This window comes from Bacillus sp. 22-7 (genome assembly GCF_010628845.1).
Lineage (GTDB): Bacteria > Bacillota > Bacilli > Bacillales > Cytobacillaceae > Cytobacillus > Cytobacillus firmus_B.
The window spans coordinates 1-49,392 of sequence record NZ_NJQY01000019.1; the positions used below are offsets into that span (position 1 = coordinate 1).

49 protein-coding genes, 4 pseudogenes and 1 riboswitch are annotated in these 49,392 nt (G+C 40.8%); of the genes and pseudogenes, 14 read left to right on the forward strand and 39 right to left on the reverse strand.

The window, feature by feature from the left end; genetic code table 11:
* Window positions 1–173: 173 nt before the first annotated feature.
* Window positions 174–644, forward strand: coding sequence for a DinB family protein (locus tag CE058_RS15480; RefSeq protein ID WP_163143815.1), 471 nt, complete (start codon window positions 174–176; stop codon window positions 642–644).
* Window positions 645–999: 355 nt separating this feature from the next.
* Here the strand turns inward: CE058_RS15480 and CE058_RS15485 are convergent, their stop codons facing one another.
* The gene (locus tag CE058_RS15485; protein ID WP_163143817.1) at window positions 1,000–1,722 is read right to left on the reverse strand and encodes an alpha/beta fold hydrolase; all 723 of its coding nucleotides are present in this window, start codon (window positions 1,720–1,722) and stop codon (window positions 1,000–1,002) included.
* A gap of 265 nt (window positions 1,723–1,987) precedes the next feature.
* On the opposite strand from CE058_RS15485, the gene CE058_RS15490 reads away from it, so the two are divergent.
* The gene (locus tag CE058_RS15490) at window positions 1,988–2,881 is read left to right on the forward strand and encodes a GNAT family N-acetyltransferase (RefSeq protein ID WP_163143819.1); all 894 of its coding nucleotides are present in this window, start codon (window positions 1,988–1,990) and stop codon (window positions 2,879–2,881) included.
* Window positions 2,882–3,045: 164 nt separating this feature from the next.
* On the opposite strand, the gene CE058_RS15495 is transcribed toward CE058_RS15490, so the two are convergent.
* From CE058_RS15495 to CE058_RS15505, 3 genes are all read right to left on the reverse strand, one after another.
* Window positions 3,046–3,336, reverse strand: a complete 291-nt coding sequence (locus tag CE058_RS15495; protein ID WP_163143821.1) for an RNA polymerase alpha subunit C-terminal domain-containing protein — start codon at window positions 3,334–3,336, stop codon at window positions 3,046–3,048.
* Between the two features lie 174 nt (window positions 3,337–3,510).
* On the reverse strand, window positions 3,511–4,467 hold the full coding sequence (locus CE058_RS15500; RefSeq protein ID WP_163143823.1) for an ATP-grasp domain-containing protein: 957 nt from the start codon (window positions 4,465–4,467) through the stop codon (window positions 3,511–3,513).
* A 15-nt stretch (window positions 4,468–4,482) separates the two neighbouring features.
* On the reverse strand, window positions 4,483–5,532 hold the full coding sequence (locus tag CE058_RS15505) for an LLM class flavin-dependent oxidoreductase (RefSeq protein WP_163143825.1): 1,050 nt from the start codon (window positions 5,530–5,532) through the stop codon (window positions 4,483–4,485).
* A gap of 108 nt (window positions 5,533–5,640) precedes the next feature.
* A riboswitch (SAM riboswitch) is annotated at window positions 5,641–5,744 on the reverse strand.
* A 375-nt stretch (window positions 5,745–6,119) separates the two neighbouring features.
* Between CE058_RS15505 and CE058_RS15510 the strand changes: the two genes are divergently transcribed.
* Entirely contained in the window at window positions 6,120–6,692 is a 573-nt protein-coding gene (locus CE058_RS15510) for a hypothetical protein (RefSeq protein ID WP_163143827.1), read from the forward strand.
* A gap of 553 nt (window positions 6,693–7,245) precedes the next feature.
* On the opposite strand, the gene CE058_RS15515 is transcribed toward CE058_RS15510, so the two are convergent.
* A complete protein-coding gene (locus CE058_RS15515; protein ID WP_163143829.1) occupies window positions 7,246–7,617 on the reverse strand; it encodes an NUDIX hydrolase in 372 nt (123 codons plus the stop codon).
* A 449-nt stretch (window positions 7,618–8,066) separates the two neighbouring features.
* Between CE058_RS15515 and CE058_RS15520 the strand changes: the two genes are divergently transcribed.
* Window positions 8,067–8,516, forward strand: a complete 450-nt coding sequence (locus CE058_RS15520) for a DUF305 domain-containing protein (RefSeq protein ID WP_204260541.1) — start codon at window positions 8,067–8,069, stop codon at window positions 8,514–8,516.
* Between the two features lie 60 nt (window positions 8,517–8,576).
* On the opposite strand, the gene CE058_RS15525 is transcribed toward CE058_RS15520, so the two are convergent.
* The 8 genes from CE058_RS15525 to CE058_RS15565 all read right to left on the reverse strand — a co-directional run bounded on the left by CE058_RS15525 (window position 8,577) and on the right by CE058_RS15565 (window position 16,223).
* Window positions 8,577–9,641, reverse strand: a complete 1,065-nt coding sequence (locus tag CE058_RS15525; RefSeq protein ID WP_163143831.1) for a flavin-containing monooxygenase — start codon at window positions 9,639–9,641, stop codon at window positions 8,577–8,579.
* Between the two features lie 140 nt (window positions 9,642–9,781).
* The gene (locus CE058_RS24800) at window positions 9,782–10,309 is read right to left on the reverse strand and encodes a CueP family metal-binding protein (protein WP_204260543.1); all 528 of its coding nucleotides are present in this window, start codon (window positions 10,307–10,309) and stop codon (window positions 9,782–9,784) included.
* Between the two features lie 143 nt (window positions 10,310–10,452).
* Complete coding sequence (locus CE058_RS15540; protein ID WP_163143835.1) at window positions 10,453–11,151, reverse strand: ABC transporter ATP-binding protein; 699 nt, start codon at window positions 11,149–11,151, stop codon at window positions 10,453–10,455.
* Window positions 11,148–12,794, reverse strand: coding sequence for an ABC transporter permease (locus tag CE058_RS15545; protein ID WP_163143837.1), 1,647 nt, complete (start codon window positions 12,792–12,794; stop codon window positions 11,148–11,150). The genes CE058_RS15540 and CE058_RS15545 overlap by 4 nt, the downstream gene beginning before the upstream one ends.
* Window positions 12,795–12,796: 2 nt before the next feature.
* A complete protein-coding gene (locus CE058_RS15550; RefSeq protein ID WP_163143839.1) occupies window positions 12,797–13,876 on the reverse strand; it encodes a Fe(3+) ABC transporter substrate-binding protein in 1,080 nt (359 codons plus the stop codon).
* A 222-nt stretch (window positions 13,877–14,098) separates the two neighbouring features.
* Window positions 14,099–15,232: an MBL fold metallo-hydrolase gene (locus CE058_RS15555; RefSeq protein ID WP_163143841.1), complete on the reverse strand. Its 1,134-nt coding sequence runs from the start codon at window positions 15,230–15,232 to the stop codon at window positions 14,099–14,101.
* Window positions 15,233–15,253: 21 nt separating this feature from the next.
* Window positions 15,254–15,643 (reverse strand): DsrE/DsrF/DrsH-like family protein, encoded by a 390-nt coding sequence (locus tag CE058_RS15560; RefSeq protein WP_163143843.1) that lies wholly within the window; start codon window positions 15,641–15,643, stop codon window positions 15,254–15,256.
* A 13-nt stretch (window positions 15,644–15,656) separates the two neighbouring features.
* Window positions 15,657–16,223, reverse strand: a complete 567-nt coding sequence (locus CE058_RS15565; protein WP_163143845.1) for a sulfurtransferase TusA family protein — start codon at window positions 16,221–16,223, stop codon at window positions 15,657–15,659.
* 213 nt (window positions 16,224–16,436) lie between these two features.
* Here CE058_RS15565 and CE058_RS15570 point away from each other — a divergent pair, with 213 nt between their 5' ends.
* The 6 genes from CE058_RS15570 to CE058_RS15595 all read left to right on the forward strand — a co-directional run bounded on the left by CE058_RS15570 (window position 16,437) and on the right by CE058_RS15595 (window position 20,627).
* Window positions 16,437–17,150, forward strand: coding sequence for a cytochrome c biogenesis CcdA family protein (locus tag CE058_RS15570; RefSeq protein WP_163143847.1), 714 nt, complete (start codon window positions 16,437–16,439; stop codon window positions 17,148–17,150).
* A gap of 30 nt (window positions 17,151–17,180) precedes the next feature.
* Window positions 17,181–17,879, forward strand: a complete 699-nt coding sequence (locus tag CE058_RS15575) for a response regulator transcription factor (RefSeq protein WP_163143849.1) — start codon at window positions 17,181–17,183, stop codon at window positions 17,877–17,879.
* Window positions 17,872–18,939: a HAMP domain-containing sensor histidine kinase gene (locus CE058_RS15580; protein WP_286168021.1), complete on the forward strand. Its 1,068-nt coding sequence runs from the start codon at window positions 17,872–17,874 to the stop codon at window positions 18,937–18,939. Before CE058_RS15575 ends, CE058_RS15580 begins: the two co-directional genes overlap by 8 nt.
* Window positions 18,940–19,003: 64 nt before the next feature.
* Window positions 19,004–19,399: an OsmC family protein gene (locus tag CE058_RS15585; RefSeq protein ID WP_163143854.1), complete on the forward strand. Its 396-nt coding sequence runs from the start codon at window positions 19,004–19,006 to the stop codon at window positions 19,397–19,399.
* The gene (locus CE058_RS15590; RefSeq protein ID WP_163143856.1) at window positions 19,396–20,019 is read left to right on the forward strand and encodes a hypothetical protein; all 624 of its coding nucleotides are present in this window, start codon (window positions 19,396–19,398) and stop codon (window positions 20,017–20,019) included. Before CE058_RS15585 ends, CE058_RS15590 begins: the two co-directional genes overlap by 4 nt.
* A 14-nt stretch (window positions 20,020–20,033) precedes the next feature.
* The gene (locus tag CE058_RS15595; RefSeq protein ID WP_163143858.1) at window positions 20,034–20,627 is read left to right on the forward strand and encodes a peroxiredoxin family protein; all 594 of its coding nucleotides are present in this window, start codon (window positions 20,034–20,036) and stop codon (window positions 20,625–20,627) included.
* Between the two features lie 241 nt (window positions 20,628–20,868).
* Here the strand turns inward: CE058_RS15595 and CE058_RS15600 are convergent, their stop codons facing one another.
* The 5 genes from CE058_RS15600 to CE058_RS15620 all read right to left on the reverse strand — a co-directional run bounded on the left by CE058_RS15600 (window position 20,869) and on the right by CE058_RS15620 (window position 24,533).
* Window positions 20,869–21,963: a YncE family protein gene (locus tag CE058_RS15600; protein WP_204260542.1), complete on the reverse strand. Its 1,095-nt coding sequence runs from the start codon at window positions 21,961–21,963 to the stop codon at window positions 20,869–20,871.
* A gap of 228 nt (window positions 21,964–22,191) precedes the next feature.
* Window positions 22,192–22,992, reverse strand: a complete 801-nt coding sequence (locus CE058_RS15605; RefSeq protein WP_163143860.1) for a peptidoglycan-binding protein — start codon at window positions 22,990–22,992, stop codon at window positions 22,192–22,194.
* Between the two features lie 196 nt (window positions 22,993–23,188).
* A complete protein-coding gene (locus CE058_RS15610; RefSeq protein WP_163143862.1) occupies window positions 23,189–23,734 on the reverse strand; it encodes a hypothetical protein in 546 nt (181 codons plus the stop codon).
* Between the two features lie 47 nt (window positions 23,735–23,781).
* Window positions 23,782–24,165, reverse strand: coding sequence for a VOC family protein (locus tag CE058_RS15615; RefSeq protein WP_048009761.1), 384 nt, complete (start codon window positions 24,163–24,165; stop codon window positions 23,782–23,784).
* Window positions 24,166–24,254: 89 nt separating this feature from the next.
* Window positions 24,255–24,533, reverse strand: a complete 279-nt coding sequence (locus tag CE058_RS15620; protein ID WP_048009762.1) for an ArsR/SmtB family transcription factor — start codon at window positions 24,531–24,533, stop codon at window positions 24,255–24,257.
* Between the two features lie 176 nt (window positions 24,534–24,709).
* On the opposite strand from CE058_RS15620, the gene CE058_RS15625 reads away from it, so the two are divergent.
* A complete protein-coding gene (locus tag CE058_RS15625; protein ID WP_163143864.1) occupies window positions 24,710–25,714 on the forward strand; it encodes a DUF3231 family protein in 1,005 nt (334 codons plus the stop codon).
* A gap of 55 nt (window positions 25,715–25,769) precedes the next feature.
* On the opposite strand, the gene CE058_RS15630 is transcribed toward CE058_RS15625, so the two are convergent.
* From CE058_RS15630 to CE058_RS15695, 14 genes and pseudogenes are all read right to left on the reverse strand, one after another.
* A protein-coding gene (locus tag CE058_RS15630; protein ID WP_286168017.1) for an IS3 family transposase occupies window positions 25,770–27,043 on the reverse strand; the annotation gives its coding sequence in 2 pieces (ribosomal slippage) (window positions 25,770–26,731 and window positions 26,731–27,043; 1,275 coding nt in all).
* A 190-nt stretch (window positions 27,044–27,233) separates the two neighbouring features.
* A complete protein-coding gene (locus tag CE058_RS15635) occupies window positions 27,234–27,527 on the reverse strand; it encodes an antibiotic biosynthesis monooxygenase family protein (protein WP_163143866.1) in 294 nt (97 codons plus the stop codon).
* 44 nt (window positions 27,528–27,571) lie between these two features.
* Complete coding sequence (locus CE058_RS15640; protein WP_163143868.1) at window positions 27,572–28,669, reverse strand: flavin monoamine oxidase family protein; 1,098 nt, start codon at window positions 28,667–28,669, stop codon at window positions 27,572–27,574.
* 237 nt (window positions 28,670–28,906) lie between these two features.
* Window positions 28,907–30,112, reverse strand: coding sequence for an aminotransferase-like domain-containing protein (locus CE058_RS15645; RefSeq protein WP_163143870.1), 1,206 nt, complete (start codon window positions 30,110–30,112; stop codon window positions 28,907–28,909).
* Between the two features lie 48 nt (window positions 30,113–30,160).
* Window positions 30,161–31,459 (reverse strand): MFS transporter, encoded by a 1,299-nt coding sequence (locus CE058_RS15650; protein ID WP_163143872.1) that lies wholly within the window; start codon window positions 31,457–31,459, stop codon window positions 30,161–30,163.
* Between the two features lie 103 nt (window positions 31,460–31,562).
* Complete coding sequence (locus CE058_RS15655) at window positions 31,563–32,951, reverse strand: aminotransferase-like domain-containing protein (protein ID WP_163143874.1); 1,389 nt, start codon at window positions 32,949–32,951, stop codon at window positions 31,563–31,565.
* Window positions 32,952–33,049: 98 nt separating this feature from the next.
* Window positions 33,050–33,505 carry a VOC family protein gene (locus CE058_RS15660; RefSeq protein WP_163143876.1) on the reverse strand — a complete coding sequence of 152 codons (456 nt, stop codon included), beginning with the start codon at window positions 33,503–33,505 and terminating at the stop codon, window positions 33,050–33,052.
* Between the two features lie 173 nt (window positions 33,506–33,678).
* Window positions 33,679–34,566, reverse strand: a complete 888-nt coding sequence (locus CE058_RS15665; RefSeq protein WP_163143878.1) for a glycine-rich domain-containing protein — start codon at window positions 34,564–34,566, stop codon at window positions 33,679–33,681.
* Between the two features lie 128 nt (window positions 34,567–34,694).
* Complete coding sequence (locus CE058_RS15670; RefSeq protein WP_163143880.1) at window positions 34,695–35,075, reverse strand: hotdog family protein; 381 nt, start codon at window positions 35,073–35,075, stop codon at window positions 34,695–34,697.
* Window positions 35,076–35,179: 104 nt separating this feature from the next.
* A pseudogene (locus CE058_RS15675) lies at window positions 35,180–36,145 on the reverse strand (MBL fold metallo-hydrolase).
* 23 nt (window positions 36,146–36,168) lie between these two features.
* Entirely contained in the window at window positions 36,169–36,945 is a 777-nt protein-coding gene (locus CE058_RS15680) for a helix-turn-helix domain-containing protein (protein ID WP_163143882.1), read from the reverse strand.
* Between the two features lie 24 nt (window positions 36,946–36,969).
* Window positions 36,970–37,545 carry a LysE family translocator gene (locus CE058_RS15685; RefSeq protein ID WP_163143884.1) on the reverse strand — a complete coding sequence of 192 codons (576 nt, stop codon included), beginning with the start codon at window positions 37,543–37,545 and terminating at the stop codon, window positions 36,970–36,972.
* Window positions 37,546–37,674: 129 nt separating this feature from the next.
* Window positions 37,675–38,256, reverse strand: coding sequence for a sugar O-acetyltransferase (locus tag CE058_RS15690; RefSeq protein ID WP_163143886.1), 582 nt, complete (start codon window positions 38,254–38,256; stop codon window positions 37,675–37,677).
* A 92-nt stretch (window positions 38,257–38,348) separates the two neighbouring features.
* On the reverse strand, window positions 38,349–39,389 hold the full coding sequence (locus tag CE058_RS15695; protein WP_163143888.1) for an NAD(P)-dependent alcohol dehydrogenase: 1,041 nt from the start codon (window positions 39,387–39,389) through the stop codon (window positions 38,349–38,351).
* A gap of 242 nt (window positions 39,390–39,631) precedes the next feature.
* On the opposite strand from CE058_RS15695, the pseudogene CE058_RS15700 reads away from it, so the two are divergent.
* Window positions 39,632–40,041, forward strand: a pseudogene (locus CE058_RS15700) (MerR family transcriptional regulator).
* A gap of 259 nt (window positions 40,042–40,300) precedes the next feature.
* On the opposite strand, the pseudogene CE058_RS25340 reads toward CE058_RS15700, so the two are convergent.
* The 3 genes and pseudogenes from CE058_RS25340 to CE058_RS15710 form a co-directional block, all read right to left on the reverse strand.
* Window positions 40,301–40,879, reverse strand: a pseudogene (locus CE058_RS25340) (ZinT family metal-binding protein); the annotation flags it as partial.
* Between the two features lie 60 nt (window positions 40,880–40,939).
* Window positions 40,940–41,920: pseudogene (locus CE058_RS25345) on the reverse strand (metal ABC transporter solute-binding protein, Zn/Mn family); the annotation flags it as partial.
* A 153-nt stretch (window positions 41,921–42,073) separates the two neighbouring features.
* Window positions 42,074–42,553, reverse strand: coding sequence for a GNAT family N-acetyltransferase (locus tag CE058_RS15710; protein WP_163143892.1), 480 nt, complete (start codon window positions 42,551–42,553; stop codon window positions 42,074–42,076).
* 185 nt (window positions 42,554–42,738) lie between these two features.
* Here CE058_RS15710 and CE058_RS15715 point away from each other — a divergent pair, with 185 nt between their 5' ends.
* On the forward strand, window positions 42,739–43,518 hold the full coding sequence (locus CE058_RS15715; RefSeq protein ID WP_163143894.1) for an ABC transporter ATP-binding protein: 780 nt from the start codon (window positions 42,739–42,741) through the stop codon (window positions 43,516–43,518).
* A gap of 2 nt (window positions 43,519–43,520) precedes the next feature.
* A complete protein-coding gene (locus CE058_RS15720) occupies window positions 43,521–45,167 on the forward strand; it encodes a hypothetical protein (RefSeq protein ID WP_163143896.1) in 1,647 nt (548 codons plus the stop codon).
* A gap of 131 nt (window positions 45,168–45,298) precedes the next feature.
* On the opposite strand, the gene modB is transcribed toward CE058_RS15720, so the two are convergent.
* From modB to CE058_RS15740, 4 genes are all read right to left on the reverse strand, one after another.
* The gene (gene modB / locus CE058_RS15725; protein ID WP_163143898.1) at window positions 45,299–45,955 is read right to left on the reverse strand and encodes a molybdate ABC transporter permease subunit; all 657 of its coding nucleotides are present in this window, start codon (window positions 45,953–45,955) and stop codon (window positions 45,299–45,301) included.
* A 4-nt stretch (window positions 45,956–45,959) separates the two neighbouring features.
* Complete coding sequence (modA, locus tag CE058_RS15730) at window positions 45,960–46,751, reverse strand: molybdate ABC transporter substrate-binding protein (RefSeq protein WP_163143900.1); 792 nt, start codon at window positions 46,749–46,751, stop codon at window positions 45,960–45,962.
* Window positions 46,752–47,195: 444 nt separating this feature from the next.
* A complete protein-coding gene (locus CE058_RS15735; RefSeq protein ID WP_163143902.1) occupies window positions 47,196–48,200 on the reverse strand; it encodes a DUF3231 family protein in 1,005 nt (334 codons plus the stop codon).
* Between the two features lie 273 nt (window positions 48,201–48,473).
* On the reverse strand, window positions 48,474–49,040 hold the full coding sequence (locus tag CE058_RS15740) for a DUF4256 domain-containing protein (RefSeq protein WP_163143904.1): 567 nt from the start codon (window positions 49,038–49,040) through the stop codon (window positions 48,474–48,476).
* Window positions 49,041–49,392: the final 352 nt, after the last annotated feature.

Consider the following 49,392-nt stretch of genomic DNA (forward strand, 5'->3'; position numbering starts at 1 on the left):
TTACAGGAATGCTGCCCCTTTTGTTTAATAAGAACATTAACATTCTCGATTACCACCGGGCACAAATACATTGTATAATTTGTTAAAATAGTTTCTAATAAATCTCAACAAAAATTCTATCAGAACATATATTCGTGTATAATTCCTTTATGACTACTAAGGGAGGGGTTCTTTTGAATTCAATTGACCTAATTATTTTAAACTTTAATGAAGTTCGAAGAAGAAGCGTTAATGTCTGGACATCAATTCCTGAAGAAAAATTAAAATGGAAGCCTGATGATGAAGCCATGAATTGCACAGAAATGATCAGGCATGTTCTGGAAAGCGAACATTATTATCACCTAGCACTTATAAATAGAGGAAGTCTTTCAGAGTTTATTTCACCTTTTGAAAATAGGCCTTTCACTACTGTAAACGCGGAATTGGAGTTTGCAAAACCATATCGCAATAAGTTCATTGATACAATCAAGTCATTTTCTGATGAAGATTTAACAAACATAAAGATAGACCGCTCTGATTCAGGATATATAAGAGACTTGGGGGATATGCTCCTCCGTATTGCCTACCACGAATCAATTCACACTGGTCAGCTTTTGGATTATTTAAGAACTGCAGGGGTACCACGGGTTCGAATCTGGGATTAAAATTATAGTAAAGGTGCTTTCACTGTAGGGAAGTACCTTTTTATTTTGTATTAATTCTTGAAAGACTACAAAGTGAGATAGCATTCAAGGGCTCTTCTTCCGCAAAACTGCCCCGTTAGTAAAAATGCGTCTCTACTTACTGTAGAAAAGCCTCCAAATATTGTTAGTTTCTTATTAACCGTTATACAGAATTAAAATCTGAAAGTTTCATTTTTGATAAAAAATACAACCATCTATTTGAACTCCAATTTGTTTCTAATTTTATTACTAAAACACTTTTAATTTACTTTTATCAACAATCTCCCTCGATTGTTTAAATAGAAAAAAAGCTGCCTGATTAGCAGCTTACCTAGAACTACTTCTCAATTAACTTTTTTATCGCGCAGACCACCAATTCCGGTTCGTCATTTTGTATATAGTGGGCACTGTTTTCAGCAATGACCAATTCTCCATCTGAGGATATTTTAAGAATCTCTCTCTGCATTTCATTCCATAACTTTTGGGATTCCATGGAATAATGCGCTTTCTTACCCGCTGAAAGAACAATTAATGGTACATTTAACTTTTGTCTAGTGTCTTTTAACTGCTTTAAACTTTCCATAAATTCATCATAATTTCCTTCGTAAACGAATTGATTGTTATATGCTTGCTGAAAATCTTGTGGCATAGCAGGGAGAAATCGCTCTCTGTAATCTTCGGGAGTAGAGTCAATCAAGACTAGTCCACACACTTCATTTGGATATTCTGCAGCAAACATCCGCATATTAACTCCACCAAATGAATGACCTGCTAATATGTAGGGAGGCTTAATCTTGGCTTCATTAAGCAGTTCCTTTAATTCCTTTACCATTTCACGGCTTGTTCTGGGATTAGAGCTTGATTCACTTTTTCCAAGTCCAGCTCTATCATAAATTAGTATACTAGAAAGCATTGAAATCTCCCTTAATACTGAATTCCAGGCCTTAGAGTAGTCTCCATATCCAGCATCCATGATAACTGTTGGTTTTCCGTTATTTTCTCCCACTAATCTAGCGTATAGTTTACATTTACTTATAGGTATAAACATTTCCTTGTCCATCGGTTCATTCCTCTCATTTTGCCAACTAACGTTAGTTGAAATTTAACAATATTGAAACTATTATTCAACGATCCTCCCCGTTAGTAACCTATCAAAATGTCACCTGGCTTAGCAGCTTAACATTTAATGAATGATGTCTGGTCCCCCACCGACTTTAAAGCTTAAGGCACTTATTTTAAGTAAAGTCTACTTTTTGTGCTGCTGTATACCTCTTCATTTTCTTTCGTTCATGTGTATTATTTTATTTAAGGGGAGGTATATGTAAATGAAAATTGAGCGCTTATCAAATGGAAGAGTAGAAGATTTTTTAAATTACTGCAGGCTTCATAAAGGAGCAGTTGATTCTTCCTTTTTATATGAGGATGATTTAAAACAATTTCAGAATACTGAAGAGAACCCAGCCTATTTAGCAATTGATGAAAACGGGAAAGTAAAAGCAGCCGCTTCCTTGATTATGGATGAATATGCGAAACGCGGGCGGAAATCAAGATTCCGCATTTTCCACTCTGAGATTGAAGATATTGATGTTTATAAAGGCTTAATGGACCAATTGTTGAAGTATAAAGAAGGCTACGATAAATATTTTATATTTATACCACTTGATAATAAGAAGCTGCAAAGTAATCTATCACAATTACAATTTTCAGCAGAACGGTATTCGTTTATCCTTTTACGAGATCATTCACCGGTTGCGTCAGTAAATCTTCCGGAAAACTATAAAATCAAAAATTATGAATCAGGGAAGGACGAAGAAATCTGGTGTATGGTCCGAAACACTGGTTTTGCTAAGCTTAAAGGGAGCGAAACACCAATGAGCCCGGACCAAGTAAAGAAAATGATGGCTTCTGATGACTATCTTGATGGCGGGGCCATGATACTCTACCATTATGAAAGGCCGGTTGGAGTGGTGAAATGTTCCGACGATGAATATAATGATATTCAGACAATGAATATCGGGTCTTTAGCCTTGATTCCAGAGTACCAAGGTAAAGGATTAGGAAGAATGCTTCTGCGGAAAGCTCTGCAGTTTGGATTAGACCAGTCATACAAACAAATATATTTATCTGTAAACGGAGAAAACGAGCAAGCAAAATCATTGTATTTGCAAGAAGGATTTAAAGAAGCAGAAGGCTTTGTGTGTTACTCTTGCCATTTTTAAATACTTAAACAAAAATATGGCAGTCTGGAATTTCAACAAGAGGTTCCGGCTGTCATATTTTTTCCGCCCTTAATGTTGCAGCCTACTATTCAATTCACTCCATAACTTCTGGGTTCCATAGAATAATGAGCTTTCGTACCCGCTGAAAAATAAGAGCCTGCGATTTATTTTTTAAATGATAACCCTTCTTCTTCTAAGGAGGTTCTCATAATAGGCAGGGAAGCTGGTCCAATACCATGAAGTTTTAATATTTCTTTTTCTGTGTAATTTGATAGTTTTTCCAAAGTGTCTATTCCTTCGAATACCAATGCATTCCTTGCAGGAGCACTGAGTTTTGAAAGGAAGCCGCTTTTGGGTTTATTCTCTTTATCACAGGCAGGGCAGCTTTTACACTCACTAGTTTTGTAAAATTTATGTCCCTTTTCACAAATCCTTAAACTTTTACCTGCTGCCAAGATAATTCCTCCAATCCTAGTTTAATCCTGTATTATCTATTATGAATCGTATATTCATTTTATAAACTATTCGTATTTACCGCCACCCTATTCATGACTTCCCTTTTCATTTAAGCTTCCCGACTGGTTAAAAAGGGATCGGCTGTAATGAACAGCCGATCTTTGAAATTCAATTTATACAGATGCTGCTGCAGCGTATTTTTCTTCTAGTGTCTTCTTTAGGAAGGCAGCTAATTCGAGCATGCCATACTTACCGGCTTTCGCTTCCGCATCCGAATTATAGTTTGTGTTTGTATTAATATCATACGTAAAAATGTCACCTTCAGCATTTCTGATAAATTCGATTCTAGCGACTTGAATATCATTCCTGGCCAGAACCTCTTTATATTTTTCCAAAGTTTCGTCCTCAAAATCATCAATGACCTGGAACTTAGGCTTCTCTTCAACCTCTTCTCCTACCGGGCAGAATAAGTCGCCAATCTGGCAGGCATCAGCCGGACAAAGTTCAAATCCATCGGAAGTATCAACCCTGACAGCATAAACAAATCTGCCCCCAACAAATTCGCAGCGCGTTATATAGCTTTCAGGTGATTGAATATATTCCTGAATAAGAGTAATGCCATCTACCGGTTCTTCGAAGGAAGGACCTTCCACATAAGATTTTAAAGCTTCAATACTATGGAATAATTGAACACCCAGACCTTTGCCGGCACGATTATGCTTTGTGATAAACGGCTGTCCGGCAAAAGCTTCGGCTGCCTTTAGGATATTTTGTTTTCCAACCGCTGCAATTGTTTTTGGAGTCCTCACACCAGATTTATTTAACTCCAAGTATTGTAAAACCTTACTTACTTCCAGCTTTAAAGCGTTCGTTCCATTAATCACCGTACGGTCATGTGCTTCAAGCCAGGCCAATACTTGTCCGGAAAATTCAGCCGCAAAACGGTGATCACGTGTATGAGAAGAAGCACTCATACGGCTATAGAAAATACCTTCCGGGGGTTCTGCCGATAAATCCAGCGTTCCTTCGTCTAAATGCCATTCTTCATAAGGAACACCCAGTTCCTCCAATCTTTTTGTCAAATGAACTGTCCACTCACTATTTTCATGTATAACGTATACCTTGCTCATTATTCAGGCCCCTTTCTAGCTCTTTATTAAACTGCGTTTTTGTTCCACTAATGGCATAACCGTCTTTGCGAAGCGTTCCATTTCCTCCAGCTGAGGTGAAAATTGCAGCAACAGCAGGTCCAGCCCAGCTTCTTCATATTGCAGGATCCGATCAGCAATTTGCTCTGGTGTTCCTACTAGATTTGGACGCAGACCTCTATTGGAAACAGAGTAATCCTGCAGCTGAATCTGCTGCTCCAGATGTGACTTTGTCGTGAAGTCCTTAAAGCCGGCATAACCATTGGAATCCTTTACAGTCGTGATTTTTTCAAGCTCAGCGAGAGCCTCTTCTTCTGTCTCACGGCAAATAACATACGCTGCCATTCCGAATGAGCTTAATGGCACATTCCCCGTTTGTTCACGCCGCGCCTTCATATCGGCTATTTTTGTCTCAATCTCTTCAACCGTTCCGCCGTGCATAACATAAGCATCACATTTTTCGGCAATGGTCTGCTTGCCTTTTTCACTTTCACCGCCTGCATACAGAATCGGATTAGGCCGTTGAACAGGTTTAGGAGCAAGCTTTGTGTCGTGTAAGTCGTAAAATCGGCCAGCATAATTGAAGGTTTCTTCTGTCCATAGTCCTTTTAGTACATCAATGAACTCCTCTGTACGGGCGTAACGCTCATCATGTTCTGTAAAAATACCGCCATACTGGCGCGCTTCTTCGGCCCACCAGGCAGAAACAACGTTAAGAGTAAAACGGCCATTGCTAATTTGATCAATATTCGCTGCCATTTTTGCTGCTACTGCCGGATTATGAAAACCGGGACGGATCGCGGTCATAATTTCAATTTTTTCTGTCACTGCGGCAAGCGCGGCAGCCGTTGACCAGGCTTCAAGAGAATCATGGTCCGGTCCTTTAATATCATTTAAGTATAATTCCGCGATTAACGTAGTCGAGTATCCCCATTTTTCTGCCGACTGAATGACGTTTTTAGCATACTCAAAGGTTGGCGGCATACTTTCATCTTCGACATTCCGCAGCCATCCTCCAAAAATCGGCAGCCAGAAACCATATTTCATTTTTCTTCTCTCCCTATCTTTTGAATATCTACTATTCTTATCATTTAAGTAGGATTTACAAACAACTAAAAAACTCTCCTCCAAAGAAGAGAGTTTTTTTATACTCTCTTCTCATCTTTCAAGCGATGCGCTTGCTGGAATTGGCACAGTATTCATCAGAACCTGCTGCCGAGGTTTCAAAGGGCCAGTCCCTCCACCTCTCTGGATAAGAAGAAAAAACTATTCAGCTTTTTAATTACTTAAAGTGATAATAATTTAAATAGATCAAATTGTCAATTAAATTATTTCTATGCTCTAAATATTTTTAATACGATTTATTTTTCCACAATACCTGCTGCAAAGCTTTTAAAGTAAAGCACCCTTTACTTTAAGTGTATTTCAATCTTGTACTTTTCGTTGGGACATTGATTTTTTAGTTCCGAAATAAACTTTGGTGAAATTTTTATAGCTCCGAAAACTGTTGTTTTATTAAAAATATAAAAAACCTTATATATCCAAGAGTCTTATGATTAGACATTGTTGTGAATATTTCCCTATTTCAGGGCTAAAATACCCTTAAATATTCTTTTATAAGGGTGACTCGGTAAATGCCGGATAAGCGAATTGAGCAATTTGATCATATAGTGAGAATGGGGAAAAAGGGACAAGAGGCTTTAAATAAGTATTGGTTAGATTTTGAGCTTTATACTTCATTTGAATACTGGTTAATGGCAGCACTTCTTATAGGTCCTCTTATCTACCTATTTTTTAAAATTGATAAAAATAAAATTTTTTTCTTTGGTTTCTATGGTTACAGTATTCATGTAATATTCGGATATATCGATTTGTTCTCAAAAAATTTAGGATATCTAAATTATCCTTTCCCAGTGATCCCAATGCTGCCAGGGTTAACCCTTGATTCGAGTTTCGTTCCTGTTACCTTTATGCTTGTTTACCAATGGACGATAAACCGGGAAAAGAATTACTATCTGTATATGATCATTACATCTGCGGTTATGGCATTTATCTTTAAGCCGGTTCTGGTCGGAATAGGACTCATGAGGCTTTATGGAAACACAAATTATATTTATCTATTTGCTGGTTATTTAATTGTCATTACGCTAGCTAAATTTATCATGAGTGTGTTTTTATGGACAGAGGCTAAATACAAAAAAGGATAAATGGATTTACCAACCTGACCTTTGATTTTAAAAAAAGGATCCGCCTGGCTGGCAGCTAAACCATACCACGCTCCCTCTGCAGAAATGCGGCTGCCCATTTCCAGCCATTGAAAAATACCCTACAAGCACGACTAGTAAGAACATCAAATTATGCTCTCTATTTTATTGTCTGCCTGAAAGGGGTAATGCCGCCCATTCTTAAGACTCGGCTATTTTCATTCGAAGGATTCATTATTGGAGGTCGTTCATTCAGATTCATGCGGAACTCAATCCAAGGATTGAATTTGAGGGATCCGACCGGCAGACCGATTGTCAGCTGAACCTTTATGATAGCTTTCCTATTTAGGACTGATACAATAGCTGATCTTTGGTAACTTTGTACATGCCATTAGCCAACGTGCACCGTTTCGCATAATAAAAAAGCTGCCTGGTTAAGCAGCTGTTCCTGAGTTTGTGAATCTTTATATTAATAACTGCCAGACTGAACGCTGCAGCTGTATTTTTCATTAGAGTCAAATTTACCTTACTTTTTATTAACTGGATTTACATCTTTCTAATGTTTCATAATTTCCAGCAATTTTATAATTAACTCTAAGGTTCTTAATTCCTCGATACTCTTCCAGTCAATGTCATAAATTAATTGATCAGGATCCTGAATGGCTGCTTTTCCTCCAATAATCTCCACTTCAAAATATCTTACTTCCCCGCTGCAACTCACTTTATTGAAAATAGGCTGTATCACTCTTACCTCAAACCCCGTTTCTTCCCTTACCTCCCTGATACAGCATTCCTCAAACGTTTCTCCTTCTTCCAAACCGCCGGAAGGAACAGACCAGCGTTTTGGTTCGTCTGCTGTCCCCTGCAATACCATTAGAACCTTATCCCCTCTAATGCAAACTCCCGCCGAGCCAAGCCACTTTTGCATTTACAACACCCTCTTAATTCATACTTTGCATAAAACATTAAATATCTTTGGAAGCTTATCCTTTTTTCAACGACCGCCCCTTATATTAAATAAGAATAAAGAAGGGAAACCACATGCTTATGATTCCGGCACCTTTCCAACTATCAATTAAACTTCGTTTTGCTCAACTAATGACATAACCTTCTAAAAAACACTCAGAAGTGTTTTCCTAATTTCCATTCAGCCTCGAACATTCCGGATTCCCTGATTTCCCCTGCAGAAAACTATATGTGCAATTTCTGTGCAGTTTATATTATTTTAGATGTGGTAGAACATAATGAATACGCCATTTTAGGGGGATGCCATACGCGTTCTTCTCTGACCTTGTACAATGGCTTGATCCTGATTAAGCACCTGCTTAAGTTAAAATCGCACATCTTATAAATTCTAGCCAAGAGGGGGGAAATAGAGTGAAAGCTTATGTGAAATTTGCAGGAATGGTAATAGTCTCTACGATTGTCATGTTTATTTTTAAATATTTCAGCACATATAAATTGGATCATGTCTTTTTCAGTGAAACGAGGGCTTATATGGCTCTGTTGATGGGGGCCACGATGGCTATCATTATGCTGGCATTTATGCGCAATATGTTAAAAAATCGCAAATTGAATGCAGGAATTGCCGCCGGAAGCCTTTTCGTTTTCATCGCATCCTTATTTTTATTGCGAAGCCAGACCACAGTAGATGATGCAGACTATATGGAAGCGATGATTCCTCACCACTCCATTGCCATCTTAACAAGTGAACGGGCTCAGATATCCGACCCGAGAGTCCGCAGCTTAGCCGACACCATTATTGAAACACAGAAAAAAGAAATTTCGGAAATGCAAAAACTAATCAATGACCTTAAAGAAGAATAACTATATCAATCAGAATATGCCCAAAAAGCTCGGAATATCTGAGCTTTTTGGTTTTTTGAGTTACTTCCTTAACTGTTGGAACCTGCCAGAAAGAACTACGGAAGCCAAATACTCAGCGTCCCTTCCCACTCCACAAATCAAAGCGGATCCTCGCTGGTATTGCCAGGGCAAACCAATAAAATAAAGCCCCTTAATTTCAGTAATTCCCCTTTTATGTATCGGTTTTCCTTCAGCAGAGACCACACCCTCTATATGAATCCATTCGCATGAAGGAACAAAACCAGTAGACCAGATAATACTTTCGAAATTCCTCTGAATCCCATCTCCAAAGAGAACTTCTGTACCACTGACTTGTAAAACTTTAGGCTTTACATCAACCTTTTTAGTCTGAATGAGTGTCTTCAGCTCTTTTCCAAAAATCGGGTCCTTCTGTTTCTGAAACCAGCTGCCTTTAATCGTATCTGTCCCCGCAAACAGCAGCCCGAGTTTTTCCAGCCAATAAAAAATGCTTTTCCCCAGTATTGTTAAGGGCAAAAATTTCATGCGATGGCCAACAGCTATTGTGACTTTCCGGTCTTTGGCTAACTCCACAGCAAGCTGCGCACCTGAATTGCCGCCGCCCACAATCAATACCTCACCACCTGGCACTTCTTCCGGTGATCGATATTCTGAAGAGTGAAGCTGGAAAGCACCTGTTCCATCTTTATTAAGAGGAGGTATATAAGGTTTTTGAAAGGCACCGGCCGCGATGATAACTTGTTGAGCTTTAACGATACCGCTGTTAGTCACTATAATAAACGAACCATCTGGCAGTTTATTTAACTGTATGACGTTCGTATCCAGCATGACCGGAAGATCAAAATGCTTCACATAGTCATTCAGATAATCTGCCATGTCATCCTTCGTCGGAAATTCCTCTGATGGACCTCTCATTTGCAGTCCAGGCAGACTGCTATATTGGCGTGGAGTAAATAAAACAAGGGAGTTGTATCTTTGTCTCCAGGAGTCCCCAATCTCACCGTTTTTTTCTATTATCACAAAGGATAGCTTCTCTTTTTTCAAAAAATATCCCATCGCTAACCCGGCTTGACCACCGCCAATAATGACAGCTTCATAGTTTATCATGGCCATCGCTCCCCGCGTTACATTCAAATATACATTTGAATATTATTATACATAATAACCAGAAAAAGGAATACGGTTTCTCAAAAAAAGAGCCGCCCAATGGCAGCTCAATAGCAGGTATTTACCTGCAGCAGATCCTTTTATGTTAATTGCATCGTGGTAATGCAAGTAGCGTCATCCTCAAACGTTGAAATTTCCGATTCTGATGCTTTTCCATCATGCTTAATCTTTATTTGATAGGTTTTGTCTCTTGGAAGCCATAAATCGAAAAATCCATTAGCCTGGGTTTTGATCGTATCATCCAAAATCACATTGCCTTCCGAATCCTCAATATATACATCAAACTCTTTTTCAGCCAGTTCACCTTGACAACCTGTCAAGCTATGATTCGTTCAAGGATGGGTTTCATTAGCGTAAGGGGCAATCGATACGAAGAATTCTTCTTCCGGCAGATCATAGGATAATTCTTCTCCGTCCGATTCTTTAACGATCAGCTGCTCTGAGGTAATGGAGGCAGATCCGGTCTTTATGTTTCCAACGCTGTAATCCTTCACTAAGGCTTTGATGTCTTCAGTCTCTGAAGCAGCATCATCCTTGGAATCTGCTTGTCCACATCCAGCTAATACCATAGAAATCAGTGAAGCAGCAAGAACCAATTTGATCTTCATCATTTTCACATCCTTATTCTGTCTTCATCTCTTACTATACCAAAGTACTATAGCAAATAAATATGAACAATTTATGAAAGCTACCAAAATAAAGTGTCTGGCAGAACAGCAAAAGGCCCGCTTCTTTAGCGGGCCTTACAGAGCTACCTTACAAACGTAAGTTTACTTTCCTTCCCAGGAGCTTCACTTGGTCTGCCTTCCGCTTTTCCAAATACGATGCTTCTGCCGCAGATGGCTTCCACATCTTCTTTATCATGCGTCACCATGATACAGGTCATGTTTGCCTTTTTTAGTATCATCAGAAGCTCATCCCTGATGGAACCTTTTAAGTTCGCATCCAAATTGCTGAATGGCTCATCCATCAGCAGCAGCTTAGGCTTGGGAGCCAGAGCCCTTGCCAGAGCAATCCGCTGCTGCTGACCGCCGCTTAGCTCATGCGGATATCTTTTCTCATAATCTGTCATCTGGACTAGCTCAAGCATCTCCCTGACACGAGGATATCTTTCTTTCCGCGGAAGGCGCGATAAACCGAATAAAAGATTATCTTTTACTGACATATGAGGGAAAAGGGCATAATCCTGGAATACCATGCCCACCCCGCGGTCTTCCGGCTGTACAAACGTCTTCTCTCCGGCTGCTTCTGTGCCTGCGATTTCAATTCTTCCCGACCTCGGAATTTCAAGCCCTGAAATCAATCTGAGCAGCGTGCTTTTACCGCTGCCGCTCTGTCCAAGTATGCCAACGATTTCCCCCTCGTCCACTTTAAAAGAAAAGTTCTCAATTACAGGAACACGGGCTTTCGGAAATGAAAATATCAGATTTTGAATGGTAAGGATGTTCATTTCTTCACCTTCTTATCAATCATTTGGAACACCGCAACAGATAAAACACTTATGAGGATAATCATGAGAGAAGGGATGGCTGCTTCATGAATCATCTCATCTTTTGCGTATTGATAGGTCTTCGTGGCAAGGGTATCAAAGTTAAACGGCCTGAGCAGCAAAGCCAAAGGCAGTTCCTTAATAATCTCTACAAATGTTAAAATAAACCCGCTGAATAATGCTCCTTTAATCAGCGGCAAATCCACCTTGAAAAAGGTTTTGGTAACGCCGAATCCGAGCATCCTGGATGCCTCTGTATATTTTGGCCCGATTTTCTCAAAGCCGATTTCAACAGCATTATAGCCTGTTGCCATAAAACGGATGGTATAGCCAATCACGAGCATAGCCAGAGATAAGCTTAAGATAAGGGGAGCTTTTCCCCATCCCATATAAGCATAAAATGGCGCAAGCAAAGAATCAAGTTCAATAAATAACGCAAGGATCCCAATAGCAATAATCGCCCCGGGAATCGAGTAGCCCGCTGTTGCGAGCTTGGATAAAACATAGGCTCCGTTCGAATGCGACCGCGTTACATTGGCAATAATCACAGCAAATAATAGTATCAGCGCTGTGGAGATCATCCCAACAAAAACAGTCTGGTTTAATAGCGTAAAGAACGTATCGTTCCATACCTTGGCGAAAGTCAGCCTGGTCCATGCCAGCAGCTGTACCACCGGTATAAAGAACCCGAGCAGGAAGATGGCCGAACAATAGCTGAACACCGCTGTTGCCTGAAGCCCCTTTAGCTTTTTCCGGACCAGAGGCCTTGATTTGCTGCTGATATTATACCGTCTCCCCTGCCTGAGCAATTTTTCTATAAAAAATAATCCAACTATAATGACCATTAGCCATGCCGCCAGCCTCATGGCTGAATCTGCATCATACATGCCAAACCATGTCTGGAAGATGGCTGTCGTAATCGTATGGATGCCAAAATAGCTTGTTACACCGTAATCACTTAAGACTTCATAAATGACAAGCACAGCGCCGGCCACGATTGCCGGCCTGGAGAGCGGCAGGACAATTCTTACAAAGATCGAAAAAGGCTTTCTTCCCAGCAGCCTTGCATTTTCAAGGAAAGAAGAGCTCTGGTTTTCAAGAAACGCTCTGCAGATAATGTATACATACGGAAAAAGAAAGATCGTAAATATAAATACGGCCCCTCTCAGTGAGGAGATTGACAGCCACTCCGGATTGATCTGATAATCGAACTTGTTCCTTAATGTAACCTGTACGACCCCTGTGTAGCTTAACATCGTCCGATAGGTGTAAGCAGCGATATAGGGAGGAATGGCCAGCGGGAGAATAAGCCCCCAGCTAAAAAAGCGCCTCAGCGGGAAATCGTATGCAGCAACGAGCCAGGCCAGGCTCACCCCTAGTATGGCTGTAAATAGCCCTGTCAGCACTACAAGAATAATCGAATTGGCAGCATAAGTTTTTAATAGATATTCCCTAATCTGAAACCAGTTTTCATTCGGTTCCTGGAAAATAGAAAAAAAGATAAACAAGATGGGCAGCAAAATAATTGCCGCCCCAATCAAGCTTACCAGCCACCATCCGTTAAAATCTTTTCGAAAAAAATGTTTAACAGATTCCGTATTCATTATTATTTCCAGCCTGTTTTATTAAAAATTTCAATCGCTTTTTGGTTATGCTTTCCTAAAGTATCAAAGTCAAGCTCCTGCATTTTAAAGTCGCCCCATGACTTCAGGATTTCAGGCTTTTCTGCGTCAGGGTTAACCGGGAACTCATAGTTGTTTGCTGATAAATATTCCTGAGCTTCTTTTCCAGTCATGTATTCGATTAGTTTCGTTGCATTTTCAGGGTTTTTGCTGTTCTTCGTTAAACCAATTCCGCTGATATTCACGTGTGTGCCGTTTGTTTCCTGGTTAGGGAAGAATACACCAAGACCTTCTGCCACTTTCACTTCTTCAGGGTCTGATGAATTGGCAAGCAATCCCACATAGTACGTATTCATAATCCCTACATCACCAATGCCGGCTGCAATAGCCTTCGCCTGGTCGCGGTCACCGCCATCCGGCTGACGAGCGAAGTTTTTCACAATGCCTTCTGACCATTCTTCAGCCGCTTTTTCACCATTCAACTCAATGAAAGAAGCAAGCAAAGACTGGTTGTAAAGGCTTGTTGAAGAACGGGCAAGCACTTTGCCCTTCCACTTATCACTTGTTAAATCTTCATAAGTTGATAATTGATCAGGTGAAACTCTATCCTTTGAATACACGATGACACGTGCTCTGGTCGCCATTCCAATCCACTTATTTTCCTTATCACGCATGTTCTCAGGAACATTTTCGCTGATCACGTCGGATTCAACCGGCTGAAGAATATCATTATCTTTCGCGTGTGCAAGGACACCGCCATCAACTGTAATAAATAAGTCGGCTTCCGTGCTTTCGCCTTCACGCTTCAGTCGCTCAATCAGCTCTTCCGCTTCCCCTTTAACGACATTGACCTTAATGCCTGTATCTTCTGTGAAATCTTTGTATACTTGTTCATCTGCTTCATAATGTCTGGCAGTATAGACATTGACCACCTGCTCTTCCTTTTTGGAAGCGGTGTCTTTTTCTTTTTCACCTTCAGATGCGCCTTCTCCCCCACACCCGGCAAGAGCCAGAGTTAAAGCTGTTGTTACAATAAAAGGCTTTAGTAATTTTGATAAGTTCATGTTTCTTTCCACCTTTACATATGTATTTGAAAATGATAATTATTATCACTAAATTTATTCTACCTATCACCCTTCATTTCGTCAATATTCTTTTGCCATGAAAATACTAAATTCGTCAAATGAAATGTTTTTATTCAGATTAAGCATATAAATCTATGTAAAAAACAACAAGATCCCGATGCGTATCAGGATCTTGTTTCTAAAGAACTCCCGGAACCTCTTCTACCTGACCGCACACCGGTTTGGACCAATTTCCATTTCACGCTGTGTTTCTTCCTCTGGTGAAATTTTGCCCATATTCGTTTCCCGGATTTGCTGATAGGAATTCGGCTGCGGAGGAAGATTTTCCGTAACCGTTCTGCGAAACTCCTCCTCGCTGTCGATCTTTAAGCCATGATTCTGCTGGTACAGCACCCCGAGCTTTTCTGAAATGCTTCCATCTTCATTCATTTCATCCGAAATCATAAAATGGGCTGGGAGCACAAGCAGGTCGTCGGTCAGCTCTTTATATCTTTTATACAGGGTAGTCCGCAGGTCCTTTACCCAATCTCCAGCTTTTCCGGCCAGGTCAGGACGGCCAATCGAATCAATGAACAGAATATCGCCAGTGAGTAAATATTGGCCATCGACTACAAAAGATGTACTGCCGATGGTATGGCCGGGCGAATATACTGCCTTTATGACAGTATCTCCCACCTGATAGTCATCGCCGTCATGAATGTGATTGTACTCAAACTGGACCTCTTCCGCATCCTTTGGAGGCAGATAATAGCCCGCTCCAAACTTTTCAGCGAGCTTTCTTCCGCCTGAAATATGATCCGCATGCAAATGGGTATCAAGGACATGAGTGATGGTTATCTCTTTTTGCCTGATAAAATCCTCATATGGACCTGCCATGCGGTTCGCATCAATCAATGCTCCCTTGCCGTTGGACTCAATCAGATAGGATAAACAGCCTTTTCCGATCCGGACAAATTGATAAATGGATCCGCCTTGTTTTAAATCCCCAATTTTAATGGGCTCGAGGTGTTCACTCCATGCCTTCATTCCGCCTTCAATGGAATATACATTTGAAAAGCCTGCTTCCGCTACCTGTCCGGCAACAAACTCTGATGAGCCTCCCTTGGCGCATACGACAAAAGTTTCCTGATCTTTAGGCAGCTTGTCCTGAATGGATTCCACTCCCTCAAGCAAATCAAAATACGGGGCGTTAATGATATGGACGTTTTTCCCTTCAATCTTCCAATCATCAAAGTCATCCGTATTTCGCACATCCAGAATGAATGTTTCTTCATGATTTAGAATTTTTCTGGTTAATTCCTTTACAGTGATTGTCTTAACATGATTCTCAGCCATTTTTTTCACCTCTTTGCGGGATTAAAAAGTAAGTGTTACATCGGCATCCTTGGCAAAGGTTAAAAACGTCACGGCTCCGCCAACGTTAATGCCCTCCACAAAATGCTCCTTTTCAAGGCTCATTACATCCATCGTCATCTGGCAGGCAATCATTTTTACGCCCATTTCGCTTGCCATATTTACCAGTTCATCTACCGGCGGAACATTGGCTTTTTTAAATCCTTCCTGAAAATGCTCGCCTCCCGGAGGCAGCGGCAGATTCCTATGGCCCTCTTTATGAATTAAATTTAACCCCTCAAATGTAAAAAAGATTCCTACTTCTGCATCCGTTGCTGCAGCTGCTGTCGCAATATTAAACACCTTATAAGCATCAAACATGCTTCCGTTGGCTGCAATAATGGCTACCTTCATTTTTTGCATCTCCTTAATGACTCTGATTTAATTGGCCCTTCCATTCTGCCATGCCTGGCACTACATTCCTGACGTTTGGATATCCTTCTTTAGCCAGTTTCTGGGCAGCCAGATCACTGCGGTTGCCTGTCCGGCAGATAATGTGGACTTCTTTTTTCTTATCCAATTCTTCAAATCGTTTTTCAAGCTCCCCTAAAGGAATGTTGACGGCTCCTGGAATATGGCCAAAGGCAAATTCTGCAGGCTCCCTCACATCGAGAATGGTGATCTCTTCATTACCTTTTATTTTTTCCTGGAGATCGCCCAGGTCTGTTACATGAGGATGTTTCGCCGCCACCTTTTCTTCCTCCGCCATGGCTTTGCGCAGGTAATGTTTTAAGGTATCTCCGTCTTCCACTGTGCCCAAGTAATGATTGCCGGTGCTCTGGGCCCATGCTTTAATGTCCGCGGTAGACCCCTTATCCGTCGCCTGAACCTCCATTACATGTCCTGGTTCAAGAGCGGTCATCTCTTTTTTGGTTTTAACTATTGGCATTGGACAGGAAAGTCCTTTAGCATCCAAGACTTTATTAACATTCATGCTTTTCCCTCCAGTCCCTTTTAGTATCTTTTTGATCCTGTTTTCAATGCCCGGCTGGACCTTCCAAATTTTTGTTAACTTGATATTCTATACCTCTATCCGTATAAATACAAACTAAACCTTTTTCTTCATTAAACTCTTGGGCTTCAAATCCATTTCTTAATAAAGTCTTAACAATCGCCCATCAAAATGGTGGACAAAGGAGTGACTTACATGAACGATATTGGAATGTTCTTTGCCCTCGCAGCCGGAATGCTGTCTTTCTTCTCTCCCTGCGTGTTTCCGCTGCTGCCGGCGTATGTGACCCACCTGACTGGAGGCCGAATCGAGAACGCTAAAATGCAGGTGGACCGGAAAAAGCTTTATTTGCGTTCGTTTGGATTTATAATGGGTTTCAGTATGATTTTTATTGCTCTTGGGGCATCCGCCAGCTTTATCGGAAAAATTTTAATGAATTATCGGATGATCATTATGCAGGCTGCGGGGTTGTTAATTATTATTTTTGGATTGCAGATGGCCGGCTTGCTTAAATTTAAATTTTTAATGAAAGAGAAGCGATTCAAAACAGAAAATAAATCAAAGGGCATGTTTGGGTCTGTATTGCTGGGAATGGCCTTTGCAAGCGGCTGGTCGCCTTGTGTTGGACTTGCCCTTTCATCCATACTATTATTGGCGAGCTCTTCAGATACGCTAAGCCAGGGTATCTTTTTATTAATGGCTTATTCTCTTGGAATGGCCATTCCATTTTTCGTTATTTCAGTAATCATTTCTTATTCTTTAAAAACCATGCGCAAAATCAATAAGTACTTATCCAGGCTCGCATTTGTTAATGGCATGATTATGGTTGCACTGGGAATGCTCGTCTTAAGCGGGCAAATGCAAAAAATTAGTGCATGGCTTTCAGCGTATAGCCTATTTCAATTCTAAAAAAGCGATAAATAATAAAGGATGATTATTTTGCCCGATCAGCATCTTATTGGAAAAACAGTATTGGTGGTAGAGGATGATGACAAAATCCGCAACCTCGTTAAAATTTACCTGAAAAAAGAAGGTTATGAAGTGATGGAGGCAGCGGATGGCCGTGAAGCCAAGAAGAAAATTGAACAATTTGATCCCTGCATTTTAATTCTGGATCTGATGCTTCCTAAAGTCAGCGGCGAGGAAATTTGCCGCTGGGTGCGGGAAGATCTGAAGAGTATGATGCCAATCATTATGCTTACGGCCAAGGCAGCTGAAAAAAACCGCATTCAGGGCTTCAAGCTGGGTGCAGACGATTATGTCGTCAAACCTTTCAGCCCTGCTGAACTGATGGTGCGCATCGAAGCAGTCCTAAGAAGAACCTCAAGCCGGTGCGGAAAATTAAGCTTTACAGGATTTACCCTCAAGCCTGCAAAAGGAGAAGCTATCATTAATGGAGATCCTCTTGAGCTGACACAATTCGAATTTAAACTGCTGCACATGTTTATGCAGCACCCGGGTCAAGTTTTATCGAGAGAACAGATTCTAAACTGCATTTATGAACATAACCAGAAGGCAGTGTCTGAACGGACAATCGATGTGCATATCAAGCATCTCCGGGAAAAAATCAAACAAAAAACACCAAAGGACTATATTCAGACGGTAAGGGGAATGGGGTATAAATTTGTGGGTGTATAAAAAATTTTCCAATCTGTTATCGCGCCTCGTTGCCCTGAATAGCCTGGTCATTTTGCTTGTGATCCTCCTGGCCGGTTTTTCAGTAAAGGATTACGCATGCTTCCTCGTCAACTCAGAAGATGTCACCGGACAGGATCTGGTTATTACCTTGAACGGATTTCTCTGGAGGGTTAGTATTGCTGCATTTGTCATCGCCGGCTTATTCCATTATTTTACTGTCCGTAAATTGGTCCATCCCATTAAGAATCTGTCACGGGCTGCACAGGATGTGATGAAAGGCAAGGCTCCTGAAGAATTGGCCGTGCCTTCTTCGGGAGAATTAAAGGAACTGACCGAGAACTTTAATGCCATGACGGCCTCCCTTGTATCTTTTCAGGAAAAACGGGAAGAAATGCTCCGTGACATCGCCCACGAGCTCCGCACTCCCTTAACCAATATCAATGGCTATCTTGAAGCCCTGGAATCCGGAGTCATCGAGGGTGACCCTGAATTATTCAGCTCACTGCTTGAGGAGTCCCGGCGGATTACCGGCATCGTGGAACTGATAACTGAGCTCAACACGTGGAGCAATGGCACTTATTTTACTGAAAAGCCATTCGAGCCTTTAACCATTGATACGATTCTAAAAGAATCACTTAGTGCCTTTCGGTTAAAACTGGACGAAACGTTTGATCTCCAGGAGGTCCGGATTGAGCCTGCAATGGTAATGGGGAATAAAGACGGCCTTAAACAGGTTTTTACTAATATTCTTCAAAATGCACTTGATTACAATACAGGGACCGAACTGGCTATAAATGCCGCCCTCTCCGATCATTTCTATTCCATTACTATTTCCCATACAGGGCAGTTCATTGATCCTGAAAAAAAAGACCTGATTTTTGAAAGGTTTTATCGACTTGAGGAATCCAGGAGCACCAGAGTGAGCGGAGCAGGATTAGGACTGGCTATTGCGAAAAGTATTGCAGATGCGCATAAGGGACAGATTTCTATACAGACAGATGGATTTCACCACATCTTTGAAATTATCCTTCCGGCAGATAGGGCAGCTTCTAAAAATTAGCTGCTTTTCTTAATCAAATCTTAATAAAACCCTTTCATACTAATGGCAGGAAAGGGGTGAAGATATGAAATTTATAATAAATAATGATAACACTACAGCTGAATTGGGCTACGGAAAGCTGCCTGTTTCTCCTAATGACCAGGCAGGCTATCGCCCGCTGGAACTATTTGTGTCATCCTTGGCTGGATGCAGCGGCACAGTTCTTTGGAATATCCTTCAAAAGAAGAGGCTTGGAGTTGAGAGGATTGAAGCGGAAGTTTCTGTATCCAGAATTCCTGAAGAAGCCAATCGGATAAATAAGCTGGCTATTTCAGCTGAGGTTCATGCCGATCAAGCACTTTCCGCAGCACAAGCCGCAAAAGTGGCAGAGCTTACTGTAAAAAATTGCGGAATGATCCAATCTGTGATTGGCTCTATCGATATAAGCTATGAGGTTACGTTCACGGGTGATTCTGATTGAGTTATTTTAATATTGGGAGCCTGACGATTCCCGCTGTTTGGCTGGCTGTTCTGCTGTCCCTTTTTATGACATCACTTTTGTACAGATTCGCCACGGGAAGAAAGCTTGAGGATTGGTACTGGAACAGTTTTTTTCTTTACTTTCTGGTGTGGAAGCTAAGCTATGCTCTGTTTCATTTTAAGATGGCCATAGAGATGCCGCTGTCTATTGTTTATTTTAACGGAAGTACAAAAGGGCATTTCCTTGCTCTTGTATCGCTTTCCGTTTATCTGATTTATATTGCAGGAAAAAAGCACAAGACAGTCTTTCGCGACGCTTTTAAAGTATACCCTCTTTTTTTCATTGGTTTTGAGGTCACCAAATATGCACTGGAAACAAATTTCCCTGCAGCAATGGCAAGTCTGGCTCTGCTGATTGGCTATGCTGTTTTTCTTAAAAAGAAAAATGAATGCTTCTCAATCAAGGCATTCACCTTCATTTTCCTTTTCGAGCTTCTTATCATCAGTTTCTTTCAGCCGATCCTGTCCCTTGAAATTCTGACATTCGGCTGGCTGGCATTTATCGTATACATCCTGTCAAACGGGGATCGTAAAAATCTTAGCTTCAAACTAACTTCCTAAGGCGGTGCAAAAGGTTGAATAAAAATCTGTTATCGATAGCCATAATTCTATTGGCCCTGGCGATTGTATTCGTCAATTTATGGAAACCATCTGCAGATAAAGATAGCACAAGCAATGCTGCTGTGGAAAACGAAGAGGAGTCGGTCGAAACCGAGGATATACCTGGATCAGACCTTACTCAAGTTGAGGAAGGAAAGCCTGCTCCAGATTTTGAACTAACTACTCTCGATGGCAAAACAATGAAACTATCAGACCTTCAAGGGAAGAAGGTCATCCTCAACTTCTGGGCAACCTGGTGTCCGCCCTGCAAAGCCGAAATGCCTCATATGCAAAATTTCTATGAAAAGCATAAAGAAGATGGCATTGAAGTGGTAGCAGTCAATCTCACAAATATTGACAACGGCAGGAAAGATATCGAGAAATTCGTTAAGGATTACGGACTTACCTTTTCCATCCCCCTCGATGAAAATGGCATGATCGGCCCGCAGTATCAAGCATTTACCATTCCAACAAGCTATATCCTCGATACTAAGGGCGTGATCACAAAGAAAATTGTCGGCCCGATGGATGAAGGCATAATGGAAGACTTGACGAAGGATATTGAATAAGGATTGGCAGACAAAAAGGTGCCGCTTCTGACTTTAATATCATCTATCACCGCATAAATGCAGGTACATACGATGAAATATCTCAATATTGACCGAAGGCACCTTCAGAATATAAAATCAGGTGCCTGCCCCCTTAGTCTATAACGTATTTTATTGGGGCAGGCACTGAAAACGAATGTGTGTGTACCTTCCGAACCGAGATTCCTGTAATTCTCAAGCGGTTTTCTGCATTGATATGAATCTAATCGGTAATGCTTATTCCATTCGGCACTCCTATTAATTCAATTGTATCAATGACCTTATTCTGTTCTTTATCGATGATGCTGACCGTATCTTCAAACATATTCGTCACATACACCCTCTTGTTGTCCGGACTGGTTACCACTCCATGCGAGCCTTTGCCGGTTTCAATTTCAGCTATCGCTTTCTTTAAAGTAAGATCTATAACGGTAACACTGCTCGAAGGAGCTTCTTCTGTTCCCTGGTTGGCCACATAGGCAAACTGGCCTTTCTCATCGATATATACTTGTGCAGGACCAGTTCCCACTGGAATTTTATCAACCTTATCCGTATCAAGATCAACAACAGCGAGAGCATTTTCCCCATTTAATGCAGCGACAAGTATTTTTCCATCAGAAGTAACACCCGTAGTTACAGGAGCTATTCCCACTTTGATCCGCTTTTCTTCCTTCATCGTTTCAAGATTAATAACACTGACCGTATCTTCACCCATGTTTGCAATGTAAGCTCTTTTGCTATCTGATGAAATCCTGAATCCATGCGGCCCTTTGCCGGTCTCAACTGTGTTTGATACATTGAAGCTATCCATATTAATGACAGATGCAGTATTGTCCTCGCTGTTTGTTACAACAGCGTACTTCCCATCCTCCGTAAAAACAATGTGGGCAGGGTGATTTCCAACTTTGACTTCCTGAACCAGTTCATCGCTTTCAACACTGTAAAAAACAGCTTTTGCACTCACTTCTCCGTGGCCGTCATGTCCTCCCCCATGGCCTCCCATACCTGGCACAACCGTAGCCCCGATTAATTTTCCATCTGGTGAAACCTGCACATTGTGAGCGGAACCTTCTACCTCTATTGTCGTTACAATTGAATTGTCAGCTGCGTCAATTTTGGAGATGCTGCCTTTTTCGTTAGCAGTGTAATAATATTGGACCTCCGTTTTTTCTTCAGCCTCTTCTTTATTGCCTTCAGTTTGCTGAGCATCCCCGGAAACAGGCTTTGGTTCCTCAACAGCATTACTTCCCGAGCTGCATCCGGCCAGTATCACGCCTGACAATAAAAATACAATAAATATCATTTTAAATTTAATCATGGAATTTTCCTCCCTTATCGTATATAAAGAGAGCATAATAACAGCAAGAATATACAAAAGTGATGTACTTCACTTAACCAAATAAACGTGCAAAAAGTATAACAATCTATTGAAATCCATAAACCCTGCAAATTTAATAGGTATGATAAAGATTTCCCTCTTATCCAGGCCCTTTGCTAAAACAAAAAAAAGCTGGCCCGCACTACTATTAGTGCAGCCAGCCCATACCTATTCGATTATTTCCACACGCACGCTTTTTCTCCCCCACTGAAGGGCATCGCCCTGGTTTGCAATGAACACATCGATTGAACTTCCGTTTATGCCGCCGCCTATGTCCGCTGCTATTGCAGTTCCATAGCCTTCTACTTTCACGATGGAACCAAGCGGAATGACACTTGGATCGACGGCAATCACTTTCGCATCAGGGTACTTTTTTAAATCCAGACCCATCCTGGTCACACCTGAACAGCCCTCACAACTCGCTGTATATGCTGTGCTTTCCACAGTCAATGTTTTACCTGCCGCTGTACCGCGCTTCGCCTTTCGATCGAGCGCTGCTCTCGTCTGAGGACCGGCAATTCCGTCCGCCGTCAAACCTTGCTGTTTTTGAAAGCTCTTAATAGCGCTCACCGTACCATTTCCATAAATACCATCTAAGCTAGATTTGTAGTGACCTGTTTGTTTTAATTGATATTGAATTTGGATGACCTGCTTTCCAATGTCTCCATATCGCAGGACTTTTAGTGCATGGCTTGTTTGAGGTCCGGCAATCCCGTCTACTTTCAGATTGCGCTTACGCTGAAAATCCTTGACGGCTTCCACCGTGATGCTTCCATAGTATCCTGTCGATGTATGGTATGGGAATACCCCTTTTGTCATCAGGTAGTCCTGCAATTCGGCAACATCAGATCCTGATGATCCATTGGCAAGTGTCCGATCCCCTAGCGCCGCTTCTGTAAACGAAGGAGCTGCCAGCATGAGAACCACAGCCACGAGGGCCATCAGCATGTTTTTAAATCTCGTTAACATTAATAAATCCTCCCCAATTTCCTTTGATATAAAAGAATTCGGGAGGAAATGACATTATTCGAGTGTTGCAAACAGAATCACAACATTCGTCCCTCTATCATCCATTATATTGCAATAATGTGTTCTATTTTGTCTGTGTATATATTACCCAACATTATAAGAAAAAGCTGAAGACCTTTATCTTCAGCAATTTGATCTATTTCCATATATCCAAGTACTTTTTCTTGTATTTTTTGTCACCAACAGTATCAATCAGATCTAAAGCTTTTTGTTTGATAGCCTCATCATTCAGATGATCATATAAACTTTTCATATTTTGAAGGATGTCATTACGGATTAACGTGTAATTTTTTTCATCTGTTCCATTAATAAAACGTTCAGCCATTACTTCCAAGACCATTTCTTTTTGTGGTGTACCGGAAATCCCGACTTTCCATATAGATTGAAGGCTATGTCTGGCTGTAACAAACTTTTCATCTTTTGTTACCTCCCACAGCTTAGGGAAATCCCTCATGATTCTCATCTCTGGATCGCTTTTAGCCAGGTTAGCTAAGTATTGAGCTGCACGGGAGCGTTGATGGTTATCTTTATGAGTCAAGTCCTCTACTAGCTGATCCCATACTTCATACGCCCAATCAACTTCTTTGTCAGTAGCATTTAAAATGTGCTGATAAGCTTCATAACGCTCATCTTTATCGCCTGACTTTGATCTTTGAAATTCCAATTTCAGCTGACTGTCCATTGTTCACCGCCTTACTTACATGCAAGAATTTCTTTTATTTTATAAAGCTACTTCTGCGCTATTTGAATAAGGTTGCCGCATGTATCATCGAATACAGCCAATGTGACATCCCCCATTACTGTCGGCTCCATAGTAAACTTCACTCCGTGGTTTATTAATCGGTTATACTCTTCGTGAAGATCAGCAACGCCAAACATTGTGGCCGGAATTCCTTCTGCAAAAATCTTCTTTTGATATTCTGTGGCAGCCGGATGTACATTAGGTTCCAGCAAGAGCTCCGTACCATCTTGATCTTCGGGAGAAACCAGGGCGATCCACCTGTGTTCCCCGACTGGGATGTCATGCTTTTTTACAAACCCCAGCGTTTCTGTATAAAATTTCAATGCCTTCTCCTGATCCTGGACGAAGATACTGGTAACAATAACTTTCAACATGTATTTGCCTCCTTTGATAATTGTAACGGGCTTCCAGCAAAGCCCGCACGTACCTCGGTATAAATCCCTATTCCGCTTTTAGCAAGTTACTCCAGCCATCCTTCCAGCAGATTCTTAAGTGGCTGGTTATTGAAAATAATTACCCGATATTTTCCCTTTCGTTCGGATCTAATGAGCTGTGCATCTTCCAATACTGAAAGATGTTTAGCTATTGCCTGCCGCGAAATGGAAAGGCCGTGCTTCATAATGAGACGAGCCGTCAGTTCATATAGCGTCATCTCTTTGCGTTCGGACAGTTCGTCCAATATAAGCCGCCGGGTCGAATCACCAAGTGCTTTGAATATAGCGTCTTTGTCCCAATTCATATTATGATTATAAGCAACCATTTGGTTACTTGTCAATACAAGCAACCTCTAAGTTGCCTATTAAAGATGCCGTTTCAATCTTGGCAGTAATCACCGAGAACAAGTCTTAGAGGTTTAAGCCGAAGAATGCATACATCATTCTGTATTGGTAAAAAATACGGAAGAGGTGAGCACAATTGGAAAATGATAATGTAAAGCTTACATCTTCCGAAATAGGAACACTATGGGGGGAGTATGTAAACGGAACAATGACCGAGATCGTAAATAGGTATATGATTTCAATTATAGAAGACGAAGAAATAAAACAAGTTTTTGAAATAGCTATTAAGACAGGGGAAAAGCAAAAGAAGCAGCTTGTTTCCTTCATTGAGAAGGATGGATTTCCAATTCCAATTGGTTTTTCGGAGTCCGACCTCAAAAAAGGGGCAGAGAGATTGTTTTCAGACATATTCTGCCTGAATTATTTACATATTATGACTATACATGGTTTGTTAGGTCATACAACCGCTTTATGTGTTTCGGTCAGAAAAGACATACGGGAATTTTACAGCTCATGTGTAGATGATGCAAAAAATATGTACGATTTAACCATTGAGCTGCTTCTGAAAAAAGGAGTTTTTCAGAGAGACCCCTATTTTTATCCTGCCGAAAGCCCTGAAATTATTACTGCAACAGATTTTACTGATGGATTTTTCGGAAAAGGAAGACGTTTATCTTCTACAGAAATAATCAGTATCTCCCTTAACATTAAAAAGGGAGTTATGGCAAAAGCACTTTCCATCGGATTCAGCCAAGTCACAGAATCGAAAGATATAAGGAAGTTTTTTGAGGAATTAGAAAAAACAGCCGATGAAAACCTCCAGGCTCTTTCAAAAATATTGCACAAGGATAACTTGCCAGTCCCAATGTCGTGGGAATCAGAAGTTACAACGTCAAAGGACTCTCCTTTTTCAGATAAATTAATGTTATATCATATGGGTTTCCTGGTGCAGACTGCACAAGTATATTACGGGACAGGACTAGCAGGATCCATGCGTACAGACCTGGCCTTAACTTATGAAAAAGCAATTCTGAAATCATTGGGAGTCACCCGAAAATGGTTCGGCATTATGGTGAAGAACAAGTGGTTAGAACAGCCGCCGCTCGCTCCCAATAGAAAAGAACTTGCACAGGATAAATAAGTTATACCCCTCATTTGTGAAATGTACCCCCATTTACGGACAGTTAAAAAAGCGCCTATGCGGCTAATAAGTGACCCCGGTATTGTACCGGGGTCATTTTATTTAAGCCCCATTGATAACGATGATGATTATATTCTTCGATTACTCTTTCTACTTCCTTCGTTACATCCTTCAAATTATCAAGTGAGTTATACTCTGCTAGATCTTTAAAATGTCCAAAGAAGCTCTCCATTGGTGCGTTATCCCAACAGTTTCCCTTTCGGGACATTGATTGAGTTAATCCAAGCTCTTTCACTTTGCTTTGGAATAGAGGATGCGTATAATGCATTCCTTGGTCAGAATGTAATATGGCTTCAGGGTGAAAATGTTTGCCAACAGATGTCTCTAACTTTTTCAACGTCTTATAGACGATGTCCATATCTAATGACGTGGACAGGTGGTACGCCATAATTTCCCTTGTAGCTCCGTCCTTTACACAGGATAAATATGCTTTTTGGCCCTTTCCATAATAGAGATAAGTAATGTCAGTAAGCAGGACTTTCCCTGGTTCCTCCTGATTGAATTCTCGATTAAGAAGGTTAGGACAGGTTCGATGTTCCTGGGTTGCCTTAGCCATCTTTCGATAAGGGTTGGCTTTCCTTATTTTTGTTTCAAGATTATATTTTGCCATCAATCGCCTAATCTTTTTGTGGTTCATTACAGCTGAATAATCATTCTCCAGGATCATTTTAATTTGGAGGGCACCTGCTTTTTCTTTTTTGCTTAGGAATATTTCTTGGACGAGCTTTATATCCAATTCATCCTGCTCGTCTCGTTGTGCCCTTATAGATGCAGCCTTCAACCAGTCATAGTATCCGCTTCTGCTAACACCCGCCAGTTCACACAGGTAGGAAACTGCTTTCTTTAACTGATAGATTCTTATCGTTTTCTCGATCAGGTAAAACTTCTCAGCTGCCGTTAAAATCGTTTCTTTTTCAACGCCTGCCTTTCTAACTCTTCCAGCTTTTTTAGGAAGTCATTCTCCGCCTCAAGGAATTTAATTCGTGCCTCAGCTTTTCTTAATTTCTCTTCCACAGAAAGCTGCTTTGTAGAAGGTCGCCCTGTACTCCCTTTGCCTCTGCGTTCCATAAGGAGACCTTCCTCTCCAAACCGTTCATATGAATCCCTCCAACGTTTAAGACAATACTTTGGTTGTTTCTTACCGATCATACCTAGGTCAAAGCCCTGTTCAATAAAGATTTGCGATGGTATTTTTCCACTTTTGTATTCCTTCACAGCTTTTAGCTTAAATCCCGGACTATAGGAGATTGATTTTTCAGAAGCGCTCAAAGCATTGGGATTCTTCTCAAGCTCTTAAAATTGAAATTCATTATAAATATTCTTACTCCTGATAACCCTCCGCCCATATTCATTAGATTTATTGAAACACAAAAAACCCCAGATAGGGGCACTTTTTTATCAGTGTCCGCTATCTGGGGTATATTTCAGACCGCAAGGAGGCTTTTAACTAAAACACCTATTAAAGAGGAACGTTTTCAAAGTGTTCAACATCAGGAAATGGATCATAGAAATGGTGAAGCTGTCTTTTCCATTCTTGATACTCTTTCGATTGTCTAAACCCAACTGTATGGGCCTCTAATGATTCCCACTTCACCAGCAATAAATATTTACCCTCAACTTCCATACATCGCTGCAGCTCGTGAGATATGTAGCCTTTCATGGAAGAAATAACTTTTGATGCTTCACGAAATGCTTGTTCATATTCTTCCTCCATCCCTTCTTTTACTTGCAGCATTACTGCTTCTAAAATCATGTAAATTTCCCCTTTCCCTGCTTTCTCAAAAGAGCTCCTGATTTCTAGTTTAATTCAATGATTTCAAAAACTGCCTGTTCAGCTGACTGAAGGGCACCTTCAAGGTGGCCGCCAAAAGATGAATTCGTCTCCGTACCAGCAAAAATAATTTTCTTTTCCCATACCCCAGCTTTTGGCGGCTGACCATAACTTGGAAAATCTCTAAGCGGGTCCAGGTCTTCCTCAACTGCAGTTTCGGAATCTTCGGCCCAATCCTTATAAAGGATAGCCTTAACGTTTTGGGCGGAGGTTCCAAAGAGCCTAACCAATTGATCAATGACCAAATTTAAAACTTTATCCTCTCCAAGTTCTCGGCGTGTTCTCGCTGGCATACCGAAGAAACCAAATAAAGCGCCAGATCCTGTTTTAGGAGAAGCATCGTGGATTTCCTGCAGAGGTCCAACCCAGCTCGATGCGAAGCCAGAGAGCTCTGATTCTCTCCAAAAGGGACGATCATAGATGGCAACTGCCTTCGCCTGCCCTGCCATCCACGTCGGTTTGCCAGCAAGGTCAGTCATAAGATCTGCAGGGAGAGATGGAGAGAATTCAATATGACGCGCCACAATCCGAGGCGGCAGTGCTAGGATTACAGCACTTGCAGTTACATTTGTTGTCTCTCCATCAGCAAGGACTGCTTCAACCGTAATAACTCCCGTTTCCTCTTGTCGAATGGCTGTGACTCGGGTTCCTAGCTCGACTATCCCTGAGGGAATTGTATCTGCTACAGCATCAATAAGGGATTGCACACCTCCTATGAATCGAATCGACCTTGCACCAGCATTTTCCGGCAATACATGGCGCTCTGGAGGTTCGTTTTGGAATCGTTCTGAAAGCATTGCCCCTTTGGTGTACTGGACAAAAGTTTCTAAATTCAGTTCTTTCACAAGGCCGGTGATCGCGCTCTCATATTCAGGCCAAAACCACGTTGGCCCGAGATCAAATTTGCCCAGGTCAGGTCTGTTTGGACCAGAAGTGTTCAAGACCCTGCCGCCAATCCGCTCTCTAGCTTCGAGAACCCTGCAAGGAATGCCATGTGCAGCAAGCAAAGACGCAGCCCGCAGTCCACTTAACCCAGCACCGACAATGACTAAAGGATTTTTCACACTCTTGCCTCTTTCGTACTGTGTCTATGCTGAATGAATGCAAATATAAAAGAGCTATTCCTTTTTATATATAACTCTTCTAAATGAGTTTTCCCACTCGTCCAAATTTCAGCTTCCATTACTATACCCCCGATTTTTAACTCGGCATTGTTGAGTTTAGATTATTGCTGTATAGAGCGTTATACCGGCTTGCAGCCATTAAATAATACCAGATAAGGGCACAAAGCCTTGTTTTAATCAGACTGTCAGCAATGAATCATTTTGTAATTCCCGGTGCAATACTTCACCCATACGCTTCATCCCTTCAATAATCCTCTCTTTAGACATATTGGAGTAATTTAAACGCAATGTATTTTTTTGTGTGCCATTTGGAAAAAAGGGCGCACCAGGTACACAAGCCACATTGTTTTTCAGGCACTCTGTAAATATATGCGCTGAATCAATTCCCTCTGGAAGCTCAACCCAAATAAATAATCCGCCTTCCGGCTTACTGTAAGATAAATGATTTGGGAAGAATTCTTCAATGCAGGATAACATAGCTGTGCATCTTTCTTTATAAACAGCTTTGATTTTATTTATGTGTTCTTCGATATCGTAAAGCTCCATATACTTTGCTGTAATTCTTTGAGCAAAGCTGTCAGTATGCAAGTCAGCTGTTTGCTTAAAAGCAACATACTTATCAATGAAGGTTTCGTCCGCACAAATCCATCCAAGCCGAAGACCGGGAGTGAAAATCTTAGAGAAAGTGCTTAAATAAATGACTCTGCCTTCTGTGTCAAAATGTTTCACAGGCGGGAGTTCCTCTCCAGCAAATCTTACAGCTCCATAGGGGTTATCCTCTACAATCAGCACATCATACTGATTAGCAAGCTCAATCATTCTTTTTCGTCTTTCGAGTTTTAAGGTGCGGCCAGTAGGGTTTTGGAAATCAGGAATCGTATAAATAAATTTTGCATCAGGATGATCTCGCAGCATTTGCTCCAGCTCTTCCATTACCATTCCATCATCATCCATGGCTACTTCAACAAACTTTGCATTATATGACTTGAATACATTAATGGCTGCAAGATAGGTTGGGCTTTCACAAATAATAGTATTTCCCTCATTGATAAATAATCTTCCAGTCAGGTCGATTGCCTGCTGGGATCCTGATGTAATAAGAACATTTTCAATGCTGGAGTCAATCCCAGCCATTTTCATTCTCTGACAAATAGCTTCTCTCAAAGGAATATATCCTTCAGTTGTACTATATTGAAGAGCAGCCGCACCTTCTTCATTCAATACAGCATTGCAAACTTCCTTTAGAGCTTCTACAGGAAACAGTTCTGGAGCTGGAAGTCCTCCCGCAAAAGAGATTACTTCCGGTCTTTCTGTTACTTTTAATATTTCACGTGTCTCAGAAGATGTTACAAAGCGAGCTCTCTCAGCAAATTTATGTTCCATTTATACACATTCCTTTTCTATTTTTGGAGTTGCTTTAATACTGAAAATTCAGTCACTCTTACTTATACTTTTCTCTTTTTGATGAATACCTGCCCAAAAAACAATGGGAATCAGCAATAATGAAAGGATAGCACCAGAAATTGAAAGGGCTGCATAGCTGGAATATGCTACAACTATCCCAGATACAGCTCCTCCTAATGCTCCTGATAAAGCAATCCATACATCGATAGAACCCTGCGTCTTAGCCCGGGTAGAAGCGTGAGTTGAATCTACCAGAATGGCCGTGCCGCTAATTAAGCCAAAATTCCAGCCAAGCCCAAGTAAAACAAGGGCTATATTGAGTACGACCATCGAATCAGCAGGTCCTGTTGCAGCCAATATGCCAGAAGCAAGCAGCGTAACAGCAGAAGCAATAGCCATAGCAGCACGGCCAATTTTATCAACAAGATAACCAGTTACTAACGATGGCAAAAACATCGCACCTATATGAAATCCAATGACAAGCCCTACTTCATTCAAAGCATGTCCATGGTGTCCCATATGTATGGGAGTCATTGTCATAATGGCCATCATCACAAATTGAGTTAATACCATTACAGCCGCTCCTGCAAAAATGCCTCGCCTGTTTATCGATGCCAAATTAGAGCTTTTCTCTAAATGATTGGCTTTAGTGTGTGCATCTGATATGGCTTTTGCCACAATAAAAGGATCAGGACGAAGGAACAAAAATAAAACAAATCCAGCAAGTATATACGCCGCAGCCGCTAATATAAATGGACCGGCTAAAGCAGGAATTCCTATGGATATGGCGAACTCCCCCATTACATCCACCAGGTTAGGGCCGGCAACAGCACCGAATGTGGTGGAAACCATGGCCATACTAATAGCCTTTGCCCTTTGTGCGGGGCTTGCCAGGTCAGTTCCAGCGTAGCGTGCCTGTAAGTTTGTAGCCGTCCCCGCCCCGTAGATGAGCAGTGAAATAAATAATAGCAGAATGCTGTTTGTTATTGCTGAAACCAATACTCCAATGGCACCTATGCCTCCAGCCAAAAATCCTGCCGCAAGTCCAGGACGGCGGCCAAACCGCTGAGAAAGCCGTCCCACCAGCAGCGCAGCACCTGCTGACCCTAAAGTAAATAACGCGGTTGGAATTCCTGTTACACTATCTGTCCCCAGCATGTTTTGCGCGAGAAGTGCTCCTACTGTAATTCCTGCTGCAAGTCCTGCTCCTCCAAAAACTTGGGATATGACAATGACAATTAATGCTCTTTTGTATAGTTGCTTCTGTTTTTCTGAAGAATTTATGTAGCTTTGCAGCCAGGCAGATTGCGCGTCTAACGGTAACAAAAACTCACCTCCCTTTTTATTTTCATAATATTCCAACTAGATTTCAATCATCTTAACACGCACAAAAAAACCATACAATATTATAATTGTATGGCGAACAATATTAAGTAAGACCGTCTAACAGACGTTTAAGGATAATCAAACCACGCTCAAGTTCTTCAAGTGTTTCCGGGGCACAAACAGAAACTCTTACAGCCCTCTCCGGACAACTGTTTCCAACTACAAAACGTTCAGCTGCAAACACTTGTACTCCTTGCTGTTTCGCTAACGCTTCAAATTCAGCCCCTGTAATCTTGCCTGGCAATAGCAGCCAGCGAAAGATGCCTGTTTCAGCACCTAAGCACGTAAAGTCTGCCAAATATCGGTTTACGAGTTGATTTCTGCGAATAGTCTGCTCCTGATGGCCCTCAATTAAGGCTTCAAATTGATTCGATACAATTGTACGTGCTGCAAGTTCTGCCAGTAATGGAGAAACGGAAACATTTAAATTATAAAGCGCCCTTGAAATTGATTCCTTGAATTGACTCGGCACTGCTGTATAGGCCAGCCGCAAGCCCGGTGCAAATGATTTAGATAAGCTTGCAATATAGATGACCTGTTCTGGTGCAAAGGATGCGACTGCCGGCAGCGGCTCTTTGCTTAGAAGATGGTATGATGCATCTTCGATAATGAACTGATTATACTTTTTGGCAATGGCTGCGATCATTTTTCGATTCCCGACCGACAAAAAGGAAGCTGTCGGATTATGATAATCCGGAATCAAGTAAATGCCTTTAATATTTTCATTTTTACACGCATATTCAAAAGACGCCGGACTCATTTCATAGTTGTCTGTTTTTATTGGCACCAGCTGCACACTAAGCATTGCTGCAGCCGTTTTTAACCCAGGGTATGTATGCTGGTCAACTCCAATGCGCTCTCCGGGCTTACATAGACTTGCCAGTGCAGCAGCAATAGCATTTTGACCGCCATTCGCAAATAAAATGTGATCAGCGGTTGTTTCTAACCCGCCTCTGCGGATAAGCTTTACCGCTGCATCCTTTTGCCAATGGCATTCGCCGCCCCGGCCATAGCCAAACCATTTTTCATAATCGGTCTCTTGCAGCATACTTTTCAGCTGGAGCATCAGCGGCTCGAAAGAAGCATTATCCGGAAGGGTTGCTCCCATTTCAATTAAGTGCTTCGGCTTTGTATCTTCAAGTAAATACGCATTCGATAGGGCATCATAGGACACAAATGTGCCGCTTCCAACCGTTGCACTTAATAACCCCTTTAACTCACACACTTTAAATGCTTTTGAAATGGTGCTCACATTTAAATCTAAATAATCGGCCAGTTCCCGCTGTGGAGGAAGCTTGGTTCCGGGCAATAACACTCCGTTTAAAATATCCTGTTCCAATTGCCCTGCCAGTGTTTGATAGATGGGCTTTTCTTTTTTATCAAGGGATGGCTTCCAGGTCATAGGATAGTTTTCAAAAGAATTAATCGGCATGATACGCACCCTTTTTTGTAAAAGTTTTCTATGAAGCTGTTTCTTTCATTATAACCCTTGTTCCTCTACCTGCCCATTTCGTCTAACAAAGAAAAAATTTAATTTTTATTCTCCAAATACTTTTCCCATTCGCTTAGATACATCTTAGGTTTATCTTCAGGCTCAGATGATAATTTACAGATAAATTCTAATGAATTTCCATCTGGGTCATGAAAATAGACCATAGCATGTGTCTGGTCTGGCAGTACAATGGGTTCAAGAGGTTTAAAGCCGAATTCTTCACGCATTTCAATGCCTCGCATTTCAAGCCACTCTTTTGCATTCTTCAGATCTTCTAAATCTACTCTAAATGCAATATGTCTGATGGAAGGATGATAGTTCATTTTTGCTTGGTCACATTCCCATAATCCCAGCCAGCTTTCGTTCTTAACGATCCAAAAAAATGCCGTTTTTTCGTATTTTATTGCTAAATCCAGCCCCAAGCCCCTGTAAAACTCAATCGAATTATTGATATTACTTACTGGTAAATGTGCTTCATACAGTCCTTTAATCATTTTTTAACCCCTGTCCTTCATTTTCTTAGAATTAATATACCAGTAACTGATCCATTTTCCGTCCACAATATGGTTGAAATTTTCTACTGCTTTATATGTATTGGCCCCTTAAGAACTTAAGTAAATTCCAAAACAAAAAAGCTGTCCCGCATGATTGTGCGGGACAGCCCTTATTAATCTCCTCCCCCGCCGCAGCTTGAGCAGGAGCTGCAGGTTGAGCAGGAACTGCAGGAGCTGCCCGACCCGCAGCTTGTACAGCTTGATGAGATCTTGCTGCTGATTTTCATGTAACTGGCAAAATCATCATAATGAAAATACGATACAGATAAAAAAGGAACCAGCATTGCGTTATAGTTTTGCTGATTTTTCCTTTTTCTCATCATTTCTTGTATGACGCTTTTTTCATAGTTTTTTACTTTCTTTGCAGTTTTTTTCATAGCAGAAATAAGCGAGAGCACAGTAGCCATATATTGGCTATCACTCTTAAAATAGAGCTCTATTAGTTCATTTTCCGGCAAACACTTAAAATCATCAATTATATTTGGAGGTACAGGGAATCTGTAAAATCCCTTATAAAGTTTGATATTTTCCTTTCTTATGAAAAAGAGCTCACCATACACCCAATCAAAAAATCCGCGTACATCGGGTTCAGGCGACTTCTTTAGATTGGGACTATGATGAAGAGTGCTTCCTAAATATTCTTTTGAAAAATCATCATACTCACGGGTAAACATGAGCATATGATGCCATAGGTCATCGACTTTTTCACTGAACATAGGGGACTCCTTTAAAAGAGAAGTCAAAATAAAGTAGCGTTTTAAATCCAGCAGACGCCAGCTGTACTCATTTTCTTTTAGCTTAATTTCTTTCATTACCCTCTCTTCTACGTTTCCCAAATAACTTTTACTAAGAGACTTCTCCAGGTGATCACTTAGCTTTTTTAACCCTTTAATCGGTTTTATGTCTAATGATTTTGGAGATAAACTAAATTTAAATGAGAGCTTTTTGCGCAAAAATAAAATAAACCAAATAACCACTGCAAGCAGGAGTAACCAGGCCATGTAATCCCCCCTTCTTTCATACTATTACGAATTCCATTTTCAGAAGTTCCATATTTTTCAATATTAATATTGTTTAGCACAAAAAGAAAAAGCTGCCTTACTCGGCAGCAGCTCAATATATGCACCATTTAAGATAATATCACACCCGCAAAATTCCCTCTTAGTACTTGTTTCTTATTCTGGTTCGTACAAAGGAAAGAGGCGGCAATGGCCATTCTATTATGATCTTGCTCTTCATATTTATCGATCGTTACTTCACATATGATTGTATCTCCTGTAAAGACAGGTCTCAAAAACTCAAAATTCATCGTACGGGCCAACACGTTTGCGTCTCCGCCCACTTTGGTTGGCAGTGTGGCCGTTAATAATCCTTGGACTACAAGCCTCCCTTGTTCATCCGGGGTTATATGGTGAATTCCTTCATCACCTGATATTTCTGTAAATAATTCAACATCCCTTTTTGTAAAAGTCCGTTCAAATGTAATCATGTTCCCTACTTTTAAAAGCATATTAATCTCCCTCCGAAGGCTTAAAACAATATATCAATTAACGACTGAATATTACAATAATTATCAACGGTATTCATCTTATTAGCCCAGTTTTTAATTGCTGTTTATGTATCAAATTCCCAATATTTTGGCTTTATATCCTTATTCACCCATTCCTTTTGCGGTGCCTGGTATGGGGTGTTGGCGACCAAATGATTATTGTGCCAGCTTGCTGCTCCGGAACGAATCATTTCATCGAGCAGGACTGGAATAAATTCTTCAGGCTGCAGCTGGAAAGAATAGCGTGCAAAATCCTGGAACCATCCGCACTTTAGCAGGTAGTCGCTGATCTCTTCTTTAGCCAATCCATCTTTCATGATTAAGGTGAATGAAAAAATCCGCTTGCAGGCATGCCATGACACTTTTTCTGGCGCCTTAAGCCACTTTTCAAACCGTCTCTTTGCTGTATCAATGGCAGCCAGAGGATCCTCGATTTGAGGCCCATGTCCTGAATAGGCCTGCCCGATCCGGAGTTCCGACAGCCGTTCCAGACTTTCCATCGATCGCTGGATTGATGAAACACCCTCACGAAAGATATTCAACCATCCGATATCATTTTGGTGAAAAAGATCCCCGCAAATTAATACCTCTTCTTCAGGTTCATACAAAGAAATATGCCCTAATGTATGTCCAGGTGTATGCAGGACTTTAAAGGTTCTGCTTCCTGTCTGAATTTCATCTTTATCTGAAAGTTTAGTATCAACACGATAAGGTTCTACAGACTGATCCAGCCATTCTGCACTGCAGGCTTCGGGATCACAAGAGTTAATTAATTCCGCTTCTCATTTATGAGCAGCAATCCTAACACCATAATTTTTTTGAAAATGAAAATTGCCTCCCGCATGGTCACTATGGTAGTGCGTGTTGACTATAAGGTGCAGTTCTTCTGGTGAAACGCCTGCTTCTTTTATTAATTGCTCAGTTTCTTTGACATCACTGCCAAATCCAGTATCAATAAGGATTGGAAGTTCATCCTTGATCAGAATCATATTCGCACTTGGAAACTTTCTTTCAAAAAAAATAATATCCAAAGCTCAACCTCCTTAATTTAACCTCAATTTAAATGTGAAATATATTCAAATGCTGTCGTCCCATATACGCTTTTAAAGTGCTTATTTAAGTGAGTTAAATCAACAAAACCACATTCAGTAACAGCTGCATAGATGTCTTTATTCTTTTCGATTACCTGCTTGGCGCGTTCAATCTTGCAGTTGAGAAAATACTGATATGGTGAAATTCCGGTATGAGCCTTAAATAATCTGATAAACTGGTATTTTGATAAATTCAGCTCTTTACATATGTCGTCCAGTTTAAGTACATTCTCCAAGCTCCCATGAACCATATTCTTCGCCTTTCTAATTAGAGCATTATCTTTCTTATCATATGATGAAAGTTTAGTTTGAATGAGATGATCTGTGAGAGATAAAAGCAATTCACTGCATAGTGCTTCATCTTTTTCGCTTAATATAGCATGAGAAAGAGTCAATATTTTTTGTTCAAGCAGATCATCATACACAACGGGATTTGAAAAACGGACGATATCCTTTGTCCCGCTGACATCTGAAATCAGCTGAGGGTCAATATATAACATCACATAGTCAAGACCGGTCTCATCATGCGCCATTCCGTCATGTGCCTGTTCCGGATTAAAAAGCATAACGCCATTAGGATAGGATAATTGCAGACCGCCATCCAGGGTATAATGCTGAATGCCGCGCAGCGTCACACCTATTGCATATTCAGCGTGAGCATGCTTTTTATAAGCAAATTCAGAAATACTTGCTGACAACGCAGTAATCCCTGCCGATTTTTTATAGATAAATTTGTCCATTGGACTCACCCCTTAACAGCATGCCTACATCCAGATCATCACGCCGGAATAAGCTAAAAATATGGCCATGACTATATTCACAATTTTATCATGTTTCTGTAAAAACGCCTTGAAAATGGTACCGAACAGCACCCATGTAATAAATGCTAAAAATCCAATAATCGTGATGGCGAGAACACTCATTGTCACAGCCGGCACTTCCGTATAATACGGCATGATGAAGCTGGGAATAACAGTCATTGTAAATAAAACGACCTTTGGATTTAAAAACTGCATCAGGAAGCCTGACATAAAGGTGCCATTTTGGATTGCAGCTGGCTTTGATGTGTCTGACTTAAAAATTTTATAAGCGAGATAGAAAATATAAAAGCTGCCGATTAACTGCATGACGATTAAGATTTTTGGTATGACCTCCATAAGGATCGTATTCAGCATAGCTGAAATCATAAGCAGCAGACCAAAAGCAATCGTAGCACCATACGTATATTCCATCGCCTTTTTTGTCCCAATATTATGGACAGTGGATAATATGACGATATTCGTCGGGCCTGGCGTAAACGTAACAATAAAACAATATACTAAAAAAGATGTAATATTCATGAAGAAAACTCCTTTCAGGGTATTCTCACATAAATATACATCTTAGGATTAAGCGGCTGATAGTATATTATTGCAGAGGCAGCAGTAGAAAAGCTGTATCTATGGAAGAAAGTTTTAATAACACTAAAATCACTCTAAACCATCATTAATCCTCTTCACAATTTTCGCAGGTACTCCCGCAGCAACAGTATTTTCAGGAACATCTTTAGTGACAACGGCTCCTGCCGCAACCACAGAGTTTTCACCAATCGTCACACCAGGCAGGAGGGTTGCGTTTGAACCAATCCAGACGTTTTTGCCAATGATAACTGGGGAGGGATATGTTGTGTTTCTTGTTTCTAAGGATAACCCATGATTCAGTGTAGCAATCGTGACATTCATACCGATCATGGTGCCGTCTCCAATACGAATCCCGCCCCTGTCCTGGAAGGAACACCCAGTGTTTAAAAAAACGTTTTTGCCAATCGAGATATTCTTGCCGAAGTCGGTATAAAATGGCGGAAAACACATAAATGAAGAATCAACTTTGCTGCCTGTCAGTTCTCTGAAAATCTCAGCTATTTCCTCTTTTGAATGATACGAATTATTCAATTCCATAGTGATCCTTTGAGCTTCATAACTGCATTGAGTCAAAAGCCCATGCAATTCCTTGTCCTCACCTGAAATGGGATTTCCCTTTCGGCAAAAATCTATAAAGTCTTCCATGTTCATTTTTTAACCACCTATCTTTGTATGACCCTAACCAAACCCAATTAAAAATAGAATGTCCCAAAAGCCAGGCTTTCAGGACATTTTTGAACTATTTACATAGTGCTGATATCAATCACAAATCGATACTTCACATCTGAAGCTAAAACTCGTTCATAAGCTTCATCTATTTGATCAGCTGTAATGACTTCTATCTTTGGAGAGATGTTATGTTTTGCACAGAAATCCAGCATTTCCTGCGTCTCACGTATGCCCCCAATCATAGAGCCCGCAAAGGAACGGCGATGGCCGATGAGTGAGAACACATTGACTGACAATGGCTCTGCTGGAGCACCCACGTTAACCAATGTTCCATCAAGCGTGAGCAGCGAGAAGTAAGCATCTATGTCGATTTTCGCACTTACCGTGTTAATAATTAAATCAAACGTTCCGGCAAGTTTTTTGAACGTTTCCGGGTCGTTTGTGGCAAAGTAATGGTCTGCGCCAAATTGCAGGCCGTCTTCTTTTTTATTCAATGTTTGCGAAAGGACAGTCACTTCTGCACCCATGGCATGTGCAATTTTGACAGCCATATGGCCAAGGCCGCCCATACCGACAACCGCTACTTTCCTGCCCGGGCCAGCTTCCCAATGATTTAGCGGCGAATAAGTAGTAATCCCCGCACAAAGCAGCGGTGCTGCAGCGTCAAGCCCAATGCTATCAGGTATGCTGAGTACGAATTCTTCCTGTACTACAATGTGCGTTGAATACCCGCCTTGAGTTGGTTCGCCGTATTTGTCAACACCAGCGTAGGTTTGGATATTTCCCTTAAGGCAGTATTGTTCTTCTCCTTTACGGCAGTTTTCACATTCGCCGCAGGAGTCAACCATACATCCGACTCCTACCCGGTCTCCTGCTTTGTACTTTGTAACCTCAGCTCCTACTTCTGCAACAATTCCTGCAATCTCATGCCCGGGTACAAGCGGATAGTTCACAGGACCCCACTCCCCGTGTGCAGTATGGATGTCAGAATGGCATATGCCAGCATATTTAATTTCAATCAGAACATCATGCAAATCCAGATTGCGCCTTTTAATCTCAGCCGCTCTAAACGGCTTGTCCGGACCGTCAACGGCCCGCGCTTTAGCAGTTATCATGAATAAACCCTCCTGAAATATTTTAAGAGAATGATAGATTTTAATAGAACTCAATTAAGTTCCCATCATTTATCTCTTTTCACCACCATGTTAAGGCTTATAGTTAACTCTAGGTCAAGTGGTTAATATAATTTTTTTATTCCCGATAAAATGTCTTTGACATTTATAAAATACCATGATAATCTCACGTCATACCTTATAGTTAACTCTAGGTCTATATCTTTGATAATAGGAGATAAATAATGAAGACATACACGATCAGCGAAGTGGCAAAGGAATTGAATCTGACAGTATATACCCTGCGCTACTACGATAAGGAAGGTCTGATGCCCTTTGTAGAACGGACCCCCAGCGGGAACCGTTTATTTAAAGAATCCGATCTTAGCGCTCTAAAAGTGATTGAATGCCTGAAAGCCACCGGAATGCCTATTAAAGAGATTAAAAATTTCATTGATTGGTGTTCTGAGGGGGATGCCACACTGCAGCAAAGATATGACATGTTTCTGAGCGAAAAGCAAATGCAGAAGCACAAATGGAAGAACTAAGAAAAACAATGGAAGTCATTGAGCATAAATGCTTATACTACAAGACTGCACTGGAAGCCGGAACAGAAAATATTCATAAAGAAGATAAAATAGAGATTAATAGCTGATTGAAAGCCGCCTGTATGTAATACAGGCGGCCATCTTTAACTAAAAAAATCCAATAAGCATCACAGTACACAATTAAGGGAAAAATCAATCTAGTAAGCCGCTTTCCATACGCAAGGGAAAGCGGCTTTGGATGTAGTTTTATTCAATCAATGTCCCTGTTGCTGAATACAAGTGTTAAACATCTCTTTTCACCTAGACTGCCTGATGAGAGCTTTTGACCATTTCACCCAAGAGTTTGAAGCTATAAGCCTTTTTAGCTTAGTGCTCCATCATTTCATGGGCAATGTCTTGTCCATCCATGTCAGATGGATAGTACGTAGGCCAATGGGTAACTTCATCCAGCAATTTTTCCCGGTCGTCACCCCAATAAAGGTGATAGTGACTAGCTTCTGTCGGATAGATACTATGATCACTAAACTGAATATATTGAGGAAGACCTTCAGCTATTGCTTCTAGCTTAAATACATATCTAACCCCTCTATTTCCCGCATCATATGTTAGAATTTCAAATCCATCGTAGACATACTCCCCAGTAAATTCTTCTCCGTTTTTGAAAAACGTTACCTTATTCCCCTGTATCTGAATTCGTTCAACATTTGTTTGATATCCTTCATTATAATATTCCTTGTATTCTTTAGCTGTCATCTCACCCCCATGCTCTGCTTTATGTGCAAATACTTCGTCAAGGGCGCCATCTTGAAGATATGGGTATACTGACTGCCAGTCACCTTCCCAGTCGGATAAGGATCGATCCTTCACTTGACTATTTTCAAAATATCCTTCATAAATTTTTGCTGTTTCTTCATTATGTGCATGAGTATGGCCATGATCGTGTTCACCCTGCTCATTTGTCTCAGAATCTCCCTCGGATGAAGGTTCCGATAATGCTTTTGTCAACTCCTCTAAGTTGTGCTGCATAAGCGTAAAGTAGTCCTCATTATTCTTTATATCTTCATCTGTTAAAACCGATAAATTGTGTATACGTAAAGCCTCTGCACCAATTTCCTTCCTAACTACTTCTGCCACTTTAGGAGTTATATTCTGTTCAAAAAATACATGCTTCAAACCATGCTTTTCAGCAGTCTTAATGATGTTTTGCACCTCTTTATGTGAGGGTTCGTTAGCAGGGCTCAAGCCGGATACTGCGATTTGCTCAATCCCATAGTTTTTCTCCCAATAGCCATAAGCAGCATGAGATACAATAATTTTATTTTCAGGTAAATGTTCAAGTTGTGTACGGAAGTCCTGGTCTAAGTTTTCGAGCTTTCCTTTCAGCTCCTCAAAGTTTTGGTTAAAAATCTTTTCTTTCTCAGGTTTTAATTCAACTAATAAATCTTTTATATGCTCTGCCAGCTGAATAGAACGAATAGGATCCAGCCAAACGTGAGGATCTTGATCCCCATGATTATGTCCTGCATGTCCGTCCTCATGACTGCCTTCTTCTTCATGCTCATGGCCGCCATCCTCTCCTTTATGGTCATGTACATGCTTTTCCAAGATAATTTCTTTTGATGCTTCAAGTACCTTGACGTCGTCAGATTGAATAGTTTCCGAGATTTTGTTTGCATATGATTCTAAACCGGCCCCATTATAAATAAAAGCATCGGATTCAGATATTTTTATCATATTGCTGGTTGTTGGTTCATATGTATGCGAGTCTGATCCCGGTGGCAGAATAGACTCCACAGAAGCTTGATCTCCTGCGATTTGTTCAGCAAAAAACTGAAGCGGATATACGGTTGTATAAATCTTAAGCTCTTTGCTGGATCCTTTTGATTCCCTCTCACTTTCACTGCTGTTTGCAGCTTTTCCTCCACACGCAGCCAGCGTGAAGATGACTATAAATAAACTAAGTAAACCTGCAAATCTTTTTAACAATTTTATTCCCCCTTTACATAGGGAACATTTTATCGTAATGATTACGATTTGTAAATAGTAATCATTACGATTTTTCGGTTGAACCCTTTCAACTCCTTTGTTTAAAAAGAAAAAGCTGCTATATTAGCAGCTAATTTTGTACATAAGCACCAATTAGTTCAATACCTTTATCAATTCAATTTCATCTCTGATTGGAATACCATCATTTCCAATTAAGGGTATTTCGGGTTTTACCTTCCTTGCTTCCTCAACCGCATTATGAATAATTTTGGACAGGATAAATCCTCGTTTCTGATAAAATTTTAATGCTGACAAATTATCGTTTGTTGTAATAAGTTTTACGATTTTACAATTTTTCTTTATAGCAAGATTTTCTACTTCTTGAACTAATGTTGTACCTATCCCCTTACCTTCTTCCATACTATCTAAGGATATAATTTCACATTCATTATCTTTAATTAGGTAAGTAATTAAGCCAATGATTTTGTCATCTACATCTACAACAGCAAAACTGTCCAGTGCACTGCAATCATAAATCCCACTGGAAATAACCATTTCCGTGCTCCCCCAATGCAGCTTAAAAAATTCTATTATTTTATTTTTCGGTAAATCCTTAACTTGGTAAATATTCATTATTAGCCACCTTAAATGTTTTAAAGTCTAAATTAATTATCTTAAATAGTCGTCAAGTTAACAACCTAATTATTCCATTTCAATTAGAAGGAAGCCGAATTGAATTCCTAAATCCCCTTTAGCAAACAGCAGCCCTAATGTTACAATGTAATTAATGGAATATTTTAGAAATGGGGAGTTAGATGATGGAGGACGTTATATTAGAAATTAATAATTTGAGAAAGAGCTATGGTCCGAAGTCAGTGCTCAACGGTGTCTCTTTTGGGGTAAAACGCGGAGAAATCATCGGATATATCGGCCCGAACGGCGCTGGGAAAAGCACCACTGTCAAGATCATGCTTGGCATTGAAGATGACTATTCAGGACAGGTTTACATCTTTGGCCAGGATATTTCGGATGGAGATATCGAGTATAAGAGAAAAATTGGATATGTGCCGGAAATTGCTGAAGTGTATGATAACTTGACCGGCCAGGAATACTTAACCTTTGTTGGCGAATTGTATGGTCTTGATTCCGACCTTGCCAGTAATAAGGCAAAAAGCCTGATGGAGCTATTCGGCATAGGGGAAGTCTATCATTCCCGAATCGCTTCTTATTCAAAAGGAATGCGCCAAAAGCTTCTCATTATCTCGAGCCTGCTGCATGATCCGGAACTTCTTTTTTTCGATGAACCCATCAATGGCCTGGATGCAAATAGTGTCATGATATTCAAAGAAATCATGGCACAGCTTGCCGTACAGGGAAAAACAATTTTTTATTCATCACATATCATGGATGTGGTTGAAAAAATAAGCAGCCGCATTATTCTCCTGCATGATGGGAGAATCGCAGCAGACGGCACCTTTGACGAACTAAAGCAGCAAAATACGGAAGGTTCACTCGAACAGATCTTTAACCAGCTTACGGGATTCAGTGAACATAAAGAACTTGGTGCCCGGTTTGTTTCGGTTGTAAGGGAGATGTAGGGATGCAGGACTATCGCACTCTTAAACTATTGGATCATTTTGAGCGTGTTTTTAATAGCTTTGGCGTAGATTACAAGGTTATGAGGAAACTTCTGCAGGTAAAGCTGACGATGGATGGACGGCGCGTGCCCACCATTTTCTCGCAGAATGCAAAAAAAGAAAACAAAGAAAAAAATAATCAGTACATAAAATCTTTATGGGTTTACGTATTGTTCGGTCTGTTCTTAATTCCATTTGTGCTTATGGGGGACAATTACCTTTTCCAGATGAGCCTTTTTTATGGAATTTTCACCTTTTTTGTGATGACCTCCATGATTTCCGACTTCTCTTCGGTTTTATTGGATATCCGGGATCGAAATATCCTGTTTCCAAAGCCAGTCAGCCGAAAAACAATCAGCACGGCAAAAATGGTGCATGTCACGATTTATCTTTCTTTCCTTACCATTGCGCTTGCCGGTATCCCTTTGATAGTGGGACTATTCAAAAATGGGCCCTTATTTTTCCTCCTTGCTGCCGTGAATATCATTCTGATTGATTTATTGGTTGTTGGTTTAACCGCATTGATCTATTTATCAATATTGCGATTCTTTGATGGGGAAAAATTGAAAGATATCATCAACTATGTTCAAATCGGGCTGTCCCTGATGATCATGGTTGGGTATCAATTGCTTATACGTTCTTTTGAGTTCATTGACTTAACGGTCTCTTTTCAGCCTAAATGGTGGCAGGTATTCATTTTCCCAATGTGGTATGGCGCAAATATGGAAATGCTGTTGAAGGGGGCTTTCGAGCCGGTTTATCTTCTTTTTTCAGCATTATCACTCCTAATTCCGATCCTGTCCATCTGGATTTATATGAAATTTACCGGCACCTTCGAGCAAAGCCTGCAAAAGCTTGCTTATCAAGGAAAAGCCAAAGTAACGAAGCGGAATAAAGCGGGGCAAATCCTTCTTAACATCATTTGCCGCTCACCGGAGGAGAGAGCCTTTTTCCGCTTTGCCGGCAGGATGATGAAAAATGAACGGGACTTTAAACTTAAAGCCTATCCATCACTTGGTTTTTCCATCGTGATTCCGTTTATTTTTATCATAAATACTCTGCGTGAAGATTTTGCACAGCTATCTGACAGCAAGTCCTATATAACGATTTACTTTAGCTTGATCATTATTCCGACCATCATGATTCTTCTAAAGTATTCAGGAAAATATAAGGGGGCCTTTATTTACCGGGTTGCCCCTCTCAATTCATTAAAGCCGGTGTTCAGCGGCACCATCAAGGCATTCATTATTAAATTATATCTGCCAGTCTACTTTATGCTAAGTGCACTCTTCCTTTTCCTGTTCGGGGCAGGAATTCTTCCGGACCTTATCGCCGTATTTATCAGTGCCTGTCTGTACGCGGTCATTTGTTTTATGGTTTTAAAGAAAGCTCTGCCCTTTTCGGAATCGTTCGATGAATACAGCCAAAACGGAAATAGCGCCATTATCTTTGGATTGATGCTGTTTGTAGCATTACTTGCAGGCCTGCATTTCGCGAGCACTTTCTTGCCATATGGAATTTATCTGTATTTAGGGATATGCAGCATTGGTCTCGTAATTATTTGGAGGCTGGCTTTCAATGTTACATGGGAGCAGATTATCAAAGGGTGATTCCCTGGAGAGTTTAGAAGTACTGGATCAACCATTAAGCTGCCACTTTTGGCAGCTTTTTTTATCTTGCTTGCCTTTATGCACGTATTAAAGCCTTCAAAAAAATAGACATCCCGCGAAAGGATGTCTTCTTATGTTTTAATCAGCTGAACAAAAATTAACATGATAAATGATATTCCGATCATACACGCTACCCATAACCAGGCCATTTCCATATTGCCTGAATCAATGGCTACATAAATAGCTGTTGGAATCGTTTGTGTTTTCCCCGGAATATTACCGGCAAACATTAAAGTAGCTCCGAACTCTCCCAATGCCCTGGCAAAACTTAGAATGCCACCTGAAATAATGGCCTTGTATGAAAGAGGGATCGTGATATTCATAAATAATTGAATATCATTCGCCCCATCTACCCGAGCCGCATTTTCAATGTCACGATCAATCGCTTCAAAGCCTGTCTTGGCAGACTGATACATCAGAGGAAATGCGACAACCGTTGAAGCGATAACAGCGGCCCACCATGTAAACATAACTGGCTGTTTAAAAATAAACTCAATGAATTGGCCTGCAAAACTGTTTCTTCCAAAAATGACAATCAGCAAAAACCCTACAACAGATGGCGGTAATACTAATGGCAAAAGAAAAGCGGTCTCTGCAATGGCTTTTCCTTTAAATCTTTTATTTGCCATACCCTTCCCTATGATAACGCCAAGAATAATTGCCAATACTCCTGAGACAGCCGCAACTTCAGCAGATAATAGGACTGGTGACCAAAAATCAGTAGCCATATAATTATTTCAATCCTTTAAATCCATACTCTTTAAAAATATCCTTAGATTTTTCATTTTGAAGATAATCATAGAACAGCTTAGCTTCCTCTGGATGACTTGTATCCTTAATCACACCCAAAGGATAAATGATTGGATCATGAGTATTCTCCTCTGCCGTGTCCACTATGTTGACCTTTTCAGATATTAACGCATCCGTTTTATAAACAATTCCCGCATCCACATTATTTGTCTCTACATATGTAAGGACCTGGCGGACATCTTTGGCATACACTACTTTTTCTTCTATGTTGTTCCAGATATCCATTTTTTCTAATGATTCCTTCGCATATTTCCCGGCAGGAACCGACTCCGGTGTGCCGATGGACAATTTATCTGCTTCAGTGAGATCATGAAACGATTTGATCTTCGACCCCTTTGGCACCACTAGTACAAGCTCATTCTCGACCAAGTCAATTCCATTCTTTTCTTCAATCAGTCCGTCATTCACCAGTTTATCAAATTTATCCTCTGCAGCTGAAAAGAAAAGATCAGCGGGTGCTCCCTGGGAGATTTGCTGCTGAAGAGAACCTGAAGCTCCAAAGTTAAAGTTGATCAGCACATTTGGATGTTCTTTTTCGAACCTTGCTTCGATCTCCGTTAAGGCATCCTGCAGGCTTGCCGCTGCTGAAATAGTCAGTTCCACACTCTCTCCGGCTGCATCCCGCTGCTCTTCTCCTGTATTTTCAGACTGACATCCAGCCAATAATAAAAAAAGGACCATTGATGAAAAAAATAACAGGGATTTCTTTTTCATTATGTATCTCCTTCTCTGAATAGTTATATCTAGTAATAATTAATTATAACTACTTATAGGGACACTGGCGAATATAATCTTCCCCATCTAAAAAAAATCCTTGTTCCTGCCTTTTTATAATTCATAAGGTCATTAAGCGATTATGATACATCCAGGACAGGAAAAATCATCTATGAAACAAACTAAAAGGCAAGCACAGTTGGAGTGCTTACCTTTGTTAACAATGTGGAAATGTAATCTGCCCGCCAACAACTTATACATGTGAAAAAGATGGTTTCCTGATCAGCCTGTCAAATCTGGCACCCATCTTTTCAAAAAAGAATGACACTTTAATAACCAAAGTGATTAAAGCAGAGATTAAGTTGAAAAGCATGTACAAATACCTCCCACACTGAAATTTAGTGTTCTGGACACTAATGTTAGTGTTAGACTGAGCAGGAGTTTTTATTCTCTTATGAGTCCCGGACGGTCCTCCATTTGCGGGGGCTCCTCAAACCAGCCGTTTTTAATCTTGATTTTAATTCCCTCTTGGGCATAGAAGTAAATATCCTTCGCCAGTATCATGGATTTCATCGCTATATCATTTCTCAAGCTAAAGAATGCACCTGTACCGGATCCTACAAGGCTAAACCCATTGAGTATGTAAATGCAATGCATCATAAGTTTGTCGGAAAACGGAGGTACTGTCGATCTGGTTACCGTAGCCCCGGAGGTTGCTGAAAATTGAACATCACCCTCTAGGAGGATGTCTTCCATCATTTTTATTTGTTTCTTGGCAAGTTCTTTTCCTTTTAAAAAATATTTTTTGGCCTCTTTGTTTTGTGCACATTGTGCAAAACCAGTAATAAGCTGCATCCCAATATTGTTTGCTTCCATATTATGATGAAGAATCCCTATTTCAAGATCATTTAATGCCCTTTTATCGCCTGTCAGCTTAAAGCCGTCCATATACTTTTTTGACTTAATATATTCTATATTTTTTGGCATAGTAACTTTTGGGGGCAGCGATAGGATTCCTTTTTCAAGCAGATAAAAGGTCGAAAGCTTATAGATTTTTTGTGTTACAGTCGTGAGCCCCTCATAAATGGATAAAACCTTCTTATTGTAGGTCATATTCATATTCAGGGTGTAAAGCCCCATGCTAACTTCCTTTAATATACGAAGAAACATGATATCAAAACCATTATCGTATAATTTAGGGGCTTCTAAATTAACATCAGCTGAAGTAAATCCAACAGGCTTAACCATCCCTTGATCGGAGAAAAGTTCTTCCATATCTTTCACATAAAAGTTCAATTCCTGCCATAATCCCCCTAATATATTCCTTGCCTCCTGTTCATCTGACTTTTCGATAAAGTATTCCAAAAATCTCATAATTAAAGTTTTTTCCTGGTAGGTCTGCCATAGAGTCCCAATTTCAGAAACACTTAGCGGATTGGTTAATATCAAGTAAACAACCTCCTTCCATAATCCCCATTTTGACTATGTACAGAATTGATTAATAATTCTCATTCATAAATTAACCTGGATTGGAGATCTTATTCCTGATAAATGGAGTGTAGGTTATTTTCATCAATATCCGGCCGCCAGACAATCTTTTTGTAAATAAAAAGAGACGCGTTCCTTTACAAACGCGCCTGCTGGTATACCTATTAAAATATGTTTTAGCAAAAAAACCGCAGAATCCTTCTTACGCGCCATACAATCCGAGTCTCCCTGAACCTAAACTCTCAGCGAGCCGCGGAACCCCCTAGCAGCATAGTAGGAATCAGCTCCATTGTGATACACAAAGACCGTGTCGTAGCGGCGGTCACAGAAGAGAGCCCCGCCAAGTTTTCTGATATGAGCAGGTGTCTGTATCCAGCTCGATGTTTTCTTATCAAAAGCTTCAAGCTCCTGGAGCTCCCGGTATTGCTCTTCCGTTAAAAGCTCAACGCCCATGGCAGCTGCCATATCCATTACACTGTTTTCCGGCTTATGTTTTTTCCTTGCCTCCAGCGCTTCACGATCGTAGCAAAAACTTCTGCGGCCCTTAGGACTTTCTGCTGCACAATCATAAAATATGTATTCGCCCGTCTCTTCATCATACCCGGCAACATCCGGTTCGCCGGCCGTTTCTTCCATTTCATTCAGCGACCATAATTTCTCAGGATTAGCCTCAAGCTTAGCTTGTACATCTGCCCATACCAGCCCTTCATGCCTGTGCGTATTCTTCTCAAAACGGGCCTTCAATGTTTGCAGCAATTCATCTCGCTGTTCTGGTGACAGCGCCTTACTTCCCTGTGTCATATGAGTACCTCCCTTTTTTCTTCATTATAATATAATTATGACCCTAAAGGGCAGATGATAAAAGCAGGCGCCGGGTTAACCTTCCTGAAACTGTCTTCGGACTCAAGCCTGATGATTGTGTCTGAACCCCAACCAACTTCAGACTCAAACCCGACGTTTTCCCCTTCCTGTGTCTGAACCTTAACCAACTTCCGACTCAGACCTGATGATTTCCCCTTCCTGTGTCTGAACCTTAACCAACTTCCGACTCAGACCCGACGTTTTCTCCTTTCTGTGTCCGAACCTGCACCTACTTCAGACTCAAACACGACGTTTTCCCCTTCCTGTGTCTGAACCTTAACCAACTTCGGAC

Bases quoted from the DNA above. Each gene is read 5' to 3' on its own strand.
- CE058_RS15485 (WP_163143817.1), bottom strand. From the start codon at position 1,722: ATGGACAAGGAAATGTTTATACCTATAAGTAAATGTAAACTATACGCT.
- CE058_RS15490 (WP_163143819.1), top strand. From the start codon at position 1,988: ATGAAAATTGAGCGCTTATCAAATGGAAGAGTAGAAGATTTTTTAAAT.
- CE058_RS15500 (WP_163143823.1), bottom strand. From the start codon at position 4,467: ATGAGCAAGGTATACGTTATACATGAAAATAGTGAGTGGACAGTTCAT.
- CE058_RS15505 (WP_163143825.1), bottom strand. From the start codon at position 5,532: ATGAAATATGGTTTCTGGCTGCCGATTTTTGGAGGATGGCTGCGGAAT.
- CE058_RS15510 (WP_163143827.1), top strand. From the start codon at position 6,120: ATGCCGGATAAGCGAATTGAGCAATTTGATCATATAGTGAGAATGGGG.
- CE058_RS15515 (WP_163143829.1), bottom strand. From the start codon at position 7,617: ATGCAAAAGTGGCTTGGCTCGGCGGGAGTTTGCATTAGAGGGGATAAG.
- CE058_RS15525 (WP_163143831.1), bottom strand. From the start codon at position 9,641: ATGATAAACTATGAAGCTGTCATTATTGGCGGTGGTCAAGCCGGGTTA.
- CE058_RS15540 (WP_163143835.1), bottom strand. From the start codon at position 11,151: ATGAACATCCTTACCATTCAAAATCTGATATTTTCATTTCCGAAAGCC.
- CE058_RS15545 (WP_163143837.1), bottom strand. From the start codon at position 12,794: ATGAATACGGAATCTGTTAAACATTTTTTTCGAAAAGATTTTAACGGA.
- CE058_RS15550 (WP_163143839.1), bottom strand. From the start codon at position 13,876: ATGAACTTATCAAAATTACTAAAGCCTTTTATTGTAACAACAGCTTTA.
- CE058_RS15555 (WP_163143841.1), bottom strand. From the start codon at position 15,232: ATGGCTGAGAATCATGTTAAGACAATCACTGTAAAGGAATTAACCAGA.
- CE058_RS15560 (WP_163143843.1), bottom strand. From the start codon at position 15,643: ATGAAGGTAGCCATTATTGCAGCCAACGGAAGCATGTTTGATGCTTAT.
- CE058_RS15565 (WP_163143845.1), bottom strand. From the start codon at position 16,223: ATGAATGTTAATAAAGTCTTGGATGCTAAAGGACTTTCCTGTCCAATG.
- CE058_RS15570 (WP_163143847.1), top strand. From the start codon at position 16,437: ATGAACGATATTGGAATGTTCTTTGCCCTCGCAGCCGGAATGCTGTCT.
- CE058_RS15585 (WP_163143854.1), top strand. From the start codon at position 19,004: ATGAAATTTATAATAAATAATGATAACACTACAGCTGAATTGGGCTAC.
- CE058_RS15600 (WP_204260542.1), bottom strand. From the start codon at position 21,963: ATGATTAAATTTAAAATGATATTTATTGTATTTTTATTGTCAGGCGTG.
- CE058_RS15605 (WP_163143860.1), bottom strand. From the start codon at position 22,992: ATGTTAACGAGATTTAAAAACATGCTGATGGCCCTCGTGGCTGTGGTT.
- CE058_RS15610 (WP_163143862.1), bottom strand. From the start codon at position 23,734: ATGGACAGTCAGCTGAAATTGGAATTTCAAAGATCAAAGTCAGGCGAT.
- CE058_RS15620 (WP_048009762.1), bottom strand. From the start codon at position 24,533: ATGAATTGGGACAAAGACGCTATATTCAAAGCACTTGGTGATTCGACC.
- CE058_RS15635 (WP_163143866.1), bottom strand. From the start codon at position 27,527: ATGATTTTAGAAGCAGTAATGCTGCAAGTAAAAGAAGGGATGGAGGAA.
- CE058_RS15645 (WP_163143870.1), bottom strand. From the start codon at position 30,112: ATGGAACATAAATTTGCTGAGAGAGCTCGCTTTGTAACATCTTCTGAG.
- CE058_RS15655 (WP_163143874.1), bottom strand. From the start codon at position 32,951: ATGCCGATTAATTCTTTTGAAAACTATCCTATGACCTGGAAGCCATCC.
- CE058_RS15660 (WP_163143876.1), bottom strand. From the start codon at position 33,505: ATGATTAAAGGACTGTATGAAGCACATTTACCAGTAAGTAATATCAAT.
- CE058_RS15665 (WP_163143878.1), bottom strand. From the start codon at position 34,566: ATGGCCTGGTTACTCCTGCTTGCAGTGGTTATTTGGTTTATTTTATTT.
- CE058_RS15670 (WP_163143880.1), bottom strand. From the start codon at position 35,075: ATGCTTTTAAAAGTAGGGAACATGATTACATTTGAACGGACTTTTACA.
- CE058_RS15680 (WP_163143882.1), bottom strand. From the start codon at position 36,945: ATGGACAAATTTATCTATAAAAAATCGGCAGGGATTACTGCGTTGTCA.
- CE058_RS15685 (WP_163143884.1), bottom strand. From the start codon at position 37,545: ATGAATATTACATCTTTTTTAGTATATTGTTTTATTGTTACGTTTACG.
- CE058_RS15690 (WP_163143886.1), bottom strand. From the start codon at position 38,256: ATGAACATGGAAGACTTTATAGATTTTTGCCGAAAGGGAAATCCCATT.
- CE058_RS15695 (WP_163143888.1), bottom strand. From the start codon at position 39,389: ATGATAACTGCTAAAGCGCGGGCCGTTGACGGTCCGGACAAGCCGTTT.
- CE058_RS15710 (WP_163143892.1), bottom strand. From the start codon at position 42,553: ATGAATATTTACCAAGTTAAGGATTTACCGAAAAATAAAATAATAGAA.
- CE058_RS15715 (WP_163143894.1), top strand. From the start codon at position 42,739: ATGGAGGACGTTATATTAGAAATTAATAATTTGAGAAAGAGCTATGGT.
- CE058_RS15720 (WP_163143896.1), top strand. From the start codon at position 43,521: ATGCAGGACTATCGCACTCTTAAACTATTGGATCATTTTGAGCGTGTT.
- modB (WP_163143898.1), bottom strand. From the start codon at position 45,955: ATGGCTACTGATTTTTGGTCACCAGTCCTATTATCTGCTGAAGTTGCG.
- modA (WP_163143900.1), bottom strand. From the start codon at position 46,751: ATGAAAAAGAAATCCCTGTTATTTTTTTCATCAATGGTCCTTTTTTTA.
- CE058_RS15740 (WP_163143904.1), bottom strand. From the start codon at position 49,040: ATGACACAGGGAAGTAAGGCGCTGTCACCAGAACAGCGAGATGAATTG.